The organism is Pseudoalteromonas sp. 1_2015MBL_MicDiv (assembly GCF_002407505.1).
Taxonomy (GTDB): domain Bacteria; phylum Pseudomonadota; class Gammaproteobacteria; order Enterobacterales; family Alteromonadaceae; genus Pseudoalteromonas; species Pseudoalteromonas fuliginea.
In genome coordinates, this window is sequence record NZ_CP012737.1 from 3056592 (window position 1) to 3114262 (window position 57671).

Genomic DNA, 57671 nt, shown 5'->3' on the forward strand with positions numbered 1-57671 from the left:
TGGCCTTTGGTACACACAACCTTTCAAAAACATCACCTCTATTGAATTAAATGAATTTCAACTTCCTGTGTATATCGCATTTAAATTTGGAGTCATTGATACACATAAAGTCGATCAGCAAATTAAAGCTTTTCAAGCAAAGCGACTTAACAAAAACGATGACTAAATGCGTTTATCTTTATTTTATGTTCCTAAAAAAAATACCTTTAGGTGTATGATATAAACCTATCTACATAGAAATAATAAGATCTAAGCAATGTTTACAAAACTACCAAAGTGGGCTGAATATGGCGCGTTTACGCTCGCATTTATAGCGGGCATAGTAAACGCTGTAGGCTTATTAGGATTTGAGCACCAGGCTATTTCGCATATATCTGGCTCTGTTACTTTACTTGGTATTAAAGCAATAACTAATCCCAGTACTGCCTTATTGTTACTTTCAATAATTGTTAGCTTTATGTTGGGTTCGGCACTGTCGGGCTTTTTGCTCTCTGGTGGCTCATTAAAACTTGGTCGTCATTACGACACTTTGCTTTTTATTGAAGGATTGCTACTACTTGCAAGTGCTTATTTACTCAAAAACACATTCGTTTACGGCATTGTTTTAACGTCTGCTGCGTGTGGGTTACAAAATGCGCTAGCAACTAATTACAGTGGCGCAGTAGTTCGTACCACACACTTAACCGGTATTTTTACTGACCTTGGTTTAATGATAGGTAAAGCGCTTAAAGGTGAGCAATTTGATACCCGTAAAGGCGTTATGTTTTTACTCATTATTGCAGGCTTTTTACTAGGCGGTATAACCGGCTACGTTTTATTTAAGCATTACTTAGTGCTGGCTTTGGTGTTTCCTGCTGTGGCTTGTTTTGTTTTATCAATTACGTATCGGGTTTATAGGTTACGTACGCTTTAACGCAACAAGTTTAAATGCATATTAAAACCGCATATTATAGAGGCAATGCAATACAGATTACTTTCAAGGAATGTATGAAACCTTATTTTTTGCCGCTGATATTACCCTTTAGCCACACTGCGTTTGCCGATAATCAAAATAATGATGCAATAGAAACAATAACAACTACGGCATCACGTATTGAAGCGCTATCTACCCCGCTTCCTTTATCAATAGGCACACTCAGCGAAGTGCAGCTAAATAGCATAGCGCCTACCCATATTGAAGAAGCCCTGCAACGTGTAGCGGGTGCTAATATTCAACGCGGAAATGGCCAAGAATATTTACCCGCACTTCGCTCTTCGGTACTTTCGGGCGCAGGCGCATGTGGTGGCATATTAACCTTAGAAGATGGTATACCACTGAGAGCCGCTGGGTTTTGTAACATAAACGAGTTATTTGAAGCGCACAGCGAAATGGCGCAGCGCATTGAAGTGCTAAAAGGCCCTGGCTCTGCACTTTATGGTTCAAACGCTGTGCATGGTGTTATTAATGTAATAACACCCGACACTACTCAAGGCGGTGGTTTAGTTGGTTTAGACTATGGCTCGTACGGCTATACCCGCTACAAATTACGTGCAGGACAAGATTACGGCAACAGCGGTATCGGCATTAACGCAAGTGTTACCGATGATAGCGGTTACCGCGACGACGAAAGCGTAGAGCAACAAAAAGTAAATATTCGCCATCGCTATTCAAATAATAATTTATTACTTACCTCAGGCCTTACTTACACAAATCTTGATCAGCAAACGGCTGGGTTTATTACAGGCTTTGAAAGCTATAAAAACGAAGACCTCGCGCAAAAAAACTTTGACCCTGACGCATTTAGAAAAGCTCGTGCATTTAGAGCATGGAGCAATGCAACATGGCAATTAAATAACGATGATGTGCTCTCTACTACGTTATATTTTCGCGACCAAAGCATGGACTTTTTTAAGCATTTTTTACCCGGCACACCGCTTGAAAAAAACAGTCAAACTGGCTTTGGTGTGCAATCGCTTTATCAACATAATTTACAAAGCAATGTAAAAGTAAACCTCGGGCTTGATAGCGAATACACGCAAGCCGACTTTACTCAAAGTCAAAATGAGCCCACTCAAGGTTCTGCATTTTTAGTTGCTACAGTGCCACAAGGTAAGCATTACGATTACGATGTAAACGCGACGCTTTATGCGCCTTTTGCATCTATTGATTGGCAATTAAATAAATGGTTACTTACCGCAGGTGTGCGCTACGAGCATATGCAGTACGACTACACCAATAATATGCTAGCTGGTAGAACAAAAGACGATGGCACAGAATGCGGATTTGGTGGCTGCCGATACAGCCGCCCAGCGAGTACTAAAAATAGTTTTAGTAATCTATCGCCAAAGCTTGGGGTAAGTTATCAGTACAATACAAATAACACGCTTTATGCAAACTTTTCTCGCGGTTACAGAGCGCCACAAGCGGCTGAGCTATACCAATTACAACGCGAGCAAACTACTGCAAATTTAAGCGCCGAAATAGCGAATAACGCAGAGCTGGGTATTAAAGGGATTTACGAAAAGCTACGTTATGGCGTGTCTGTTTACGCTATGAGTAAACACAATACGATTTACCGCGATAGCGACTTTTTTACGGTAAATAATGGCAGCTCTCGCCATCGTGGTATAGAGCTTGAGCTTGACTACCAGCTCACTAAGTCGCTTGCACTTAACTTTGCTGGCACTCACGCAAAGCATACTTATACTAACAACCAAATACTTAACGGTTTAAATATAAACGGCAACGACATAGACACCGCGCCGCGTAATATTGCTAATCTCGATTTAACATGGCAGGCATTAAACAACGCGCAATTTGCTTTGCAGTGGCACCGCGTTGGTAACTATTACACCGACCCAGAAAACTTAAATAAATACCAAGGGCATGATGTTTTAAGCCTACGCGCACAGTGGCAAGTTACTAGTAATCTTGAGCTACTTGCTCGTATTATTAACTTAACTGATGAGGCTTATGCGGAGCGCGCCGATTACACCAGTTTTACCGGCGAGAGATACTTCCCGGGTAGGCCTCGTAACACGATGCTTTCGGCAACTTATACGTGGTAATGCTTATTTAAGGGCTAAGCTGATTTAAATCGCTCATGTATTTCATGGGCGACTTTTTCATTACCTTTTTAAACATAGTAATAAATGCACTCACCGACTCATACCCTAATAACTCCGACACCTGCTGCACACTTTGCTTATCAGAAAGCGCTTTTAAGGCTGTAATTATATGCAATTGCGTACGCCATTTTCCAAATGTCATGCCTGTTTCTTTTTTAATTAACCGCGCTAATGTGCGCTCAGTTAATGCAAACTGCTTAGCCCATTGTGGTAGTGTTTTTCGGTTGTTTGGCATATTTATAAGCTGATCGCTCATGGTTTGAATTACCTCGTTTTTAGATAATACAAAATCAAGTGGTTGTACGGGCATTTCAATAAGTTGATCAAATAACACCTGCGCTAAACGCGCTGTTTTACTATTTATAGTATAGTACTGATTATGCCCAGCCAACTCACACATTAGCTCTTTAACCAGCGGCGTAATAGCTAACGTACAGGTATTTAGCGGCATACCGTTTTTACTACTATCAATAAATAAATGACAAAGCTGCGCGTTATCAGACGCCCTATTACTATGCACCTTTTGTGCTGGGATCCAAATTGCACTGTGCGTAGGCACCATCCACATTTTGGCCGACACTTCACACGTTACATAACCATGTAGCGCTAAAATTAATTGCCCTTTAGGATGGGTATGCAGTGGTATTTCTTGACTTGCATGGGCATGCTCTATTTTGGCTATTATGGGCTGCGCCATAGTTTCAAAATTTTTAATGTCGTCCCAGCCAATTGCATCAAACATAGTTTTGTCTGTTTTTAGTTATTTAATGTCATTATCTCTAAATTATAGTTTTTGCTAAGCCTTTATACTAGCGCCCATTAAGTATTAGCTTTAATGGTCTTCCCTTTTGTTAAATAACACACCTAAATCACGCTTTGCTGGCATATTACTTGTGCTTGGCATATTACTTATTGCCGCAAATTTACGCGCCACATTTACAGGTATTGCACCTGTGCTTGAACAAATTATTAATCACTTTGGGCTTAGCGCATCACAAGCTGGCTTTTTAACAACACTGCCACTCATTGCCTTTGCGGTTGTATCGCCAATGGCTGCAACTCTTGCTAAAAAGCAAGGGCTAGAGCGCACCTTGTTTGTAGCTTTGTTATTTATACTTGCAGGGGTTGCGGCGCGAGTAATAAATACCTCAGCCATGCTTTTTGTAGGCACCGCTATTATTGGTGTAGGTATTGCTATAGCAAACGTATTATTACCAAGTTTAATTAAGCGCGACTTCCCTGCAAAGGTTGCGTTAATGACCTCAGCCTACGTGCTAACAATGGGCGTTGTATCGGGCGGATTTTCTACTTTGGTTTTTCCGCTGAGTCAGTTAAACGGATTAGGCTGGCAACTTGCGCTGGGCTCATCAGCCATTATTACTCTGGCGAGTATTATTGTATGGATGTCGCAATTAAGTAAGCACACAAAACCCGCGAGTATTGCTCAACACGCTAACACGTCAAAAAGTGTTTGGCGTTATTTACTAGCATGGCAAATTACCCTACTGCTGGGTTTAAACTCATTTTTAAATTATATAATTATTACGTGGTTACCAAGCATATTAACCGAAACCGGTCACTCAGCTACCCAAGCAGGTGCTTATCATGGGGCTTTTCAAATAGCGACTGCATTACCGGGTTTAATATTAATTCCGTTACTTGCCAAATTAAAAGATCAAAGCGCGCTTAGCTTTATTTTAGCCATGTTGAGTGCACTCAGTGCATTGGGGCTGCTTTACATGCCTAGCTTTGCTTTTGTTTGGACCCTAATGCTGGGCTTTTGCTCTGGGGCATGTTTTATATTGGGGCTGTCGTTTATTAGTTTACGAACTGACGATTCGCAACAAGCAGCGTCGCTTTCAGGTATGTCGCAAAGCGTAGGTTATTTGCTCGCGGCTATTGGTCCTATGCTAGCTGGTGTATTACACACGACTACGGGAAGTTGGAGTGCGCCATTATGGCTGTGCGCTATTGCAGGAGTACTGTGTGCTTTATGTGGTTTGGGCAGTGGTAAAAACACCACTTTAGCTAAATCAGCTAACTAGCTGCTGTAACCACGAAAATAAACCAGACGAAGGTTTGTTGCTCGTGTGTTTTTGCTCATAACGTTTATTAGTTGCTTCGCGCTGTTCACGGCGCTCTTGTGCTAAATTAGCTTTTGCAGCAAAACGCAAGCGCTGCTCTTGCGTAAGCTCATCATTAAAGTTTATTGCAGTTTTATTTACTGCTCGGCTGCTTTTAGGTGAACTACACATATTATTCTCCAAATGACTGACTTATAAGTAGACAGTCATTTGGTTAAATAAATTTCAAACCGCTTACTAAAAAGTGATTTTTTATCAGTATTACTAGTTTTGTGGGGTTGTATCAAATGCAGGTACTTCGTGTAAGCCGCTCAACCAGCTCAATGTTGATTTAGCCCAAATTTGTGCTGTTGGCGTAAATTGATCTCGCTGATCAACCGCACCAATACGCAAACCATATACACGGTCAGCTTTAGCTTCGTTAGTTGCATAAAGTGTTGTACCACATGTGCCACAAAAACCTTGCGCACGTTTGTTACCACTTTGCGCTGTTTTAACAAACTCTTTTGGCTCACCTTGGGTAAATACTACCGAATTTGGCTCTGCAATTATAACGGCTCTAAATGGGCCGCTCGACATACGTTGGCAATCGCTACAATGGCAAACAAGTGCATTGTTATTTTGAGACTTTGCCTGGTATTTAATTTCACCACAGTAACAGCTTCCAGTAATTTCCATTATTTAAATCCTTAATGCTTATGAAGATTGAATCGAGATATAAGACCGGCAGTATCGATTCATTATTTTTAAAATATAAAAAATTGCTCGCCGGTTCATTTGTATATTCGGTTAGGTTTTTAATTTTTGAGAGTGATTTTTTCAAAGTTGAGCAAGTGCTACAAACATGATGCGATGTTTTAAATAAAACAGCAATACCACGTTAAGCTAATAGCGTAACGTGGTGTGTTTAAGCTATCTTTTATGTGCGTTTAAATAATCAACAGCTAACAGGCTAAGCGCCTTAGTGCCTACTTTAAACGATGATTCGTCGGCATAAAAATAAGGTGAGTGATTACTAGCCACTGTATTTAAATCTTGCTCACTTGGTGTGCCGCCTAAAAATACAAACACACTCGGCACTTCTAATGCGTAAAACGAAAAGTCTTCTGCGCCGGTTATTTTTCCCATTTCAACTACGTTTTCATTACCTGCTGCTTTTTTAAGGCTAGGTAACATTTGCGCAGTTAACTTTGGGTTATTAATCGTTACCGGATAACCTTCGTGAATGTGTACCTCTGCAGTTGCACCTGACGATTTAGCAATGTGCGTGGCTGTGGTTTTTATTTTTTCAAATATTTGTGCTCGGTTATCCATATCAAAGTTACGAATTGTGCCTACCATTTCGACTTCTTCAGGAATAATATTATTACGTACCCCACCCGCTATCTTACCAAACGAGACAATAGCAGGCTCTTTGGTAATGTTGATTTGGCGACTAACAATATGATTTACGCCTGTTACTATTTGCGCAGCTGCGGCAATGGGGTCAACCCCAGTCCACGGTGCAGAGCCGTGTGCCTGCTTGCCATGTACAGTTATTTCAAATCGGTCTGCACTGGCCATTGCAGGGCCACTTCTATAACCAATTTTACCGCTGTGCAAACTAGATGTTATGTGTAACCCAAAAGCAGCTTCTGGTTTGTATTGTTTAAATATGCCTTCTTTAAGCATTAACTCAGCGCCACCCTCTTCCCCCTCCGGTGCGCCTTCTTCTGCAGGCTGAAATACAAACATAATATTACCGTGTAGCTCATCTTTCATGTTTGCAAGCACTTGTGCAGCGCCCATTAGCATAGCCACGTGCGTGTCGTGCCCACAAGCATGCATTATGCCTACATCTACACCACGGTAATTAGTGGTTTTAGTTGATTTAAAATCAACATCGGCTTTTTCAGTAACGGGCAGCGCATCCATATCTGCGCGTAGCATTACTGTTGGGCCAGGCTTTGCACCTTTTAATAGCCCCACAACGCCTGTATAAGCAATCCCTGTTTGTACTTCCATACCCAGCGACTTTAAGTGCTTAGCGACAATACCTGCTGTGCGGGTTTCGCGATTTCCAAGCTCAGGGTTTTGATGAAAATCACGTCGCCAATCAATAACCTGTTGCTCTACCTTTTCCACTTGCTGATCAATGTTTGCATTGGCATTAAATGCACTTAGGGCAGCAAAGCCCAGCGCTACTGAAATTAGTGATTTTTTCATCCTGTTTGTCCTTATTATATTTATTGGTTTTATAATATTGATGAGCACGAGCCCTTATGTATTATTGAGAACATAATTAGTTCGCTCTATAACCACTATTACTGAAGGCTCTACAATAATCAATCCCATTTAAGCTAGATACCCAACTATGGGGGGCTTTATCTATTTTTAGTGTGAAGGTTTAGCGCTAATTAAGCCTACCACTTTTGCTTTTGTTGATTTAAAAATGGCACTAAATAGTCCACCAACGCACGGACAGTCGGGCTTAATAAACGTTGCGATGGGTAGAGTAAATTCACGGGTAATGGGCTTGGCACATAATTGCTATTCAAACTATATAATAAGAATAGCAATGCAGAACCTCCCCTTATGTTGGGGGTAATTATTTATACGCATTCGCATTTTTAATGCTGTCAAAATCGTTAAAGCGCACGTTATGCTGCGCCATTACTTTAAGTATTTTTTTACTTAGCATTTGGCGTAAATAAAATGGCTGATTTGGCACAAAATGATGAATGGTATGCGTTTTACCAAAGTTAAAACAAAACAAGTGAAACGGCATAAATAAACGACTCGTTAGTACATGAGTTTGCTCAAGCATGTTATTAACGCCGCCATAGTAATGCATGCTTGAGGTAACAAAATTAAGCGAGCTTGAACGAATAATATTAGGCACAATGAGCACGACCATTAAAAATTCAAACACATTCATTATACTTAGTACCCAGCTAGGTGAATTTAGCGAAAGTGGTATAAAAAAATCAACGCTATGAAACACAATAACGCTGTATAAAATAGCAAAATACACAGTTGTTACCGGAAATCCTGCATTAAAAACACTCGAAAAACTAAAGCCATTAATTTCTTTTCTAAAACGTTTGGTAGAAATAACTAACCCTAATAACCCATCTACAATAACTAGCGCACGTAAAAATGGATTTTTAATGCCATTTCCAACCAAGCGTTCTTCTAGGTCTTGTTGTGTGCCTGAGGTTTTGTGATGGTGTAAATGCATTTTACGTCGGTACCATGGGCTAATAGTATTTGGCCGCATTAACCATACTACTAACATCATAAAATTATGCATGAAAGGCTGATTACTAAAGTATTGTTTATGTATAAGGTCGTGCTCTAACTCATGGGAAATAGACGCAGCAATAGCCGCAAGTACTATACATACCCAAGCAGGTATGATGGCTAAATAATATAAAACACCAACACCAGTTAATGCGCTAAGCGACAGCAATAAAATAATTAACCCTAAGGTATTTTGATGTGCAAGTAATGGGTGTTTTTGACGAAGTAACACTTCTTCTGCCTTGATTGCTTTAACAATCGCTTGAATGTTCTGTTTGGCACTTAATTGGGTCATGATGATGTCTTAAAAAACTTGATGTACAAATAATACCTGAATTAAGCGTAACATCTAAAAAAATGACAATAAAAAATTACAATACGCTTGATGCTAAAGTGTGCTTTCGCACAGCAATAAATACAATAATAACGAGACCACACACGACTAAACTCATACCTACTATATTTTATATTCAACTACTCTGGCTTTAATCACATGATTTTCGAGATCCAAACATCTAATTAGGGACACCTTTGCCTGTAATGCTCTGTAATACATATTTAGCTGCAATCGTTCTACACTTTTCTTAGTTAATCTGAGTTCTGGATAATAAATCAATCTCAAGCAACTATTTTCAGCGCTAACTGAGTTGAATTCATTTGAATCAGATCCGCTATTGGCGGTGAATTCACCTTATTTTCACTGAAAAAACCTAGCTATAAAAAATATCAATACAGTTCAATATGTTAGTAAATCTTTACCCGGGTTTTAGGTTAGTTAGTGAAAAACCACTAAATATTGTTCATACACACTTAAAAAGGAAGATTAAAATGTCTAACGAAAGCTTATATCTGGTTAAACTACAGTTTAAATCTGGCGTTGTTGGTGGTGGTTCTATGGAATTACAATTATCAGTAGATCCAAAAACAGGATCATTAAATGGTAGAGCAAATGGGGCCATTTTAGAGGGAACTCAGCATGCGCCACAATTTACTTCTAGCGCATCAGGGCATATGCATGCAACAGGTTACAATGACGTAACCAAAGTTGGTGCAGTAACTGGCCAAGCCATTGTATCCTTCCCACCACCTGCAATTGGTAGCTATCAGTCGCCATTCACGGCAAGCTTCGCAGTAGATAATCAATGGAATGGTAAAGGTAGCTTTTCGGTTGGTGATAATACTTACCAAGGCCAAGTAAGTTTAATCGACTAATATAAAGAAAATATTTTTAACGGCACTTAATACATTTAAGTGCCGCTGTTACAGTCTTGCAAAACCCCCTCATTACAACAAAAATAAACAGCACGTAAGTAAAGCAATCAGAAGTTAAAACAGAGTACTTAAACTATACCGTTCTACTTATTGTATGGGGCCTATTTTTAGGTAAAAAACCTTGCCGATAACAAGGCAGGAATTTCAAATGCAGTTGGTATCAGGTTTAATCCCTAAAATTAATTAAGAATTATCACGAATTGATATTATATCTGCGCTATATTATTAGTAATACTTTAAGCTAATCACTCAAAATTCAGGCATAAAAAAACCCCTGCTAAATCTAGTAGGGGCTATAAAAAGTGGTACCAGCGGCCGGACTCGAACCGGCACTCCTTTCGGAAGGGGATTTTGAATCCCCCATGTCTACCAATTTCATCACGCTGGCGTCATTTTTCTTTAACCTTCTAAACACGAGAAGATAAAGAAAAACCACTTTAGAGCTAAGGTTTGTTTATATGCCTTCGTCTCTATGCCAAGCATTATACAAACAATACATGCAGCAGCAAGCGTTTTATGACATTAGCATGATCAACCGCTTAACATTTAGCCATCTATTAACATTTACAAAAGAGATTGTTAGGTTAAATAGTATCGCTAAACTATAGCACTTAGTATTTGTAAGCTTTTTTGCTAAACTAGCGAGCATATTAATAGTGAGAGTGTCTTTATGTCTGGTAAGTTTCCACGGGCGAGTTTTTGGCGTCGTTTTGCGTCTTTAATTTACGATGCCTTAGTCGTAATTTCTTTATCTATGCTTACAGCCATACTTTATTTTGCAGTAATTCAAGGACTAAGTGCCTTGGGTTTTATTGCTCAAGCAGAAGATCCTGCAGCTTATATACAGGATTCCCCACTGCTATACGGAATTAGAAGTACGTTATTTGTAGGTATAAACATTTTCTTTTTTGCTTACTTTTGGACTAAAAGTGGCCAAACCATTGGTATGCGCGCATGGCGTTTAAAAGTACAAACACTCGACGGTAACCTTATTAGCTGGCCTCAAGCGATTATCCGCTGTGTAAGCTCACTACTTGGGCTAGGCAATTTAGTGGTGTTAGTTGATTTTAAAAACAAAAATGCATTACAAGATTATATTTCTAAAACCGAAGTAATTGCACTAACAAAAGAAGAAAACAAGCGTATTTATCGTGAGCTAGATTGAACCTATATCACTTATTTTAAAGTAAAAAAGCGTGGCTACTGTCACGCTTTTTTATGTTTATAAGTTTATAAGTTTATTACCTACACTATTTTAAAAGCATTAAACTCGTTTATTCATCAAGTATGTCGCAAAACTTATAAATATTATGCTTGGTAATACAGCACCTACAATAGCTGGTATTTGATAAACCATAACCACTGGGCCAAATATTTCGTTAGTTAAATGAAACACGATACCGGTTACAACACCCATAATAATACGCGCCCCCATAGTAACGGTACGTAGTGGGCCAAATATAAACGAGAGCGCCACCAGCAGCATTACCGCAACAGATACAGGCTGCATAAACTTACGCCAAAGGGCAAGCTCGTAGGTACTAGTGTCTTGCTCATTTTGTTCTAAATACCCTAAATACGACCATAAACCAGTAAACGATAACGACTCTGGCTTGACTGATACAACACCCAGCTTTTCAGCGGTGAGTTGTGAGGCATAAAATTCTTCAGGCACCTGTTCTGTGGTAATTTTTTCGTCGGTGATAATTACCTTATTTATATCACGAAGTAGCCAACCGTCATTACGACTCAAAGCATTTTTTGCTTTAGTAATTTGAGTCAAATCTAATGATTTATCAAAATGATACATATACACACCATGCAGCATTCCATTTTGATCAACATCTTCTATGTTAATAAAGTTATTACCATCTTTAGCCCATACGCCTTTTTGCGCATTAAATACATCACCGCCATGTATTGCCTGATTACGCATTTCTTTAGCGTGCAGCTGCGCCTCTGGTGCACCCCACTCGCCAAGTGCCATCATACAAAAAGCCATAAATACGGCCGTTTTCATTACCGAGCCGATTATTTGTAAACGCGACATACCTGCCGCTTGCATTACCACCAGCTCACTGTTTGAGGCGAGTGCACCTAAACCCGTTAATCCGCCAATTAGCGCAGCCATAGGGAAAAATACAACAAGGTCACCCGGTATAGTATATAAAGTGTAAAGCATTGCGGTAATTAAGTCGTAACTACCACGCCCTACCGATTTTAACTGTTCAATAAATTTTATGAGGGTACTAATACCCACTAATACCAATAAGGCAAAGCCTGTTGTTTGTAAAATACTGCGGCCTAAATACCAATCAAGCGTTTTCATCATGAGCCTAGTTCTCGCTTAGTTACAACAGCTTTAAGCCAAGCGCCCAGTGGACGCCCTTTAATTATTAATAGCCCACCTATAAATAGGGCACTTATGTGGATCCACCACAACCCTATTGATGGTGGTATTTTACCATCCTCAACTGCAAATTTAGCTGCATTAAGTAAAATAAAATAACCCAAATACAAGCTAATAGCTGGCACTAATTTAGCAAACTTACCTTGACGCGGGTTTACAACACTTAATGGCACAGCAAGCAAAGTAAGCAGTGGAATAGAAAGTGGAATAGCGAGACGCCACTGCCATTGTGCTATAGATTCAGGGGTATTTATTGCCAGCAACTGATTAGTTGGCACCGCTTCTAGCTTACGGCGTTGATGCTCTATTTCTTGATCGCGGATTTGTACGCTGTAGCCGTCAAATTCAGTTAAATTAAGTGCAGGTGTTAAACCGTCAGTTTCATAACGTTTACCATCAGTAAGCACTAACTGCTGTTCACCATTAACGGCTTCTACTACTACGCCTTGTTCTGCGTAAACTAGGCGTGCAAGGTTATCTTTTTCGCTGTTAGGTAGTTGCGCTACAAATACCTTATTAAGCTCTTTGCCGCCTTTTTCAATATTATGAATAAATACCACGGCTTTTTCGTTACCGGTTTCTTGAAATCGCCCAGCTCTTAGCGCGGATAAACCGGCATCGGCTTTAGCTTGTTCTTTTAATTGGTACTCTTGCTCACTTGCCCATGGTGCGATGTACATGGTGAGCGCTGCGGCTAAAAATGCCAACCCTGCACTTGATATAAGCGTAACGCGCACAACGTACCATTCACTTACGCCACAGGCTTTAAGCACGGTCATTTCGCTATCAGCATAAATACGGCTGTAAGCTAAAATAATGCCTAAAAATATACTCAGCGGAAGTATTAAAGAGGCTAATTGCGGTAATTTAAGTGCAATCATCGACAGAACTAGTTTGGCAGGGATACTACCCTCGGAGGCATCGCCTAAAATAACAACTAACTTTTGTGACAAAAAAATGGTCATTAGAGTTAAAAATACGGCGACCTGCGATTTTAAAACTTCTGAGGTCAAATAACGGAAAATTAGCAATGCTCGCCCCTGTTAAACATGGAATTTCACTAAGATAGTGATAATTTAATAGTTAAATAGCTATTTTACGCAGCTTGTACTGGCAAATTAGCCATTATTATAAGCCATCAAATTTAATTATCCTACCTAAGAGCACGATATAATGTTGCATTAGTAGCCCTTAAGCATATAAAGTTCAATTACACAGTAAGAGTCTAGCAAAATCAGCTAATATTAGAGTTATTAGACTAGAAATCTTTTTTTTAGCCCCTATTTAATAGCCTAATCGACTCAAAACCAGGAGTGACAATGGAATTTAGCGTAAAAAGTGGTAGCCCAGAAAAACAACGTAGCGCATGTATTGTAGTTGGCGTTTACGAGCCACGTAGGTTATCCCCCATTGGTGAACAACTCGATAAAATCAGTGACGGTTATATCTCAAACTTACTTCGCCGTGGTGATTTAGAAGGTAAACCAGGTCAAGTTTTATTATTGCATCATGTACCTAATGTATTAAGCGAGCGCATATTGCTTGTAGGCTGTGGTAAAGAACGCGAACTTGACGATAAACAATACAAACAAATTATTTCTAAAACAATAAATACCTTAAACGATACTGGTTCAATGGAAGCGGTATGCTTTTTAACAGAACAACACGTTAAAGGTCGCGACACCTACTGGAAAGTGCGCCAAGCGGTAGAAACTACGCAAGATTGTTTATATACGTTTAACCAATTAAAAAGCAAAAAAGTAGACCCTCGTCGTCCATTACGTAAAATGGTATTCAACGTGCCAACACGCCGTGAACTAACTATTGGCGAAAGTGCCATTGAGCATGGTTTAGCCATTGCTGCAGGTAGCAAGTTATGTAAAGACGTAGCCAATATGCCACCAAATATTTGTAACCCTGCTTACTTAGGTGAGCAAGCACAAGAGCTGGCAACTAATTTTGACAACATCACTGTTGATATTATTGGCGAAGAGCAAATGGCAGAGCTAGGCATGAACTCTTACCTAGCTGTTGGTCGTGGTAGCGTTAATGAATCTGTTATGTCGATTATTAACTATAAAGGCGCAGCCGATGACCAAGCACCCATTGTACTTGTTGGTAAAGGTTTAACATTTGACTCAGGCGGTATTTCGTTAAAACCAGGCGAAGGCATGGACGAAATGAAATACGACATGGGCGGCGCTGCAGGTGTTATTGGCGCAATGCGTGCGCTTGCACAAATGCAATTGCCAATTAACGTTATTGGTGTTTTAGCGGGCTGTGAAAACATGCCTGGTCCAAATGCTTATCGCCCGGGTGATATTTTAACAACTATGTCAGGGCAAACGGTTGAAGTGTTAAACACCGATGCTGAAGGCCGTTTAGTATTGTGTGACGCGCTAACGTACGTTGAACGCTTTAATCCAGATACGGTTATTGACGTAGCAACACTTACTGGCGCTTGTATTGTAGCCCTTGGCGCGCATGCGACTGGTCTACTATCAAACCATAACCCACTTGCACACGATTTATTAAAAGCGTCTGAGCAAAGTGGTGACCGTGCATGGCAGTTGCCACTGTGGGACGACTATCAAGATCAGCTAGATAGCCCTTTTGCTGATTTTACTAACTTAGGTGGACGTTCTGCTGGCACAATTACCGCTGCATGTTTCTTGTCTAAATTTACTAAAAAGTATCATTGGGCGCATTTAGACGTAGCCGGTACAGCGTGGAAAAGTGGCGCTAAAAAAGGCGCAACTGGTCGCCCTGTTCCTATGCTTACTCAGTACTTGTTAAATAGAGCTGGCGTAAGTGAAGCCGCTCAAGATTAAAGTGAACACTTAACTTTAAACCTGTTTATAAGGCGCCGTTTGGCGCCTTATTTATTTGTGTATTAATTGAAGCAAAACGCGTTATATGGCAAAATCTGCCTCTTAATTTATGTGTATCAACTTAGTGCACATTTAATGTTATGGGAAACCCCGATACAATGAACATGAACGCCCAATTTTTCGTTCTAAAGCAACAAGATGAATCGTTGGCAAAGCCAGACGATCATTTTGCTTTGGCAGCTCAAATTGCAGCCGATCAGTATCGAAACGGTCAACGCGTATTTATATGTGTCGATAACAACGAGACCGCCTGTGCCATTGATGAAATAATTTGGGCATTCGATCCCGACAGTTTTGTACCTCATAACCTACAAGGTGAAGGCCCTAAAGGCGGCGCACCTGTAGAAATTGGTATTACGCCTCCTGTTGGTAATCGTAAAGTTTTAATTAATTTGGCTAATAACTTACCGGATTTTATTCGTCGATTTAACCAAGTTTTTGATTTTGTACCCGTAGAACCCGTTGCTAAGCAAGCTGCTCGCGAGCGCTTTAAAAAGCTGCGCCAACTCGGTGCCAATCTCACCACGCAAGATATTAATAACTAAAAACACGTTTAGTTAAATAGCTAACCAACTAATTTAAGTACTTATTTAAGGTTCTGTGTAATGGATAAAACCTACAATCCGCAAGATATTGAACAGTCTCTATATCAAGACTGGGAACAAAAAGGCTACTTTAAGCCATCTGGCAAAGGCGTACCATATTCAATTATGATCCCGCCGCCAAATGTCACAGGTAGCTTACACATGGGCCACGCCTTCCAAGATACAATAATGGATACCTTAACGCGTTTTAAACGTATGCAAGGTAACAACACATTATGGCAAGTAGGTACTGACCACGCAGGCATTGCAACGCAAATGTTGGTTGAGCGTAAATTGCATGCTGAAGAAGGCAAAACACGCCACGATTTAGGCCGTGAAGATTTTATTAATAAAATCTGGGAATGGAAAAAAGAATCGGGCGGCACTATTACTAAGCAGCTTCGTCGCCTTGGCGCATCGGTTGATTGGGATCGTGAACGCTTTACCATGGATGATGGTTTATCTGAAGCTGTTAAAGAAGTGTTTGTACGCCTTCATAAAGAAAACCTAATTTACCGAGGCAAGCGCCTAGTAAACTGGGATCCAAAATTACACACGGCTATTTCTGATCTTGAAGTTGAAAACAAAGACAAGCAAGGCCACATGTGGAACTTACGTTACCCATTAGCTGATGGCGTTACAACACAAGACGGAAAAGACTACATAGTAGTAGCAACAACACGTCCTGAAACCATGTTGGGTGACTCAGGTGTTGCAGTAAATCCTGATGATGAGCGCTACACAGATTTAATCGGTAAAGAGATTTTATTACCCATCGTTAATCGTCGTATTAAAATTGTTGCTGACGAACACGCCGATAAAGATAAAGGCACGGGCTGTGTAAAAATAACCCCAGCGCACGACTTTAACGATAACGAAGTGGGCAAGCGTCATCAAATGCCGATGATCAACATTTTCGATAAAGACGCCGCTATTCTTACCCAAGGTGAAACATACACCTTTGACGGTAAAGAGCTTGAGTTTGATGCACCAATACCTGAGCGCCTACACGGGCTTGATCGTTTTGCTGCGCGTAAAGCAATTGTGGCAGAATTTGAAGAGCTAGGCCTACTTGAAAAAATTGAAGACCATGGTTTAACCGTTCCTTACGGCGATCGCTCTGGCGTGGTAATTGAGCCACTACTTACCGACCAATGGTATGTACGTGTTGCACCACTAGCTGAACCTGCAAAAGACGCAGTTAAAAACGGCGACATTCAATTTGTACCTAAGCAATACGAAAACATGTACTTCTCGTGGATGAACGACGTACAAGATTGGTGTATTTCACGCCAGCTTTGGTGGGGTCACCGCATTCCAGCTTGGTACGACAGTGAAGGCAATGTATTTGTTGGTCGCGACGAAGCTGAAGTACGCCGTGAAAACAACATTGCAGACAGCGTAACGCTAAGCCAAGACGAAGACGTGCTTGATACGTGGTTCTCATCAGCGCTTTGGACGTTCTCTACACAAGGTTGGCCAGAAAATACCGATGATTTAAAAACCTTCCACCCGTCTGACGTGTTGGTAACTGGTTTTGATATTATTTTCTTCTGGGTTGCGCGCATGATTATGATGACGCTGCACTTTGTAAAAGACGAAAATGGCAAACCACAAGTTCCGTTTAAAACCGTGTATGTAACTGGCTTAATACGTGACGACAATGGCGATAAAATGTCTAAGTCAAAAGGTAACGTACTTGACCCATTAGACATGATTGACGGCATTGAACTTGAAGACCTAGTACAAAAACGTACTGGCAACATGATGCAGCCAAAACTTGCCGCTAAAATCGAAAAAGATACGCGTAAAGTATTTGCAGGCGGTATTGAAGCACACGGCACCGACGCCCTTCGCTTTACACTTGCTGCAATGGCATCTACTGGTCGTGATATAAACTGGGATATGAACCGCCTTGAAGGTTACCGTAACTTCTGTAACAAATTATGGAACGCGAGCCGTTACGTATTAATGAACACAGAAGAGCAAGACTGTGGTTTTGCAAACGGTGCTCAAACGGAGCTTTCATTAGCTGATCGTTGGATTTTAGGTCAGTATGAAGCTACTGTTAAAACCTATACAGAGCATTTAGATAACTACCGTTTTGACTTAGCTGCTAACACGCTTTACGAATTCACTTGGAACCAATTTTGTGATTGGTACTTAGAGCTCACTAAGCCGGTATTATTTAAAGGTAATGAAGCGCAGCAACGTGGTACACGTAATACACTTATTACCGTACTTGAAAGCTTACTGCGTTTAATGCACCCTATGATGCCATACATCACTGAAACTATTTGGCAACGTGTTGCACCACTTGCAGGCCTTAAAACAGAGAACACCAGCATTATGGTTCAGCCGTTCCCTGTATATAATGAAGCAAGCGTTGATGCTAAAGCGATGGACGATTTAGAGTGGGTTAAACAATTCATTTTAGCTATTCGTAATATTCGTGGTGAAATGGATATTAGTCCAAGTAAACCACTTAGCGTATTACTTGCTAATGCATCAAGCGACGACGTGCGCCGCATTGAAGAAAACAAATCATTTTTAGCATCACTTGCAAAAATTGAAGAGTTTACAATGCTTGAAAACAAAGACGACGCACCAGCATGTGCGACTTCTTATGTTGGCAACCTTGAGATCATGATCCCAATGGCGGGCTTAATTGATGTGGAAGCCGAGCTTTCGCGTATTAATAAGCAACTCGAAAAAGCAGAAAAAGGCCTAGCACAAGTGCAAAACAAACTCGCTAACGAAAAGTTTGTTAATAACGCTCCTGAAGCGGTACTTGCTAAAGAAAATGCAAAATTGGCTGAGTTTAGCGATGCTAAAACTAAGCTACTTGAGCAAAAAACTAAAATAGAAAGTTTATAAGCTTTCATAAAATGCCTATTAACACTATTTAATAGGCATTAAAAAAGCCGCTCACTTTAATTAAAGTGAGCGGCTTTTTTGTGCCCTGTGATTAACCACAAGACACTCCTACATTAAAATTTGTAGTTATACTGAGCACCAATTAGTACTGCGTGGCCTTTAGATTCGAAGCCCCACTGGCTGCCTGAGTCATCAGCTTCTATAAACGTTTGTGTTTTACCACGGATAATACTTACACCAAGATCAACATTAGAGTTTTGATCGATAGTGTAGTTACCACCAAACGAGAACCAGAAACGGTCTGTATCAGGAATCGAAATTGATAGATGTGTTTGTGATACAGGAGACTCATCAAATGCAACACCGGCACGTAGTAATAAATCTTCGTTTAACTGGTAATCTGCACCGACTGAGTAGCGGAATGAATCGCTAAAACTCTCGTTCTTTTCAAACGCAGTAAACTTGTTACCCGTTGGTGCTGTTACTTGCGCTTCTAAAGACTCAAAGCTACTCCAACCAGTCCATAATACACTGTAGTGCAGCCCTAATTTTTCGTCTAATTGATGCGAACCAGAAAACTCAGCAATAGCTGGTAAAGTGATTTCTACAGAACCAGGAAGCACAGTGCCTTGTGTGCCGCCAGCGGCTGCAGGTAGCCCATTAGAAAAATCACCATCAAACGTGATATCAGTTTCTGTTCTGTAGTTAAAACCAAAACGGCTGTTTTCATCTAATTGATACATTAAACCTACGTTTAAACCAAAACCAGTATCATCACCTTGAAGATTTACTGCATCAGTACCAAAGTCAAAGCCACTTGCATTTGCGCCAACTTTACGAATAACTATTGCATCAGCATAAATAGCATTTAGGCCTACACCAAAGCTAAATTGCTCAGATACTTTATAAGCAACGCTTGCATTAAGATTAACAGTAAATATTTCTGTTTCACCTGCAATTTGCCCTGCTACGTAGTCATTTTTAAACTCAGTAGATAAACCAAAGTTAGAAAAAGCACCAAAACCAACTGATACTTTGTCGTTATAAGGCATAGTAAAGTAAATTGCAGGAACAACGGCGCTAGGAGCAATGCTGTCATCATCTAATGCGCTTGGGTCAATACCGTTATTAGTACTTTCACCTTCAAGACTTACATCAGGAATAACGCCAATAGCAGCAACACTTAGTTGCTTGTCTTTAAATAAAGTCATTAGTGCTGGGTTACGTGCAACAACAGATGCGTCGTCTGCAATAGAAGCTTCACCAGCATATGCACGGCCTAAACCTGATGCATTTTGTTCTGCTAGTTGAAATGCAGCTGCAAAACTGTCTGCAGAAACAAATGCAAGCGAAGCTGCAATAAGAGTTTTAGTAAATTTCATTGTTGTGTCCTTAACCAAACTAACTGTTTGGATAGCTATGTGTGTTGTTATTAGGATTTCAAACCCGGCTACACTACCTGATTTTTTTATAAAAGACTCTATGAATACGTCAAAATACTATGAAAAACATGATTTTTAACGACATTTTAACAACTAATTAAAACTCATCGGACTAGATCTGTGCTATTAGAGCATATACTCTAAATGTAATTGGTTATCATTTAGATTGACTTAAAGTAGTTAGCAATTTACACTCACTACAAAATCACAAAGGAAATAAAACTGTGATCATTTCACTTATTGTAGCTGGGCTTATTTTTTGTGGTGCGAGTGTATTTTGTTTTTATAAAGCAAATTACTGCGCATGTACGCAAGCAGGACAATGCGACAATCCAGTAAATCACTATTGGCTTGGTGCTATGCTAAACGCACTAATTTCGCTCGCATTTTGTTGTTTAGCACTGCATGTAGAGCTAGGCACTATATTGTGGCTAACACTGATGGGAAGTTGTTTTTTAGGGGCATTTATTTCAGCCAAGAAAAGCAATCAACGAAAGTGTACAAACACTACGCAAGCAGATGCTCTTTTAGCAAACGAGACAAATTAATTTTATAGTCTAGTGGTTTAACACTCGCTAAAATTTTAAGTTCTTGGTTACTATCACTTAAATCAATATCTTTAGCAGTTACATGATGCCCATGTTTAGCATTAAAAAATAACTTAATTTTTGGCTTTATCGGATTCAAGTTATTCCCCTCCAATACTAACGCTAGGCGTTCATTAGTCAGCTTCACAATAGTCCCTACGGGATGCACGCCCAAGCACTTTATAAAACGCTGCACTAATTCAGCGTCAAACATTTGCTTGTTAGCCAATAAGTAACGCAGTGCATTAATAGGTTCTTCGCCATCTTGATGAGGCCTGTCTGCTGTCATCGCATCATATACATCTACAATTGCCATTATCCGTGCGGGACGGCTTATTTTTTCTGCAGCAATGCCGCGGGGATAACCTGAACCATCTAATCGTTCATGATGATTGACTATCATATCTAACATAAGTGGCGAAATACTCTTTTCACCTTTGACCAGACCCAGCCCTAAAGCAACATGCTTTTTAATACTCGCCATTTCGTTATTAGTAACTTTGCCTGGTTTTGATAGTATGCCTTGCGGTAGTTTAGATTGCCCTAAATCATGCAGTAGTGCGCCCATAGCAAGCTCCTGCACAAGCGCTTCTTTGTAACCTAGGTATTTAGCAAATACACTCGTAAAAATGGCGCAGTTGATCATATGACGCCAATTATAGCTATGCTTATCTTTAATTCGAGTAAGGATTGTCATCGCATTTGCATTACGAAATACTGAAGCAACGATTTCATTTGCTATTTCATCAAGTACTTTTACGTTAAGAGTTAAACCGGCTATTAAATCGCTATATAAAGATTGTATTTTACGGTTATGTTGGTCGTAGCTTACACTCGCTTTAGCAAATTCTTGCTGTACCGTTATTGCAGATTTGGCCTTAACTGGTTTTTGTTGGCTACTCGATGTTTTAGGTTTATTTTGTGGCTTATATTTGGCGGGGATTGCGACTTCACTCTTAGCGAAATCAATAAGAAGTTCAAGAACCCCTTCTGCAATTAAACGCTTAATTATAGATTTGTCTCTGACTAACCCGCTAGTCTTAATTTTTATACTATTAATCCCTTCATGTTGCTTAGTAACACTGTCGACATACATGCCAGGTATTAGCTCAGGGATAGGTAAAGTTATTAGCATAAAAGCGGCTATTTCTACAATTAATGAATATGTACCTTAAATAGCATTGTTTAATACTTAAAGTCCATTCATTCGTACTTTAGTAGTTATAATTCACTAAAAAGTAGTAATTTATATTATTAAATAATATCTCATTTAATTTTGCGTTATTTTTAATTTAATGGGGAACGCTAAAGGGTTTTGAACTGAGATACTAAAAGTTTATTTTCATTCAAGTTTAAGTGTAATTAATAAGAACACTATTTTTATAAAAATGAAGTTCATCAATGTTATCTAGTATCGTTAACCAATTTTAGATATTGAAAAGAGTTTGATTATGCAAAAGTACTGAAATAATTTAGGGTATAAACATATAAAGCAAATGGCGCTCTCGGTAGGGATCGAACCTACAACTCAGCCTCCGGAGGGCCACGTGATATCCATTTCACCACGAGAGCACATTTGTTGCCGCAGCACTAACTCGCGATATCAATGCTTTGGCGTCTATAATGATAAAGATATCCGTCGTTAATTGCCAGCACCATGCGTTTAGATGCCTATTAATTAAGCGATTTAGAATAAAACACTTCACAATTAGTTAAAAACACGCTTTTTATCAATATTAGATAAAAAAAAGTAACTGTTTAGCAACATTTTAACTATTATAGTGACTATGTGATTTGATTTAAAAGAGGAAGTGATTATGAGTTTGATGTCTACTGAGCAAGTTGCTGAGTTTTTAGGTGTAAAAGTAGAGCGTGTTAAACGCCTTACTCGTGAAAGTTTACTAATTGCGAAATCGCAGGATGAAAATGGCGAACCGCAATTTGATGCTGATGAAGTAAAAAAATATAAAGAACTAGCTGCACGTTTTGGTGGTCTTTAAAAACTCATAGATAAAGTGAGTTTATTTAGTTGCGCGCGTAATTCAATTAAGTGATTAGTTATGTCGCGCTGCTCATACCATCCTATACACAATATTAAAAAAAACAGCTTAAAAAAATCAAGCTTATTTACTGATTTAAAAAAGCTTACACCGGCTCTACAGTACTTACTATAATTATCTAATAACTCACCTTCACTTTGCCTATCCAGATTAAAGCTCACGCACAACGCGGCTAAATCAAAATACACATCGTTAGTTTGTGCGTACTCAAAATCAATTAAATACATACCCGAAGCATTTACAATAATGTTGTCTCTTACTAAATCGTTATGACAAAAGCCCGCATTAAATGGCATCGCTGTAACTGCTTTTAGTGCCCGCTCTATTTGTGATTTGTATAACGTATATACATCCGTATTTTGATAAAAGTGCAGCTCTTTGGCTATATCCATTGGTGTAGTCGTTACGCTGTAACTGTGTACTTGGGCTAATTTATTAACTAAGCTGAGCGTTATATCTGACTGTGCGGTTTCACCCTCAATATAATTAAATACCGCACGACTATTCTTTTTATCGAGCCAAATAGGCGCAGGGCATATATCCAAGTCACTTAAAAAGCGCTGCGCTTCAAGGCCGTCACTTGGCCAACGGCTTTTATAACACTTTAACAAATACCCTTGTTGCTCGGTACGTATTAAAAAATTATCGTTGCTAAAGCCATTCAGCAATCGCTCGCTTGAAACAATGCTTTTAGGCTCTATAAACGCACTACACATTTTTACTAACTGATTATGCTCAATCATAAATTAAAGCTGCGCTAAAGACTTAGCATGGCTTTGTTCGTACTCTTCGTACCAGGTTTTGAAGCCCCACGCTGCCATAATGGTATAAAATATAAAGAGTGCTAGCGTTGGGTAATAGCCTTTTTCGTAGTATAGATACATAGAAGCGACATCTATTACAATCCAGTACAGCCAGTTTTCGAGGACTTTTTTAGCAACTAAGTAAGTAGTTACTACTGCAAAACATGTTGTAAAGCTATCAAGATAAGCAAAGTCGGCATGAGTATAGTTTTGCATAACGTAACCAATAACTATTGCAGCTACGGTTGTTAAACTGATTAAAACAGCATGACGGTTCATCGACCAAGACGTAATATTTAGATTTTCAGCTTTGCCTTTTCGCCATGCAACCCACCCAAATACAGCCATATACATATAATAAAAATTAAGTAATGACTCCATTAATAATGCACCATTCCAGTACATTATTGTATAAATGAGTGTGCTAAAAAATGCTGCAGGCCAACACCATAAGCTTTCTTTTATTGCCAATAATAAGTACGCCATCGACAACCCCACCGCTATGTATTCCCAATGCGACATCGCTGTAAAACCACTTAAGGTTTGTGTTAAAAAGTCCATACTATGCAATCACCGTTCAGTTGTGCCGATTGTTATACCAATCTGCTTATATACGGGGTCTATTTAACGTTAAGAAAATTACGCTAGAACTAGGCAAAAATTTTTGTATCTAGTTGTTCTAAATAAAAAATTTTTAACGACGTTATAGTGCAATTTAATTCGTTAAATTGATCAAAGATTTATGCAGGTTGGTATTATAGATTATTCAGGCGATAAGTCGCCAGAGAGAAACTTACATACAAAAATAGCTTTACCAAATTCTTCATATGAACGCTTAATTTCGGTATTTAACACTTGCATAACTAAATCGTAATCACCAAAAATTTGCGTTGATAACGTATTAGTAATCACTTTTAAATCTTCGTATTCGTTTAAGCGGTCGATAAAGCCTTTAATAAACGGAATGTAATCTTGGTGAAGTGGATATTTACTGATCTCTACTGATAATTTCATTTTAAACTCTACTTTTTAATTATTTGATTTAAACAAATCATTCAATGCCAGTTCAATACAGTGTAAAATTATACTAACACTCAATTTAACTGAGCTTATTATGGCACGTAGAATAACGTATACGTTTAAAAACCAACCGCGCGAAATTAACTTCGCAAAAGATAAATACCACGACATGTATCAAGCTATTGCTGCCGCCGAAGGTATTGATTTAACAAATTACTTAAGCATGGTACGCCAAATAGAAATGACCTCAAAAGGGTCTGCTTCTGTGCGTAACTTTCGCGACCAAGAATTTGCCCGTATGGGCTTTAGCGACATTTACTTTATAAAAGAGTAAGTATCGCTTATAGCTGTATTAACGCTGATACTCATAACTTACGCGCGGTGTAATATTGCATAATAGCTCGTAAGGAATGGTACCAGCGCACAGTGCTATTTCTTCAACTGGTAGTTCAGGGCCCCACATAGTGACTCTGTCGCCTACTTTAATATTATGCTCATTAGCGCCTATATCAACGCTGATCATGTCCATAGCTACGCTTCCTACAATACCATAACGCTGCTTACCAATTATTACCGGTGTCCCCTCTTTAGCATGCCGAGGATAACCATCGCCATAACCCATAGCTACAACAGCTAACTTGGTTGGTTTATCGCTTTTCCAACGACCACCATACCCAACAGCCTCATTAGCTGGCACATCACGCACTGCAATTACGCGCGTAGTTAAACGCATAACTGGTTTTAATTTGTGTTGTTGCCCAATGCTATTTGCCATTGGCGATACACCATACAGCATAAGCCCAGGACGTACCCAATCACCATGACCGCTTGGCCAGGCAATAATACCAGCAGAATTTGATAAACAATGCGCTTGCTCAATGCCATTCACTAAATTATCAAACAACGTAATTTGTTGAACCGTTTTAGCATTATCAACGTCATCAGCACACGAAAAGTGAGTCATTAAATTAACCGTATTTTTAGCATTAGGTGTTTTTTGTAAGCGGTTATAAAACGCTTCAAACTGCTCTGGCGCAATACCTAATCGATGCATACCTGTATTTACTTTTAACCAGCATGTTATTGGTGCATCTAGCTTTGCTTTTTCAAGCGCAGCTAATTGGTACTCATCGTGAATAATAGTTTGAAAGTTATTAGCGAGTAAAATAGGTAAGTCGGCTTTGTTAAAAAAGCCTTCTAGTAAAACTATTGGCTTTGTTAAGCCCCCAGCTCGAAGGGCAAGCCCTTCATCTATACGTGCCACAGCAAATGCGTCAGCATTATTTAAATGCTGCGCAATCGTTACTAATCCATGCCCGTAAGCATTTGCTTTTAGCACCGCCATTACTTTGCTGTTAGGTGCAAAGCCCTTAACTTGCGCTAAATTATGCACAAGTGCCGTTAAATTAATTTCAGCAGTGGCTAAGCGCATTAGTAATCGTCATCTACCGCTGGTCCCGCGTAATTATCAAAGCGAGAAAATTGACCTTGGAATGTTAAACGCACTTTACCAATTGGGCCGTTACGTTGTTTACCTATGATGATTTCAGCAATACCTTTATCAGTACTGTCTTCGTTGTAAACTTCGTCACGGTAAATAAACATGATTAAATCGGCATCCTGCTCTATCGACCCTGACTCACGTAAATCTGAGTTAATTGGGCGTTTATCGGCACGTTGCTCTAGCGTACGGTTTAGCTGCGAAAGCGCAACAACCGGACATTTTAGCTCTTTTGCTAGTGATTTAAGTGAACGCGAAATTTCAGCAATTTCAAGCGTTCGGTTATCAGCAAGGCTAGGTACGCGCATTAGCTGTAAGTAATCGACCATGATCATACTAATGCCGCCGTGGTCACGCGCAATACGACGCGCACGAGAGCGAACATCGGTAGGTGTTAAGCCCGAGGCATCATCAACATACATTTTGCCTTTTTCCATCAACAAGCCCATTGTTGATGAAAGTCGCGCCCAATCGTCATCATCTAACTGACCAGTACGTACCTTAGTTTGGTTAATACGGCCAAGAGACGCTAGCATCCTCATCATAATTTGTTCTGAAGGCATCTCTAGCGAGTAAATTAGTACGGGTTTGTCTTGAGTCATTGCAGCATGTTCTGCAAGGTTCATCGCAAAGGTGGTTTTACCCATTGAAGGACGCGCTGCCACAATAATTAAGTCAGATGGTTGCAGGCCCGTCGTCATTTTATCAAGATCGGCATAACCTGTACTTACACCCGTTACACCATCTTGTGGCGATTGATAAAGCTCTTCTATTTTATCAACGGTTTTTTCGAGTATGTTATGAATACTTTGCGGGCCTTCCGTACTTTTTGTACGTTGCTCGGCAATTTTAAATACTTTGCTTTCGGCAAAATCGAGTAGGTCGTGACTAGTACGTCCTTCGGTATTAAAACCCGCTTCTGCTATTTCATTTGCCACGCCAATCATTTCACGTACAACAGCACGCTCACGTACAATGTTTGCGTAGGCATCAATGTTGGCTGCACTTGGGGTATTTTTAGCAATTTCGGCTAAGTAAGCAAAACCACCAATGCCTGCAAGTTTATTATTTTTTTCTAAACTTTCAGAAATAGTGATTAAATCTATCGGATCGCCAATTTCAGCAAGTGCCGTCATCGCCTCAAAAATTAACTTGTGCGTGCGGGTATAAAAATCCTGTGATACAACAAGCTCAGCTACGCGGTCAAAAGCTTGGTTATCAAGCATTAAGCCACCTAAAACAGATTGTTCAGCTTCTATTGAATGGGGAGGAACTTTAAGAGTATCGACTTGCTTATCTGGTTTGGCCATAACTTCACAGTAGTAAAATTGAATGGCTCTATTCTATCGACTTGCAGGGGCTGTGCAAATAGAAAAGCAGGAAATCTTTCCTGCTTTTTGTAATCGTGATGGGGAATGAGTGTTATTTGGTACGCAGCTCTATTCGCCCACTAATGGTATCCATTTCAACATTTGCATTACCGCCATTAATACTAAACTCTAAATCACTGGCTGGGCCATATTTAGCTTTACTGACTTTGTCACTACTGACTTTGTTAATGATTTTACCATTAGCATGGGCTTTAATTTCAAACTTTGCTGATACACTTTGTGGGAAATAAAAGTCGGCATCACCACTTACTGATTCAAAACGTACATCACCGCCTTTTAAAAGCTCGTCAATCTGTACTTCTGCTTCGCCATTTACCGTATTAATACGTAGGTTTTTAATAGCCGATAGCGTAAATTCTATATCGCCATTTACGTTTTCAAGGCGTACATCATTAGCGCTTGAAGTTGATTTAATATCACCATTAACAGCGCTAAAACGCAGCTCACCACTTGATTGCCTATCGTTAATTTCACCATTTACGGTTTCAAACTGAATATTACCGTTTAAGTTCTCAGCGTTCACATCACCATTTACAGTGGTGAGCTTAATGTTGCCAGTAATATCATCTACCGTAATTTCGCCGTTAACCACATCAACTTCAGCGCCGTTTTTAAGCTCCTTTGCAGTCACCGATACATTAACGCCAGCAAACTCTAAGCTACTGCTTTTAGGCATAAATATAGTTAGGTTTGAGCCGTCACCACTATTACCCCAATTTGATTTACGGGGCATTTTTACAATAAACTGTGTTTTATCGCCACTTGTTTTAAGCTCATAACCTTGCGCTTTATCATCAAGCTCGCCAGATACTTTAAATTCGTTTTTATCCCAGCCTGTAATATGTATATCACCGCGTTGGTTTTCAATAAAAATAGTGCCGCCACTTGGTACGTCTATTTGCTTATCTATTTTTTCACCCGCAAATACTGCCAATGGAAATAAGCTCAGTCCTAATAAAATCGCTTTCATGTCGTACTCCTAAATGTGCTGCCAACGTGGCGCGTGCACCTTGTTAATTAAATCAAGTTGTTGTTGATATATTTGCGCTAACATTGTCAGTAGCGCTTGGTTTTGTGGTTCGTTTTCAAGAGCTTGCTTTATTGCTTGCTCAGCTTCTTCCAGTTCTTGTAGTTGCGTTTGCCAGTTAGTGGTCAATGCTTCTTTATTTTCGTATTCAACTAACAAACTATTTTTTTGAGCCGAAAAGTAATCACTTATAGCCACTACGGGCAGTGGTTCAGGTGCTATAAAAAATATATTTACAGCAATTAAAGCAGCCACAGTACACGCAGCTATTGCCGTTAGTTTTGGCCAAATAATAGTGCTGTTTGGACTCTGCTTATTATTAACAATTGCTCGCTCAATCCCCGCCCATAAATCTTTTTGTGGCGTAATTTCTTTATCAAGCGTGTTTAATGACTTGTTTAAGTAGTCGTTAAAGTTTGGTTTACTCATTTTCATACCACTCTTGTAATAACTGCCTAGCACGATGATACTGTGACTTACTTGAACCAACAGCCATACCTAATTGCTCCGCGATTTCCTCGTGCCTGTAACCTTCAATAGCAAATAATACAAATACCATACGTGCGCGCTCAGGAAGCCTTACTATTAACTTATCGAGGCCATTTAAGCCTTTGCAGTCGTTAGCTGATTGCTCATCCATACCGCTGTGTTCAATACTTACTACTTTTTGTAACCAGTTTTTTTGCTTGCGCAGGTAACTTATCGCTACATTACTGGCAACACTGTAAAGCCAAGTAGAAAACTGCGAACGCCCATCAAACAATGCTATTTTATGCCATACCTGTACAAATACCTCTTGGGCGGCGTCTTCGGCATGTGCTTGGTCTGCTAATAAGCGTAAACATAAACCGTATACTCGTTTTATATGTAACTCATAAAGCGTTGTGTATGCGCCTTGATCACCCGATTTAACTCGCTCAATGAGTGCAGCTTCGCACAAAAGCGTTGGTTCGGGTTTAACGTGTAACATCCGTGATGCCGCCTTTTAATTATTATTGTTGAATTGCTATTTAAGTGTATTGATAAGTTAGACGTAATGACAGTTCGAAAAGGTTTAAGGAGAATGAAAAAATAATTGAATAAAAAAGGGGCTTATACGAGGCTTTATACCAATTCGCTTAATTAAGTGATCTATTTTGAGGATGGAAAAACGTGTTGATAGCTAGACAAAAAATTCGCTATTTAGTTGTTCTCGGCAATTGCTCCTGCATTGCTCTACCTTCTGCATCCATGCAGTCGTAAATGAGAATTTTTTAACACAGGTAGCGACACGTTTAGCCCCGCAAAATGATTAAGTATTATTGCGGATTGGTATTATTTAACAGTGCCCTTAACTAATAAAGTTAGCCAAATTATAGGCACAAAAAAGCCGTGCTAATAGCACGGCTTTTGTCGCTTAATTAAAAATTAAGCTTCAGCGATTACGATTACTTTGATAGTAGCCGTTACGTCTGAGTGAACTGAAATTGATACGTCAAATTCACCTGTCTCACGGATAGTACCTAGAGGCAAACGAACTTCTGACTTAGCAACTTCAACACCAACAGCTGAGATAGCGTCAGCGATGTCACGAGTACCGATTGAACCGAATAACTTACCTTCGTCACCAGCTTTAGATACTAATGTAACTTCTGCTAATGCTTCTAGTTTTTCAGCGCGTGCTTGTGCAGCTACTAACTGTTCAGCGATTTTCGCTTCAAGTTCTGCACGACGAGCGTCAAACGTTTCAATGTTAGCTTTAGTCGCAGGAACTGCCTTACCTTGAGGGAAAAGGAAGTTACGTGCGAAACCAGATTTAACTACAACCTGTTCACCTAGGCTACCTAGGTTAGCGATCTTATCTAGTAGAATAACTTGCATGTTTCTACACCTTTTAAAAACTGTTAATCCGCTGCTTACTTATGTAAGTCAGTGTATGGAAGAAGGGCTAAGTAGCGAGCACGCTTAATAGCAGTTGCTAGCTGGCGCTGAAATTTAGCGCTAGTACCTGTGATACGGCTAGGTACGATTTTGCCACTTTCTGTAACATAGTTTCTAAGAGTAGCTAGATCTTTGTAATCGATTTGTTTTACGCCTTCCGCTTTAAAGCGGCAGAACTTACGACGTCTGAAATAACGTGCCATGAGATTAATTCCTCAAATAATTCTTTCGATATGCTGAGCATGCAAAACCAATTGGCTAAGGCCGTTACGACCTTCGTGGCGATTTAAAAAACCACTCACTTGCAATGCCTGCCCAACGTGCAAATGTTGAGTCTGTTGTTGCATTTGCTTTCCACTGGCAACTACCTGAAGCCTCACGTAACTATTACGGTTAAGGTCTGCTTCGGTTTGCATCGATTTATGTTCTACAACAAAAATACAATGCGGGATGCCAGCTGGGCTTTGGCTAAACTTGGGCGTTTTACAAACTACCCCAGATATAACCAGCTGATTCATAAAAGGGCTAACCATTTATATTTACCGCCAGTTAAACGCCATGCTTGGACTCAAAACAATTAAGCAGCTGGTGCTTCTTTCTTCTCTTCTCTTGCAAGAGGAGACGCTTCAGTTTCAGCAGTTTTAGTGCGGATAACTAAGTTACGAAGCACTGCATCGTTGTAGCGGAAAGTAGTTTCTAGCTCGCTGATTACTTCAGTTGGTGCTTCAACGTTCATTAGAACATAGTGAGCTTTATGAAGCTTGTTAATTGGGTAAGCCAATTGACGACGGCCCCAATCTTCAAGACGGTGGATAACACCACCAGCTTCAGTGATAGAACCAGTATAACGTTCGATCATACCAGCAACTTGCTCACTCTGATCTGGGTGAACCATGAATACGATTTCGTAATGACGCATGGATATTCCTTACGGTTAATAGAGCCTTCTACCGTTTCGGCCGGTCGGTTTAAGGCAAGGAATTAATAGTTTAAAAGCCGAAATGAGCGCGCATTTTACGCTTAGTAGGATAATTAAGCAAGCAAGTTTTTAAAGCTTTTATAGATAAGTGTTTATAGGTAAGTATTATGAGCTTTGCTCGTCGCGTCAGCAAGCTGTACGCCTACAAATAAAGCTAAACTCGGGGTTTAGTATTTATTGTAGACCCCTAATTTGCTCGCGTGAAAAGCGCAGTTTTTAATCAAATCGTTTATTCTAGTTACGCTTACAACCAAAAAATATTACGAGCTTTGCTCGTCGCGTCAGCAAGCTGTACGCCTACAGGTAAAGCTGAACTCGGGGTTTAATATTTATTGTAGACGCCGAGCTTGCTCGCGTGTAAAGCGCAGCTTTTAATCAAATAGTTTATTCTAGTTACGCTTACAACCAAAAAACATTACGAGCTTTGCTCGTCGCGCCAGCAAGCTGTACGCCTACAGGTAAAGCTGAACTCGGGGTTTAATATTTATTGTAGCGCCGAGCTTGCTCGCGTGAAAAGCGCAGCTTTTAATCAAATAGTTTATTCTAGTTACGCTTACAACCAAAAAACATTACGATCTTTGCTCGTCGCGCCAGCAAGCTGTACGCCTACAGGTAAAGCTGAACTCGGGGTTTAATACTTATTATAGACGCCGAGCTTCCTCGCGTGAAAAGCGCAGCTTTTAATTAAATAGTTTATTCTAGTTACGCTTACAACCAAAAAAACATTACGAGCTTTGCTCGTCGCGTCAGCAAGCTGTACGCCTACAGGTAAAGCTAAACTTGGGGTTTAATATTTATTGTAGACGCCGAGCTTGCTCGCGTGAAAAGCGCAGCTTTTAATCAAATCGTTTATTCTAGTTACGCTTACAACCAAAAAACATTACGAGCTTTGCTCGTCGCGTCAGCAAGCTGTACGCCTACAGGTAAAGCTAAACTTGGGGTTTAATATTTATTGTAGACGCCGAGCTTGCTCGCGTGAAAAGCGCAGCTTTTAATTAAATCGTTTATTCTAGTTACGCTTATAACCAAAAATTAAGCACTTATGATTCAATCAATATGTTGTTTAAAATATAGCCTTGCCATTTATTTAACAGCAATTTATTCTAGGTTACAGTTGATGTAGTCGCATAAAAGGTGATCAATAAAATATAAACTAAAATCAAAAGGATTTTTAAAATGATATCACTAACATCACTTGATCGCGTTGTTCCTTCCTCATATTTAGCACCAGCTAAAGCCCACGACTTACTCGAAAGCCTATCTTCTGCCGCAAATTTAAAAAAGTACTTTAATATTGATGAAGCAAATAGCACTAAGCTTTCTGATATTATTACTTTGGTTAACAGTGCTTATGGAATTATTAAAGACCCCAATATAGATGACCTAGTCGAGGAAATAAAAAAGGTCATTGAAAATATAGTCGTACTTTTTTCAGCTGAACAAATAAAAAAAATTAAAAGCTCTGAAATTTATCAAGAAGCCTATAAAGCATTTCAACTTTGGTCTGTTCTTGAAACACCAATTGGTGAACAAACTAACGGATTAAAAAAAGAGTTTGAATTTACTAAAGAGCACAAATCAAAAATTGATCAACTTAGTGTTGGTGTAACAGCTGGTGCCTACGGGGAATTTAGTATCTCTGTTTTAAATGACACAAAGCGCCCAACATTTTTATCCAAAACACTTCCAAATGGGTTTTGCCTCGTCAATCAAGATGTAAAAGCTGCCTATGATATTAATGTATCAACATCAACCTCTGCTAATATTTTTAAAATAGGTGCCGGTTTAGATAAATCAGGTAGTGTGGAGTTTGATTCGTACTACCAAGTAAATGAAGAAACTACTAGCTATAAAACCCTGTGGAGTATGTTTAAAAAACCAGTTCGCCCTTGGAACTTGAACGATATAAACACTCAATTAGTCAAGCGTACTAGTAGTGATGCTAGAGAGGGATATCGTGCATTTTCAATTAAAATGGCATCTTCTCTAATATTATCTGGCGAATTAGAAATTGGAAAATCGCTCGCTTCAAAAACAAATCTTAAAGGGCATCTTATTGGAGTAGACGCCTCCGTAGCAGTCTCACTTTCAAGGCGCCAAGAAATAGCTGGTGACTTGGAACTTGATGTATATCGTAATGATCAACAGCAAATAGAACTATTACTAACTTTAAGAGAAACAGAGCAGACAAAAAACACCTTAAAACTAGCACTTGAAGCAGAAATTGAAGGAATGGATGCACTCGCCAAACAGTACATAGAAATGCTGCTTGGTAAAGGTAATGAACTGGTTAGTAAGCTTGAGGAATACAGTAACCCTGGCCAAATCTTGGTTGATGACATATTACATACAATTGATGAAGATACATGGTACAAGCCAATAGCCGAAATCACACTAGGACAAAATGAGATCGATGATGTAATTAAAAAGTTACTTGATGATGGGCTAATCGTGCAATTCAATAAGACATTGCTCTCAACAGAAGCGGCCCCAGACGACTTAGCAACATCTATAATTAATAGATTACTGAGTTTATTTGGTGTTGTGCAATCAAATGCTGACCCTATTTTTATGGCTGCTCAGCACAAGTCAGAAAAATATCTGTCTGAAAAAATAAAAATATTACAGCAAAAACTTCGTGAGAAAGCGGATGAGTTTGCTAACGATTTAAAAGAGAAAACAGCTTCCCAACTAAAACCTATCGCTTCGCTCGGCGATGACGTAGCACAGACGATTGCTAATTTTGATCAAAATATAGAAGCTAATTTTAATCGTGTAATAAATCGATACCAGATATTTAAAAAGAACATCACTGAAAAATTAGAAAAAGCAGCCAACATTAAGTTTGGTCTTAATTTAGAATCGATTAAACAACAACGTTTATTCGAACTTCAAAAATTAAAAATAATAATCCTACAACCAGAAAATAAACAAGTACAAACCTTATTCCGCTGTTTAGCGATAGGCGATGGGAAAAAAGCCTCATTACTTATGCAAGCATTAAACAGAGCGGGTGCAATAAACTTAATACCTATCACTACACGGTTTGAAACAGCACTTAATAGTTCAACTCGGCTGGGCCTAAACATTATTGGCTTTGATATAAGTAAAGTACGCGATATTAATCGAGACTTAACGGTTGAAGTTGATGCCAATGGTAACTTATATGTTAAACACGATTACACCATTAAAGGAACTGCATCAGGGCTTTCAGAATCCAGACAAGCAAAATTAGGAATCATCTTTGGTGTTGCGCAATCAGCATTAGATCCCGAGTTTAATGGTGCTATTTCACTTGAGTATACAAATCAAGATAACAAACTGCACAATTTAAGAGAGATTGAAGACTTCTTTGATTCCCTTGATTTGTCGACCCACCGTCATGCCGACTCTTTACCAATAGATGTACCCATACTTATTCCCGAGCAAAATATAAAAGTCGCAATTAGTCGTTATCAACATAGTATTGAAAACAGCAACATTTATACTAGTAGCGTCATAGCAATGACGATGCGTTCTGGGCATGAAGTCTATGCACAATTTGAACAGCTAAATGGCGATAAGCTATATCATAATGCAGCACGTTATTTAATTTACTTACAAAGTGGTTCGCCTTTTGAAAGGAAAGTTATTTTTAATATACTGCATTTATATGCCCTAAAAGATGAATCATATAATGATCTAAGTATATTGTTTGACCATTTATTAGATGGGGATTCTAGTAGAACCGTTGATTACCGTCGTATTAAAAAAGATTTAAAAAATACAGATAAATGGGATGACTATCTTGCGCTTGTCCCTGATTCTCAAAATGGTGCCAATGCAAATAAGTCGTGGAAGGGAGTAGCTAAACGCCTTACAACCATTGGAAAAGCTGCAAGAGCGCTAAAGCGTTTTCCAACAACATTAAAAAATGTAAAAAAAGCAGTTAAAGCATTTGATGCCAGTACAAACCATTTTGAAACGCTAGAAAAACTAAATCAAACCTTACTAAAACTCACTCACGAATTGGAAGAAGACTTAGATTATTGGATTGGGGTTAAAAGCATAACGCAAAACCTGATAGATGATTTATTCTCAAAATTAGGATGGGGTAAAGCAGGAATAAATACGCGTTTACTTATTTTTTGTATTTTACTAGAGGACTCTATCGAACATGAGAGTTCACTATTTTTAACGACCATCACGTTAAGTAATCAGTCCAACAATAGAGAAATCATTAAAATTTGATAATTAACCTGAATTCTGGTTAAGATACTTACTAACCTACTGAATTATATTGATATTTAAATTTATTTTCTCTAGCCAGAGATTTTCAGTGAAAACAAGGCGAATTTACGCGTCAATAGCTGACCTATTGCAAGTAAATTCAACGCAGTGAGCGCTGAAAATAGTTGCTTGAGGTAGAGTTATTATCCAGAGTTCAGGTTAACTAGCGGCCCATAATAAGCTCGCTTACTATAGTTATTGTTTAGGGTAATTGGAAGGGAAAAATGCTTTTTTAGCATCTTCATCAAACTCTTTTTTAAAGGCTATATCAGTACCAATTACGCGTGCACGTGCAACCGCTGGGCGGCTATCAATGCTTTCAAACCAACGTTTAAGATTAGGATAAGGCGCTAAGCCCTCTTCACCTAATACAACCGACGCTTTATCAATCCACCCCCATGCAGATACATCAGCAATGGTATATGTATCACCCACAATAAAGTCACGACCTTCAAGGTGCGTATCAAGCACTTCGTAGTGACGCTGTGCTTCACGCAAATATCGATTAACCGCGTAATCAAGCCCTTCTGGCGCCATATGTCTAAAGTGTACACTTTGCCCAGAATACGGACCCAAACCAGATGCAATAAACATTAACCACGACAGCATTTCAGCGCGGTCTTCGCCCTTGCCTTCTAGCTTTGCATATTTTTCAGAAAGGTACATTAAAATAGCATTCGAATCGAACACACGCGTTTCACCATCAACAATGGCAGGTGCTTTAGCGTTTGGATTAATTGCTTTAAATTCAGGTGTATGTTGCTCACCTTTCAAAGTATCAAGAGGAACAAGCTCAAACGGCAAGCCTGTTTCTTCTAAAAAGAGTGCCACCTTCATTGGGTTAGGCGTATGGTGAAAATAAAATTTAATCATGTAAAGTCCCTCAATAATTGAACAATGATTAAAGCACAGCTTGAGCGGGTGTTCAAATTAAGTTTTAACTAAGTAAAATACACAGTTAAAACGTGATTTAATTGTGAGTATTCCGTGATACTTCAATCGTAAAAATCACTTATGCTAAAAAAAAATAAACTTTTGTAAGAAGTAATATGCCTTTTAAAGCACTATCCCATCCATTTTTAATCTCACTTGTTGGGTTAATAATTTTTTGCTTTCAAAGCCAAGCTGCTGAGCAAGTAACTATTTCCAGTACAGCTAATCCGACTACCTTTTTAGAGCTTTACACATCGCAAGGTTGCAGTAGCTGCCCACCAGCAGAGCGCTGGATCTCAACGTTTACAGATGATGAAAAACTATGGACTGATTTAATCCCTATTAATTTTCATGTTACTTATTGGGATTATTTAGGATGGAAAGACCCGTTTGCCTCTGCTCTTTTTAGTAAAAGACAACGCACGTATAAGGCACTCGGTAAAAGTAGGATTGTAGCTACTCCAGGATTTATGGTTAACGGCAACGGGTGGCAAGGTTGGTTTTATAAACAAGCTATTCCCGTAGCTAAAGCCCGTTATTTAGGTAATTTAAAAGCGACTATAAACAACAGTAAAATTAACCTCGAATACGATACCGTTAATACCAAAGATAATACTAACCAAAACTTAATAGCCCATGTAGCTCTGTTAGGCTTTGGCATAGAAACACAAATACACAGCGGCGAAAACGCAGGCCATAAGTTAAAGCACGACTTTGTTGTTATTGGCTACGAGCAAAGTGACATGCAGACCAAGCAGCAATTATCATTAACTGACTTAACCCTGCCTCGCGCTAAAAAAATATCGCCAACAAAGCAAGCCTTAGTGTTTTGGGTATCTAAAAAAGGCGACCCTACCCCACTTCAAGTTGCAGCCGATTGGTTTTAAAAATTAAAGTTAATTGAATAAAATTACTAATTAACAACTCAGCGCGCAATAAATGTCCTTGTATATCAACTATAGAAAAAGGCTTTAAATAATTTAAAAACTAATGAATTAGCATTATTATTACAAAGAATTTATTCTTTTTTATTGTGTGTATCTGTATAAAACTTAAATAACATTCTATTTACATCGACTTTTGTTTATAAAGTAAGTTGAATGGACTCTTGAAATAAGTAATTGACTTATAAGTATAAAAATCAAGCGCCTATCAATAAAAACTTCTGCAATTATCTATATGGACAAAAATTTATGCGAATTAACCAAAGCCACATTAAAACAATTGTAATCGCTGCAATTACAGCTTCCTTTTTAGCTGGGTGTGCTACAACATCATCAAAAGTAATAGAAACACCAACTGTTGCTAGCTATAACACAACCTACTCAGGTACAAAAAGCAAACTAGTCGTAGGTCAGTTTGTAAACCGTTCGAGCTTTCAAAATGGTATATTTTCATCAGGGCAAGACCGTTTAGGCAGCCAAGCAAAAACCACACTAATGAGCCACTTACAACAAACAAATCGCTTTAGTGTGCTTGATCGCGACAATATGGCAGCCCTTGCAAAAGAAGCAAAGTTAACAGGTACAAAACAAGTTCTTAGCGGTGCTAAATTTGTTGTAACTGGTGATGTAACAGAGTTTGGCCGTAAAGCTATTGGCGATCGCCAACTTTTTGGTTTATTGGGTAAAGGTAAATCGCAAATTGCTTATGCCAAAGTAACGCTTAATGTTGTTGATGTTACTACATCAGAAGTTATTTATTCAGTGCAAGGTGCTGGTGAATACAGCCTATCAGAACGTGAAGTTATTGGTTTTGGTAGCACAGCTTCATACGATGCCACATTAAATGGCAAAGTACTTGACCTAGCTATTCGCGAAGTCGTTAACAAGTTAGTTACTGGTCTTGAAGCTGGCCAATGGGGCAATAAATAATGAAAAAGCTAATTACCTTAGCATTTGTTCATAGCTTAGTTCTTAAGGAACACAGACCGTGTGACTTCCTATCTTAAAACGGCAAATATCATTGTTTTTCTCAATGCTTTGCCGCTTACAATTTACCGCTAGTAGCTCAAATACACGATGTATCTTATGGCTGCACCGTGTTTGTTCTATGCAATCCAGAATATCATCCAACCAAAGATAACTGCACTTACTCGCTCTAAATGTCGAGATCGCACACTTAAACATACCCGCTGCACTATGGCAGATAAAACGCTTGATAAGTGTTTGCAGTATGCTCAGCCAAACCAATGATTCGGCAATATGAGGATCTCGTGTGATGAACCCTTTAAGATTATTCCATGACTTTAGTTCTTTGAAAAACAACTCAATTTGCCAACGAGTTGCATATATATCGAGTAGTTCGTCAAAGCTAAACTGTGCCTCTTTTAAATTAGTAACAAGGAAAACGGGGCGCTTTTCATTCGGTAAATAGATAAGCCTGTACTCGGGCCCATTTTTCTTCCAACGTACTGTTAATTCAAGTGGTTGGCTTGCGAATTTATCGAGTAACGTTTTGATTTTAATGTTTTTTTCTTTAATTTCTATACCCGCGCAATAAGCTGATGTAACGATTGGGTTAATGTTTTTATTTGCTCTGATCAAAAAATATCCGCCATCTTGAGCTACTTGCTCAAAGTAATCTAAGTCAAAATACCCAGCATCAGCAAGTAATAACGTATCTTCAAGTGTGTGGCTACCTGGTAAAAAGGCGCGCTCAGTTTCAACATCAGGACGAATATCTATTTCGCAGGGTTGTTCATTAAATAGGTCATAGGTAACGTGCAACTCAATTGCGGCAGGACTTACAGCAGTAAAACGACCAGCAAAAACCTGCGCTAATTCATCATGTAGAGCAAATGAAGAACCATCTTGCAATAACACTCGCTGTATTCCTCGCTGGGTAAAAAAGGTTTTATCCAGCGTGTTTACAGTCAATTTAGACATCGCTTGAATAACGAGCTCACGGACAAGCTCAGTCAAGGCTGGTTTTCGAATTTGATTATGAAAGGGTTTATAACTTATCGTGCAATCAGCCTGCGTTCGCAAGTTTTGATGGATATCTGACAAGTTAGCGTCTTGCAGGCAAGATAAGCTTTTAAATACGGCTTTGAGCAGAGAAACGATCGACAGGCAACGGTGTCGAACTTGAAATCCAGAGGTTTTTGCAAGCTCAATGAGGTGTTTTTCTGAGATAAGGGCTTTTAATTGGTTTGAAACTTGGTTAATCTGCATGTGAACTCTGTTTTTAGTCATGTTTTTATTGGCGTAACTATTTGATCATTAACAGAGTTCAACTTCAAGTTTTCTTAAGATCCAACCTATGAGCATTTGTTTGTATAGCCCTAACAGGTTGTAACGCAACGAAAGAACCTATTTACTATTACGGCGACTATAGCACTGCCGTATACGCCTATTTAAAAGCAGATGACGTAACAGCCGAAGAGCAAATTAGTATGCTTGAGCAAATTATTGTCGATGCCGCAAACAAAAGTAAGAATGTTGCGCCTGGCCTACATGCTCACCTAGGTATGCTGTATTTTGAAACGGGTAATCCTTCATTAGGTACTACTCACTTCGAAACTGAGAAATCACTTTTCCCAGAATCAGTTCATTACATCGACTTCCTTCTAAAATCTGCGAAAGGCGCTTAATATGCTTAATTTAAAATCATACACAGCGATCGCATTAGTCGCATTACTCGCTGGTTGTGTTTCACCTCCACCAGCACATGACTACACAGCATTTAAACAAGCAGACCCTCACTCTGTTATTATTTTACCTCCGCTAAATAATACACCGGAAGTAATTGCACCATACAGTGTGATGACTCAAATGGTCGCGCCCATAGCTGAGTCGGGTTTCTATGTTTTTCCTGTTGCTTTAGTTGAGCAAACCTTTAAAGGTAATGGCCTCACTGTTGCAAGCGACGTGCACCAAGTACCGGTAAATAAATTACATGAGATTTTTGGTGCAGACTCTGCGCTTTACATCACTATTGAAGAATACGGTACTAGCTATGTTGTTATTTCTAGCGAAACTGCTGTTACTGTATCTGCTTCATTAGTTGATTTACGCACTGGCGAGCAATTGTGGCAAGGTAAAGCAAGAGCCTCTTCCGCTGAACAACAAAGTAATGGCGGTGGTGGCCTTGTAGGTATGCTTGTTATTGCAGCAATTAATCAAATTGCTGAAACTGTAACCGATAAAGGCTTTGAAATCGCAGCAATGACTTCAACACGCTTACTTTCTTCAGATGTTTACAACGGCTTGTTATATGGACCTCGTTCACCTAATTATGGCCAACCAGCACCAAGCGAAAAGAAAAAATAACTTTTATTGTTATTAACCTAAAGTTTGAAAAGGCCGAACCATTAAATGGGGTTCGGCCTTTTTAATAAAAGCTTACCTAGCTAAAAATCTTAGCAAAGTTACTTTTAAGTATTTAGTGCAGATTTTAAAATACGAGTTTAAAAACTAATATTAGTCACAATAGAAAAAACATTCCAAAAAAGTAATAATGGAGTAGCAAAATACAGAATCTATTTATTAGCCTGATTTACATGTTTAAGTTGTCATTATCACTAAATTACTCTTATAGTGAATCTATATAAATATTGAGCAATACTATGATAAAAGCACAAATACCAGTAGACGAAGAATCTAGATTAAAAGCCCTGTATGAATATGAAATATTAGATACTGAAGCCGAAAAAGTATTTGATGATTTAACTCAACTTGCTTCTGATATTTGTGAAGTCCCCATATCACTTATAAGCTTAGTTGATCCACAAAGGCAGTGGTTTAAATCAAAGTATGGTATCGATGTAGACTCCACCGAAAGAGATATCGCATTTTGCTCTCATACAATACTGCAAGACCAAGTATTTGAAATACAAAACGCTCTACTTGATGAACGTTTTTATGATAACCCTCTAGTAACCAGCGATCCAAACATTCGGTTTTATGCGGGCACACCGCTAGTTACACCTAGTGGCAGCACAATTGGTACATTATGTGTTATCAGCGACCAGCCAAAAAAGCTAACTCAAACACAAATTAACGCACTGAAAATACTTGGCAAAGAAGTTATCGCACAACTTGAGCTCAGGTTAAACAACAGAAAGCTGGCCACTGCATTAAAACAACAACAAATACATAATAAAAATCTTGAAGAACTAAAAAAAGAAGCTGATACAGCTAACACTCTAAAAGGTCGATTTTTAGCAAATATGTCGCACGAGCTAAGAACTCCGCTGCACGGCATTTTAAATTTAGCTGAGTTTGGACTGGCAGAGACTTCAAATATAGAAAAAGATAACGCCTTAAAAAGTATTTTAAGCTCCGCAAATATACTCTCAAATATTGTAAATGACATTTTAGACTTTTCAAAAATTGAAGCGGGTAAATTAAATATTGAGAATATTAACTTTAACCTGAGCGAAGTCATTAACAATGTAATTAATCCACTAATGAAACAAGCCACAGATAAAGGCATAAAATTTATTCCATCGATAGATAAAAATATCGCTACAACCTTAAAAGGCGATCCAGTCAGAATTTCACAAATTTTAAATAACTTATGCTCAAATGCGATTAAATTTACACAACAAGGCCAGGTAGAGTTTAAAGTCACTGTAAAAGAGAACTCCTTAAACACCCAAAATATTGTATTTGAAATAATCGATACAGGTATTGGTATTAGTAAAGCTGCACAGCAAAATTTATTTAAAGAGTTTCATCAGGCTGATTCATCTACATCTAGAAAGTACGGGGGCACGGGCCTTGGCCTCTCCATTTGCACCAAGCTAAGTGATTTAATGAATGGCAAAATCAACTTCACGAGTAAAGAAGATAAAGGTTCTGTATTTACTTACCAACAAAGCTTTGAAACATCAGAACTCGATGAATTATTAAAACCAAATAAAGAAATAACCGATTTACAAGGGTGTACTATTTTGGTTGCCGAAGACAATAAAGTAAATCAAGTTGTCGTAAGTAAAATGCTACAAGCCCATAATGCGAAAGTAATATTTACCGAAAATGGCAAAGAATGCGTTGATTACTTTTTTGCCAACCATGTTGATTTGATTTTTATGGACATTCAAATGCCAGTGATGGATGGAGTGCAAGCCACTAAAATAATTAGAGCGCAACAAACAGGTAAAACAACGCCAATTATTGCCATGACAGCCAACACCATGAAACAAGATATTGAACACTATTTAGATATTAGTATGGATGGCTATTTAACGAAGCCATTTAATAAAGAGCATTTAAATAGCTTGCTCAATGTCTATAATCCAAAAAACTCAAATATCAAAAATTTAGCAGTTAAAGTTAGTAACCCAAACATTACGAGTGAACGTAAGCTAAAACAGATATGCAATGAGCTAAAAAAGTTAATTTCAAATGCCGACAGAGTCAGTCTCGGGTTGTTTAATCACGACTATACTGCCATTAATAGCTTAATTTGCCTTGATGAAAAAAATGAGATTGTAAGTAATGTAGTTTTAAAAGCTGAAGACTTTCCTGCATACTTTGACTATATTTTAGAGCATAAAGTATTAGACGCATCAGATGCAAGAAAACACGAAATCACTAAAAACTTAACCAAGGTTTATTTTGAACCATCAAACATTTACTCCTTGCTTGATTACATCTACTTTATTGGTAACAAACCGCTAGGTGTTATTTGTTGTGAAAGTGTTGGCTCAAAAATTTCATGGAGCCATGCAGATAAACTGTCACTTATTAAAGTAGCTGATGTAACAACCTTGTTTTTATCCAAGCAGCTTAAACTTTTATAAGACTTATTTATAGCCTGCTTCACCCTAATAAACATAGCGATATAAGGCTCGCAAAGATGACTAATCAAGCAACCTATTTTAAATCTTAATAAGCTTTATAAAAAAGCGCATAAACTCGCTTAACTCACCACTTAAAAAGATAGCTTTCATAAGCGACATCTACAATAAAGCTGCGCTAACCTCAATCCAATAATACGGCAGTTTAGAGCATTACAAAGGCCCGTGCTTAAACTTGGAAAAATCAAAGCGAAGCTATGTCGTGCAATAAAGTGAAATATTTTTATTCCTACTTTACTGCTACATTTATTTACTATGCTGATACTTTTTCAGCCCAATTAGTGAGCTTTGTTAAAATTATTTTTAACAGGTGCTTTGTTATATACAGTAGTTAACCTGAATCTCGTTTAAGAAATTGAACTAAATGCCTGTTCCGAGATCCGATCTTTCGACCAAAAACGATTGGATAAGCAAGGAACAGGCATGATTAAATTAGTTGAATTATTTTGCGATGTCGATGATTTTTGCAAAGTATTTATACCCCAATGGGAAAAACAATTATTCGAAGATGGCACCCAAAAACGTCAGCGTTCAGGACGTATGACGACCAGTGAAATTATGACTATTGTTATTAGTTTTCATATGTCACATCACCGAGATTTCAAAAATTACTACCTTGGCTATGTATCACTTATGTACAAAAGTGAATTTCCCAACTTGCTCAGTTACACACGATTTTTAGCCGTTATGCCGAGGGTAATTGTGCCGATGTGTGCCTATTTCACTTCACTTAAAGGTAAACCCACAGGCGTTGAATTCATTGACTCCACATGTATTAAGGTGTGCCATAACATTCGTATTCCAAGACACAAAACCTTTGATGGAATAGCTCAGCGTGGCAAAGGAACAATGGGATGCTTTTATGGCTTCAAACTACATTTAATCGTTAATCACCATGGTGAAATTGTTGCTGCGAAAGTGACAACAGGAAATGTACATAATACTCAACCAGTCCGTGAATTAGCGAGCTGCCTGACGGATAAATTATATGGTGACAAAGGGTATTTAAGTAAAGCTTTAGAAGCCGATTTACTCGATAAAGGGGTAAAGCTCATTACGACGGTTCGCAAAAATATGAAGGCAAAAGCGATGTCATTATGGGATAGAGCAATGCTTTCAAAACGCTTTATAATCGAAACAATTAATGACCAGCTCAAGAACATATCCTTCATTGAACATTCAAGACATCGGAGTATGAACGGCTTTATGTTGAATTTAGTCGCTGGATTGGTAGCTTATTGCTTTAAAGAAAATAAGCCACACCTTAATTTAACTGACGTAGAGCTTAACGCATTAGTTATCGCTTAAGCAGAACTCAGGTTAAATATCATCACAATTCAAAATTTTAGTAAATTTCAGCCAGAGTTCGTGCTAAATAGGAATTCAAAAAACGAACTATTATTAATTTTAAAATGAAACCTATCTAGCACTTATTTTTCAAATATAAGATTAAGAGTTTTTATTTAATTGGGTTGTTATATCCATAGATTTAATATATGTGTCTAACTGATGAGTGTAATTTTTTAAACCTTCAAGCTCTAACTCCATCAAATTAATGCTAAATACTTGCGGTGATTGGTACATTCTAACTGAAAATATTTTATTTTTTAAATCAGATACAGTAACCCACTGTGTGAAATCATGGACATTTTCGCCTTGTGAATCTCGACTTGTTCCCAATGGAATATCGACCGTGTTTAATATATGAAAAGCCAGCGTAGTCGCATCTTCTTTTCCTACTTTAATATTGTTGTTTATTGAGGGCACTTCTTTCATTAATTCAGCATCTTTGGCTACATTAGACTTAAAATCATTAGCTTCATCTATTTCATATTGGGACGTGAATTGTGTAACTGGAAATGAAAAATTAGTCATCATTGCCGCTCTCACAAAACGATCAACAGGTGTTGAACTTCCAGGAACACCTGAAAATCCAGTTCCTTGCGCATAGGAGTTACACTGAAAATTAGAGGCTGCACTTTCATATGCACTTACACTCGGTGTCGTTGGCTCTCCTTGTTCATTCTGAAAATTAAATGGCATTACATTTACATAGTTATAACGAACATTTTCTTGTTGCCAAGCAATTAAAGGATCATTAGTAAGAACACCGATTGGATTAAGGTCTGTTATGGTTAGCTTCCCTTGAGCATATTCTAAAACAATGCTATTCCCTTCAGCATCATGCACAGGAAAATGAAACTTCATTGCATTTGGAGCTTTAGAAAAAGGACTAACAACTAAAATTTTATCTTTTTTATCTGAATCGCATTCTTTTAAATCAGATCCACCTTTGTTTAACACCAATTTGTCATAGTCCAATCCATTAATAACATCTTGGCAAGTGCTACAACTTGATAATATCCACGCAGGAAGGCTAGGGTAGTAAATAATATCTTGATTGTTACAAGTTTTTGATATTGGATATTGGTACTCACTTTGTGCTAACACCATAGATCCGGTAGTTAAGCCTTCTGTGTTTAATCCGTTAGTGGCTATATTCGCAAATGTCTCTTCTACACCTAAAGTTTCAGCTATAGCAAGCTTAAACCCATTCATAGCAACAAAGCCATAATCACCAGTCCAAGCAAGGAGGTGTTTATTAATAACATCAATATCGTCACGAAGTACAAATTGTGCAGAGTCATCCTGTAAATCTGACTGACTCGATGTTAAGGTAATTTGCTTATATATATACTTTTTAGGCCTAAAAAATAGTTCTGATTTTAAATCTGGCCCCAACTCCATTGAACGGCCTATCACTGGAATACTTTTTTGAAAATTAGAATTTACGGCTTTAATTGAGAAATCTGTACACATCGTGATTTTCCTTATATTAACTATTAAAATAAAATTTACTGTATTTATATTTTTCAGTAAGATTTAAGTTAACAGCTATTAATACAAAGACCTATTACAGCTTATTACACAAGATCGGAACACAAAGTTTAAAGCGCTGACTTTTCATCTCGCCATAATATAAATATCAACTTATACCGGCCTCAACACTTTTAAATAAAACAACAAAAAACCTAATAAAGCCAGAAACTAAAGATTCGTCAAACTAACGCAGAAAAAGCTTGAATAAGGTTTATCTTCTGCGTCACTGTAGTAAAAATTACTTTTACGAACTCACACCCAAATACATACTTATACCAAATCATCATCAGTATTTGCTGGGTGTTGTTACCAACCTACAAGCTTGCGTATAATGCCCCCATTCCGGCTGCATTTTTTAGCCGCTAACTTGGATTTTAATAATGAAAAAACTCTCTGCGGTGCAAATAAAACAGCAAGCACTTGTACTTAATACAGCTGAAAAATTAGAAGAACTAGGCCGCGCTGAGCTCCCAGGCATGCTGCAATGCTGGTTTGATGTTCAATATCATTTATTTCCAAGTTCACTACTTTTGTGTTTTCAGTTTGAAAGCGAGCAAGCTTTAGCGGCCGCAGAGCCAAATTTATTAAAATGGCAAAAACGCTTAAGTGGCGAAATGCTTAAAAAAGGCGTTATTTTAAAAGATATGCGCAAGCATTTAATATTTACGCTCAAAGGGCCTGATGACTAAATTAGGCTTAGGTAATAGTGAGCAATCCCAACTAAAACCCATGATTAAAAAAGTGGATACGCCACGCTCGTTTATAAATCGATATTTGGATCTGTAATACGAGCAAAAACCAGCTTAAGCTTATCTAGCGGCAATCGATTACTGAGCTTCTGATATTGCCCTGGGATCAACTGCTGATCTTTTTGTTCAGCAACCACAAATGAAAATACATAGTTGCCCTCTACCCCCATTCTTAAATCACTAATAACAACCTGTTCATTTTGTTGATAAACACCGTAAAGCCCTTTGGTAAATCGTTTTAATAACACGATCTGCTTTGCATCATTGAGCTTAGTTAGCAACGCGTTTTCTGTAGGGTAAAATTGAATATTAACGTTTTTAACTTCATCAAACACAGATACATAAATCTCATAATGACCTTGCTTAGTAATAGCCACAGCGCGCCACAGCAAAGTATTAAGCGGAGTCGGCGTGCTTTCAAAATGTGAGAATGTGATGTTTTTTTGATTCAGCGCCTGATAAATTTTACTATTAATGTAGTATTTAGCCGTAAAGCCCCAAATTAAATACAACGAACTAATGACTAACGCGCTCGTGTTTATAAGTTGTGCATGCGGTCGCATACGTGCAAAACACAGCGCTATACAAGACAACACTAGAGGCAAAGTATACGCAGGGTCAATAATAAATATACTCGAAATACTAAAAGGATATGTCGACAACGGCCATAACAACTGCGTACCGTAAACGGTAAAATTATCGAGTAATGAATGCGTACTTAAAATTAAAAAAATGCCAGCCGACCAACGCGTCATCGTTATACATTTAGCCCAATTCATTTTGAGTAAAAGCCACGCAAATAAGGGGCTCAATAACAGCTGTATAAACAAAGAATGACTAAAGCTACGATGATAAACAAAATTTTCAACATCGCCACCAAAATTAATTAGCACATCTAAATCTGGTAAAGTGCCAAACGCCGCCCCAATTAATAAAGATTTGCGACCTAATTTACTGCCCAATGTTGCATAAGCAACTGCACTGCCAAGCACCACTTGTGTGAGTGAATCCAATTAAATCCCCTTTTTTCAAATCAATTAAAGCACGCATTATAATGTACTGCTTCGCAGGCTCTGTCGATCTTAAAAAATAGACACTTGTTGGGTTTGGCAAAATATATATTAGCGAGAAAGACGCAAAGTGAGACCTCTCAAGCGACTCATTATCTATTGCATCGTGTTTGGATTAGCAATTAAAAGACACTAAATCGCTGCGTTATAAAATGAAAAAGGCAAGATACAAAAAGCTCAAGGTGGCATTTTGGCGATAAATTTGGAGTAGTAAGATTTACCTCGTTTAAATTTATAAGCCCTGAATACGTATGTAATGGGTATCTATCGCACCACCTGAACAGTAACATAATTATAACGTATATTTAACGAGCGATGATTTTTGTCTATGTCTTCATATATTTCTCATTTACAAGCCTTTAGAGGCATTGCGATTTTAAGTATTGTCGCAGCACATGCGTGGTCATTTGCTATTTTTTGGACTGGCGATTTAGATTCTCTCGGTTTAAAAACGCTTTTTTACTCAACTGAACTATTGTTTCACGGCAGCACACTATACTTCGCCATTATCTCGGGATTACTTTTCAGCAAAATTTTACAGAATAAAGGGTGGATTTCATTTTATAAGAGTAAAATACTTAATGTTGTTTTACCCTATGTTGCCGCAAGCACAATAGCGACAGCTGTGTACTGGCAATATTATCTTGCTGATGGTGCAGCAATCGATATATCGTTTATTATCACAGTCGCCACAAACCTAGTATCCGGAACCGCAGCTATTCAATTTTGGTACATCCCGATTTTATTAGTACTTTTCATATTGACACCATTGCTAGATTTTGTGAATAAACGCACACCAAAGCTGATGTTTTTTCTTGCATGCGTGCCCTTGGTTATATCCCGCAGCGCCTTTCCTGATTTTCTAAGCATGCAGAGTTTGGTGTATTTTTGTGGTGCATATTGTTTCGGAATGATAATAGGGAGTCATTACGAAAAGACAATGGCTAAGGTCAATCAATATAAAACGTGGTTAATCGCTTTTATTGCCTTGATCAGCGCAGCCATCCTTACCCAATATATTAATGAATATAAAGTAGATGGGTGGTATTCATCTCGACAAACTCTTTTCTACATTCAAAAAATATTAGCTTGTTTACTACTCTTAAAGTGGCTTCAAAATATTGAAACACGTCTACCCAAAACCATATGCAACATTGGTGAATATTCGTTTTCTATTTATTTTTACCATGTTTTCTTCGTTGGTTTTCTAATTATGGGCCTGCAAGACTATATTCAAAGTCATCGAGATGCTTTCATTATCGGCTTATTAGGTATTGCAAATATGATTATTGGTGTCGGTGCAACGATGGCCTTCGCATGGCTAATAAAGAAACCAATAGGGCGACACTCACGAAAGCTAATCGGTACCTAACGTATTGGTACAATTAAATAAGGGTTGTGGTGAGTACTTGTCGTTCGGATAAAAATGTGGGGTTCCTCAAGGTTTGGTCCTTTTGGATTTCAAGTAAAAAATTTGTCATGCCAAACACCGCCTACTAAAAAAGTAACTTAACAGTAAAGTGGAGTGCTTATGTTACGGTGTCATTAATTGAGAGCATTGGTGTTATCCAATAAACCTTCATAACTATTAAAAGCAAAAATATCATAATTTATAAGGCCACAAATGTGGCCTTATAATACAAAATTAAACGTAATTATTAATCTAATTCAGCATTTAAAAATACATATACGTAATTACTAAATTCAGGCTTAGTTAAATGCCCGCCTTCAGTAATCGTATCTAAAAGCTTTGCATAACTGTTTGCATCAGTTGCATTACCTGCGTAACCAAACAGAAATAATGTGAGTTCTTCTAATATAACTTCATCAGTAGGTTCAGGAAACACAGTACCAAAAGATAAATCTGGAATTTGACCGCTTATGCCACCTCTTATTGTCCAATCAAATCGGCTTTCTGCTTCATCATCAACCAAAAAGCTGTAATCCCATACTGCTCTTGCAAATCGGCTATCAACATTACTAAAATCAAAGCTTGAATCATTGCTTTCAGTAAATTGAAGTAAACTGAATCCTAAGTCTTCGGTTATAGTAGGTAGCTCTGTCAACTCATAACTACCATCTGAATCTACACTACTTCGAGCATAACTATGCATGTCGATTCGGGCACCATCAACTGTTGTTGGCTCAACCGATGAATCTGTTTGTACATAAAAGTTATGCTCAGTCACCGTTGGGAAAACAAATAGCGGTTCAGGGGAGTTAATGTATGTAAACTGTACAAACTCATAGGAATTTATATCTTCTATATACCCTCGAGTACTAACAGAAGTTGCATTAAAACTGCCTTGATTAGCCACCTCTACACCATCATGGCTAAAATCTGTATCCGTTATTTTTATCACAGACGCATTTTGCGGAACTTCAATAACAGCCACTTTAGCGTCATTTGAAAAGTAAGATTTTGCGGTAAGGTAAAGGTTTTCTGTAGTTGGGCAAATAAAAACAGAATCTGAAATTTCTGAGCCTTCGTATTGATACACCCTGTAATCATTAGGTATTGTATTTAGTTCAGATGTATCTATGCTCACTGCGCGACAACCACAGTTTTCGCTAAACTTATTAAAATGGTATTTACCTAAATTAGTTCTATTTTCAATATCAAGCTCTGTAAATATGTGCCTATAAGCACCATCGGCTTCATCAACAACATCACCCAGTACTGATACATGTTTTGTACCAGAAGGTAGTTCACCTGAAAAACTACCTTGGGCGTCGGTTTTAACAGAGCCGATAGCATCACCATCATCATTGTGAAATACCACATCAGTTTGATACGCAGAATCGGTTCCACACTGGCGAGTTAATGTTTGTAATGAAATGGTTTGAAGCTGAGCAGTGCTGCCGCCATTTGATGAGCTTACAGAGTTCCCTTCTGATGAAGAGCCGCCACATGCGCTGAGCGTTAAAGAAAGTGCAATAGCGAGTGGGGTAAGTATAAATTTATTCATTTTTATTAGTCCATTATGTTTATTCCATTTCATTATCTCAATTTAATTAGGTCAAAAACAGGTTAGCAAGTAACTAAATTGAAATAATTTGTAAACAAAAATAAAACATACACCTCACAAACAAAGCCAACAAATAGTCATCCCTGCAAAGTTAAACATTTATTAAAGCTAAAGTTACTCGCTAAAACCTAGAATACAGAAGAATGCTAAGTGTCAGGTCTTGTTTCTTGCCAAGACCAAAACAAGTATCACGTTTAACACCTTTCCCCGTCACCATGCCCTGAAAATAGGCAAGCATGGATATGTTTTCACGGCGTTATTACCCAGCCCACAGTGTATATTCACACCAATCGACTTAATTACTTGATGTGTAGCCATCTTCAAATTGAGTTTAAATAATAAGAACACTTGGTTTTTGAATAAAAAGTTCAAGAAAACACAGCTGCCTACTTGACTGAAGCTTTCTAATGGGGGACAGGGCAGCCTTGGTTTTTCTATCGCCTAAAGTCATTATTCAAAAAATAATGTAGATGAAAAAATTAAAAGTACGCAAAGCATAAAAATTACAAAATACACTTTAAATAGTATCGAGACTTGAGCTGGCACCTTGTTTCTATCATTTAATAAATTATAACGTTTCGCATAACAATCAAATAAAAATACACTGCCATAATGAAGTAAACCATGGAGCACCATAAAAATATTTAGGGAATAGTAACGATTTCCTGACTCTAAAATATCTTCAACCGTTCTGAGCTTTTCCCCTTTTAAATAAAAGACTAACGGTAAAAGAATGATAAAAATGACACCTAGACCAATCCCAAATAAAAGTAAGCCAAAAAGTTCGATATCAATAGTCACTTTTCGATCTTTTCATATAAAACCCTTTCCAATTTATCTCCTTTTTCTGAGAAATACTTTCCACCTAAATACCCGCTACCTTCTCCAACAACAATACCACTACAGTACGCAATTAAGTTAAAAGTGCAATTGCATAACAAACAACAAAAGCAAATATCAGTCGATTCAAAGTTAATTGGTTGCCCTAAGTTAGTAATAATAGGATAGTAAATTACACATAAAACAATAGCTTTATCTTAGGAGTATTATGATCAAAGTATTATTAGCGACCAGCTTAATTGCCTCTTCATTCGCTGTTTTAAGTAACCCTTTAACTGTTGAAGAACAGCGTATCAACAAAGCCCAATCAGCAATGCCAAATGTTTTAAATGCATTTACCCCACAAGTATCAAGTTTTGAGCAACAATTTAAAGAATTAAACAACTTTAAAAGTGCAAAAATATTAGTACAAAGCTTTAGCTTTGAACTGTGGGAAAACGCAAAAAAACGCATAGCAAAAACCAATAACTACGACGACCGAGAGCTCTACTGGGCGCGCCTGCTTTCAAGTAAAGTAATACGCACAACTTCACCTAAATTTTCAATTACGCAGGCTCAACTAAATACTTTACTAACCCTACTTGAGGAAGGCAGCAGAGGACGTACCGACCTTGCTTTTTCATCAGGCAGCACTAAAAAAATATTACTAACAGGCTTAGACCCTTTTTTACTCGATAAAAACATAAACCAAAGTAACCCCTCAGGTGTTGCGGCGTTATTACTCGACGGCCAAGTTATTAATTACAACGGCATAAGCGCAGAAATTAACACCGTTATGGTGTCTGTACGCTACGAAGACTTTGATCAAGGTATAATAGAGTCGCTACTTGCACCCTACTACGCACTTAATAATGTAGACATGGTAGTAACCGTAAGTATGGGCAGGACAGAATTTGATTCAGAGCGTTACCCAGGTAAACGTCGCAGTGTAACCGCCCCCTATAATACCAATATTGTGTATGGTGAAACGTAAACAAGCCCAGTGATACCAAAGCTTAATGGCCGACCACTCCCGGGCAACAGTTTGTAAAATTTAGCTTGCCTGTAACTTACATGCAAAAAGCCAAAGGCCCTTATAAAGTTATCGACAATCACGAAGTCGCCACGCTTAAAAAAACCTATAAAGCGGGTTCGTACGGCGAGCTAAAAAATAGTATCGCGGTTAATGGCGGCAGCGGTGGCTACTTGTCTAACGAAATATCGTACCGAAGTATTCGCCTGCGCGATGCGCTTAATTCAAGTATACCTACAGGGCATATTCATACCCCACGTATACAACAATTCGAACCAGAAACAGAAGCTAAAATAGTAAAACAAATAAAGGCAATGCTAGAGCAAAGCTTAGTAGCGCTACATAGGTTGGATCTTAAGAAAACTTGAAGTTGAACTCTGTTAATGATCAAATAGTTACGCCAATAAAAACATGACTAAAAACAGAGTTCACATGCAGATTAACCAAGTTTCAAACCAATTAAAAGCCCTTATCTCAGAAAAACACCTCATTGAGCTTGCAAAAACCTCTGGATTTCAAGTTCGACACCGTTGCCTGTCGATCGTTTCTCTGCTCAAAGCCGTATTTAAAAGCTTATCTTGCCTGCAAGACGCTAACTTGTCAGATATCCATCAAAACTTGCGAACGCAGGCTGATTGCACGATAAGTTATAAACCCTTTCATAATCAAATTCGAAAACCAGCCTTGACTGAGCTTGTCCGTGAGCTCGTTATTCAAGCGATGTCTAAATTGACTGTAAACACGCTGGATAAAACCTTTTTTACCCAGCGAGGAATACAGCGAGTGTTATTGCAAGATGGTTCTTCATTTGCTCTACATGATGAATTAGCGCAGGTTTTTGCTGGTCGTTTTACTGCTGTAAGTCCTGCCGCAATTGAGTTGCACGTTACCTATGACCTATTTAATGAACAACCCTGCGAAATAGATATTCGTCCTGATGTTGAAACTGAGCGCGCCTTTTTACCAGGTAGCCACACACTTGAAGATACGTTATTACTTGCTGATGCTGGGTATTTTGACTTAGATTACTTTGAGCAAGTAGCTCAAGATGGCGGATATTTTTTGATCAGAGCAAATAAAAACATTAACCCAATCGTTACATCAGCTTATTGCGCGGGTATAGAAATTAAAGAAAAAAACATTAAAATCAAAACGTTACTCGATAAATTCGCAAGCCAACCACTTGAATTAACAGTACGTTGGAAGAAAAATGGGCCCGAGTACAGGCTTATCTATTTACCGAATGAAAAGCGCCCCGTTTTCCTTGTTACTAATTTAAAAGAGGCACAGTTTAGCTTTGACGAACTACTCGATATATATGCAACTCGTTGGCAAATTGAGTTGTTTTTCAAAGAACTAAAGTCATGGAATAATCTTAAAGGGTTCATCACACGAGATCCTCATATTGCCGAATCATTGGTTTGGCTGAGCATACTGCAAACACTTATCAAGCGTTTTATCTGCCATAGTGCAGCGGGTATGTTTAAGTGTGCGATCTCGACATTTAGAGCGAGTAAGTGCAGTTATCTTTGGTTGGATGATATTCTGGATTGCATAGAACAAACACGGTGCAGCCATAAGATACATCGTGTATTTGAGCTACTAGCGGTAAATTGTAAGCGGCAAAGCATTGAGAAAAACAATGATATTTGCCGTTTTAAGATAGGAAGTCACACGGTCTGTGTTCCTTAAGAACTAAGCTATGAGTAGCGCTATAGTTTATAACGACTAGTTTAAGCACATAATAAAGGGCAATAACATTGCCCTTTTTAAATGGGGTTACTAGGGGCAAGTTTTGCATTTTTAAATCACAAAAGGCAAAAAGAAATACCTGCTCCTACCAATTTACTGATTCTGGATTCTGAACTTATCTAATAAAATTAGTAGTATGTACTCGTATATTTATTTGATGTGATAGAAAAGCAATAATGGACTATAAATTCGAACACTTCACGATTAAACGCTTTCGTTCACTTATGAATGTTGAAATAAAGGTGGTTAATGGTCAGCCCATTACGATCTGCGGGGAGAATAATATTGGAAAAACTAACGTACTAGAGGCACTGAATATTTTTTTCAACCATATTGAAGACATTGAGCTATATGATGTAACAACTGACATACCACACCATATTTATTATGGTAGAGGTGGCGAACTTCAAAATACTGAGCTAACAGGTAAGTTTTGTATTAATGTATCAGAAGTCATAACGGTCAAAGCCACGTTTAAAAAAGACCTGACCATTGAATATAAGATATCTAGTTCTGATAAAACTAAAACACTCCCCCAGACGGAAAAAGCATTTAAAGATATCGTAAAACACTTTAAGTATTTTTATGTAAAGTCTAATAATGTCGATATACCAAGTTTAGTGTCAGAACTTTTTGCTTCAGATGGTTTGCTCAAGCTTGATAAAAAAAGAGCTAAACAGCAAAAGCCTTTAGAAACATTAAAACAATTTCAGGCGCAAGCCCAAGCTGCGTTAAACGATATCCAGAAAGAACTAAATCAACAATTACAAGAGCTAAATATTCTAAGCTCTTTGGACTCTAACAGTGCAATCAAAATTACGTTCGCTGAGTTTGATAAATTACGTGACGTTGTATCCAGAATGACTCAAGTTACGATAGATGACGGTAATGACTCAAGTTACGATAGATGACGGTAATGACCATTCTATTTCTTCTAAAGGTAGTGGTGCTCAAAGAACTGCTTTATTGACTTTAATGAACTATATCGCCTCAAATGCTAATAAAAAGTCATTTGGGGCTTAGATGAGCCTGAAATATTTCTTCAACCGAAAGCACAAAAACAATTATTTAGAGCTGTAAAAAAGATAGCTAGAGAAAAAGAACAAACTGTGGTTATGACTACTCACTCGCAGCATTTTATTGATCTAAATAATTTAGAATACACTTATTTGTATGTCTGTGATGTGAATGAGAAAAATTACGTTAGGAAAAAAGATCGTTCGTTTTTTGAAGAATCCACACATGCTCAATCTTTTTCATCTGAATCAGCTAAAGCTAAGGGTATAAGAGAGCATCTAGGCATAGAGAATAACGATGGATGGAATTTATTACCTTACAATATTATAGTGGAAGGTGAGACAGATAAAAAATACTTAGAAGCACTGATCGAACACAACGAGATGATTGCCCCCAACATAATCTGGTCTGGGAGTGCTTCAAAAATATCTGGTTCAGTCCAATTTTACAATAATTTGGCAATAGACCTTGATTTTAAACCGCAAATAAAAATAATTTTGGATAATGATGAAGCGGGTAGAATCGAATATAAAAATTTAGAGAACAGCGTTAACAAAAATAGATTCTCAAACCTAAGTATAGAGCTATTAGTTTATCCAAAGGAAGACGGTACTGTCTGGGATAAGAAAAGTAAAAATTTTGACTGGGAAGTTGAAGATTTTTTACCCAATGAGCTTATGTTCGATTCCGTAAATAAAATATTAAAAAATGCTAAATATTCAATTATTAAAAAGAAGCTAAGAGACAATAAGTCAAAAGCAGCTAACTTGAATACTCAAATTTTTATGTATGCTGAGAATGCGCAAAACTCGAAAATCCAGATAAAGCTCCTTTTCAATTGTCAGGAGAAGGGCAAAAGAAAAGTATCTGCCTAGAGGTTGTTAAGCTTTTAAGTAATAAAGTATACGAACTTACCGAAGCTCAAGTTACTTTCCTATCAGAAATTTGTGAGTCATAGTATATGCTTGTATTACATCAGTAGAATAAAATAGGATCAAAAGGATCGGACCAGCCAAAAAATTGCAGAGCGTTAGGTCTTGTTTCTTGCCAAGTCCAAACACCAACCTCACGTTTAACACCCTTCCCCGTCATCACGCCCTGAAAATAAGCAATTGATGAGTAATGCATTTCATGGATGAAATGAAAGCCATGCTTGCACATGGATGTGCTTTCATGGCGTTTACGTTCATATCAATTGTGGTTTGTAGGATTAAGCGTGATGCTCGGGTGCGCTGAGAGGTGACGAATAACCGAAGCGTAGCTTCGCAGTATGAGGAAGTGAAGGCATGGATGCCGACAGTAACCCAGCTTCAAGGATGAATTACTTACAGCAGAGTTAAGTTTGAAAATCTATAGCCCCGCTTTGGCTCACCAAGCCAGCGCGACAAAACCTTGAATAAGGTTTCTAATTTCTAGAAGTGCCCAACGTATTCGCGTTATCGGTGATGATAACCTCAAACACCTATTTAAATACTTATTCGGGCTGCCGCCCGCGCGTCAGCAAGCTAAACGCCTACAATAAATAACACATACTCTTGGCTTTTGAGCGAGTAAGTATATTTGTGATTCGTTGGGTTTCGTTACACTCCACCCAGCCTAGAGGAACTACAGAGAGGTGCAGGTCTTGTTTCTTGCCAAGACCAAACACCAACCTCACGTTTAACACCCTTCCCCGTCATCACGCCCTGAAAATAAGCAATTGATGAGTAATGCATTTCATGGATGAAATGAAAGCCATGCTTGCACATGGATGTGCTTTCATGGCGTTTATGTTCACATCAATTGTGTTTTGAAGGAAATAGCGTGATGCTCGGGTGCGCTGAGAGTGTCCAGAGAGGGACCAGCGGCAGCCCCTCTTTGGCTGCTGTCGCCAGCGCGACAAAACCTTGAATAAGGTTTCTAATTTCTAGAAGCGTGAAACGCGAAACGCATTCGCGTTATCGGTGATGATAACCTCAAACATCTATTCAAAGACTTATTCGGGCTGCCGCCCGCGCGTCAGCAAGCTAAACGCCTACAATAAATAACACATACTCTTGGCTTTTGAGCGAGTAAGTATATTTGTGATTCGTTG

The 57671-nt window shown here is 38.4% G+C and carries 52 protein-coding genes, 2 tRNA genes and 1 pseudogene (1 of these 55 only partly in view); 26 read left to right on the top strand and 29 right to left on the bottom strand.

Going from position 1 to position 57671, the window contains the following annotated elements; all coding sequences use genetic code 11:
- From AOR04_RS13620 to AOR04_RS13630, 3 genes are all read left to right on the top strand, one after another.
- A protein-coding gene (locus AOR04_RS13620; protein ID WP_096793654.1) for a substrate-binding periplasmic protein crosses the window boundary here: on the top strand, positions 1–166 show its 3' portion. 536 nt of this gene lie to the left of the window's left edge; the window shows 166 of its 702 coding nt (coding positions 537–702); its start codon lies off the left edge, out of view; the stop codon is at positions 164–166.
- Between the two features lie 90 nt (positions 167–256).
- A complete protein-coding gene (locus tag AOR04_RS13625; RefSeq protein WP_096793655.1) occupies positions 257–913 on the top strand; it encodes a YoaK family protein in 657 nt (218 codons plus the stop codon).
- A gap of 74 nt (positions 914–987) precedes the next feature.
- Positions 988–3048, top strand: a complete 2061-nt coding sequence (locus tag AOR04_RS13630; RefSeq protein WP_096793656.1) for a TonB-dependent receptor — start codon at positions 988–990, stop codon at positions 3046–3048.
- Positions 3049–3055: 7 nt separating this feature from the next.
- On the opposite strand, the gene AOR04_RS13635 is transcribed toward AOR04_RS13630, so the two are convergent.
- Complete coding sequence (locus AOR04_RS13635; RefSeq protein WP_096793657.1) at positions 3056–3850, bottom strand: AraC family transcriptional regulator; 795 nt, start codon at positions 3848–3850, stop codon at positions 3056–3058.
- A 106-nt stretch (positions 3851–3956) separates the two neighbouring features.
- Between AOR04_RS13635 and AOR04_RS13640 the strand changes: the two genes are divergently transcribed.
- Positions 3957–5153, top strand: a complete 1197-nt coding sequence (locus AOR04_RS13640; protein WP_096793658.1) for an MFS transporter — start codon at positions 3957–3959, stop codon at positions 5151–5153.
- Here AOR04_RS13640 and AOR04_RS13645 read toward each other — a convergent pair.
- The 4 genes from AOR04_RS13645 to AOR04_RS13660 form a co-directional block, all read right to left on the bottom strand.
- Complete coding sequence (locus AOR04_RS13645) at positions 5142–5363, bottom strand: hypothetical protein (protein ID WP_007377054.1); 222 nt, start codon at positions 5361–5363, stop codon at positions 5142–5144. The genes AOR04_RS13640 and AOR04_RS13645 overlap by 12 nt on opposite strands.
- A gap of 93 nt (positions 5364–5456) precedes the next feature.
- Positions 5457–5870: a GFA family protein gene (locus AOR04_RS13650; RefSeq protein WP_007377055.1), complete on the bottom strand. Its 414-nt coding sequence runs from the start codon at positions 5868–5870 to the stop codon at positions 5457–5459.
- 234 nt (positions 5871–6104) lie between these two features.
- Positions 6105–7397, bottom strand: coding sequence for an amidohydrolase (locus AOR04_RS13655; RefSeq protein WP_096793659.1), 1293 nt, complete (start codon positions 7395–7397; stop codon positions 6105–6107).
- Positions 7398–7779: 382 nt separating this feature from the next.
- A complete protein-coding gene (locus tag AOR04_RS13660; RefSeq protein ID WP_096793660.1) occupies positions 7780–8769 on the bottom strand; it encodes a fatty acid desaturase in 990 nt (329 codons plus the stop codon).
- 533 nt (positions 8770–9302) lie between these two features.
- Here AOR04_RS13660 and AOR04_RS13665 point away from each other — a divergent pair.
- Positions 9303–9686: a DUF1842 domain-containing protein gene (locus AOR04_RS13665; protein ID WP_096793661.1), complete on the top strand. Its 384-nt coding sequence runs from the start codon at positions 9303–9305 to the stop codon at positions 9684–9686.
- 363 nt (positions 9687–10049) lie between these two features.
- On the opposite strand, the gene AOR04_RS13670 is transcribed toward AOR04_RS13665, so the two are convergent.
- A tRNA-Leu gene (locus AOR04_RS13670) sits at positions 10050–10134 on the bottom strand.
- A 70-nt stretch (positions 10135–10204) separates the two neighbouring features.
- Between AOR04_RS13670 and AOR04_RS21720 the strand changes: the two genes are divergently transcribed.
- Positions 10205–10354 (top strand): hypothetical protein, encoded by a 150-nt coding sequence (locus tag AOR04_RS21720; RefSeq protein WP_008134996.1) that lies wholly within the window; start codon positions 10205–10207, stop codon positions 10352–10354.
- A 62-nt stretch (positions 10355–10416) separates the two neighbouring features.
- Positions 10417–10911, top strand: coding sequence for an RDD family protein (locus tag AOR04_RS13675; protein WP_007377060.1), 495 nt, complete (start codon positions 10417–10419; stop codon positions 10909–10911).
- A 99-nt stretch (positions 10912–11010) separates the two neighbouring features.
- On the opposite strand, the gene lptG is transcribed toward AOR04_RS13675, so the two are convergent.
- Positions 11011–12078 carry an LPS export ABC transporter permease LptG gene (lptG, locus tag AOR04_RS13680; protein ID WP_033015376.1) on the bottom strand — a complete coding sequence of 356 codons (1068 nt, stop codon included), beginning with the start codon at positions 12076–12078 and terminating at the stop codon, positions 11011–11013.
- Positions 12075–13187, bottom strand: a complete 1113-nt coding sequence (lptF, locus tag AOR04_RS13685) for an LPS export ABC transporter permease LptF (protein WP_007377062.1) — start codon at positions 13185–13187, stop codon at positions 12075–12077. Before lptF ends, lptG begins: the two co-directional genes overlap by 4 nt.
- Positions 13188–13475: 288 nt before the next feature.
- Here lptF and pepA point away from each other — a divergent pair, with 288 nt between their 5' ends.
- The 3 genes from pepA (at position 13476) to AOR04_RS13700 (ending at position 18508) form a co-directional block, all read left to right on the top strand.
- On the top strand, positions 13476–14987 hold the full coding sequence (gene pepA / locus AOR04_RS13690) for a leucyl aminopeptidase (RefSeq protein ID WP_096793662.1): 1512 nt from the start codon (positions 13476–13478) through the stop codon (positions 14985–14987).
- A 158-nt stretch (positions 14988–15145) separates the two neighbouring features.
- Entirely contained in the window at positions 15146–15592 is a 447-nt protein-coding gene (locus AOR04_RS13695; RefSeq protein WP_007377064.1) for a DNA polymerase III subunit chi, read from the top strand.
- A 60-nt stretch (positions 15593–15652) separates the two neighbouring features.
- Positions 15653–18508: a valine--tRNA ligase gene (locus AOR04_RS13700; RefSeq protein ID WP_096793663.1), complete on the top strand. Its 2856-nt coding sequence runs from the start codon at positions 15653–15655 to the stop codon at positions 18506–18508.
- 113 nt (positions 18509–18621) lie between these two features.
- Here AOR04_RS13700 and AOR04_RS13705 read toward each other — a convergent pair whose 3' ends face one another.
- Positions 18622–19890: an outer membrane protein transport protein gene (locus AOR04_RS13705; protein ID WP_096793664.1), complete on the bottom strand. Its 1269-nt coding sequence runs from the start codon at positions 19888–19890 to the stop codon at positions 18622–18624.
- Between the two features lie 284 nt (positions 19891–20174).
- Here AOR04_RS13705 and AOR04_RS13710 point away from each other — a divergent pair, with 284 nt between their 5' ends.
- Entirely contained in the window at positions 20175–20498 is a 324-nt protein-coding gene (locus AOR04_RS13710) for a hypothetical protein (RefSeq protein ID WP_096793665.1), read from the top strand.
- Here AOR04_RS13710 and AOR04_RS13715 read toward each other — a convergent pair.
- Both AOR04_RS13715 and AOR04_RS13720 read right to left on the bottom strand, forming a co-directional pair.
- On the bottom strand, positions 20458–21672 hold the full coding sequence (locus AOR04_RS13715) for an HD-GYP domain-containing protein (protein ID WP_007378485.1): 1215 nt from the start codon (positions 21670–21672) through the stop codon (positions 20458–20460). The two genes, AOR04_RS13710 and AOR04_RS13715, sit on opposite strands and share 41 nt — an antisense overlap.
- 362 nt (positions 21673–22034) lie before the next feature.
- Positions 22035–22109 (bottom strand) — tRNA-Arg (locus tag AOR04_RS13720).
- Between the two features lie 245 nt (positions 22110–22354).
- Between AOR04_RS13720 and AOR04_RS13725 the strand changes: the two genes are divergently transcribed.
- Positions 22355–22537 carry a hypothetical protein gene (locus tag AOR04_RS13725; protein ID WP_007378484.1) on the top strand — a complete coding sequence of 61 codons (183 nt, stop codon included), beginning with the start codon at positions 22355–22357 and terminating at the stop codon, positions 22535–22537.
- Here the strand turns inward: AOR04_RS13725 and AOR04_RS13730 are convergent.
- The 3 genes from AOR04_RS13730 to AOR04_RS13740 all read right to left on the bottom strand — a co-directional run bounded on the left by AOR04_RS13730 (position 22534) and on the right by AOR04_RS13740 (position 24414).
- Positions 22534–23340, bottom strand: coding sequence for a phosphotransferase (locus tag AOR04_RS13730; protein WP_096793666.1), 807 nt, complete (start codon positions 23338–23340; stop codon positions 22534–22536). The genes AOR04_RS13725 and AOR04_RS13730 overlap by 4 nt on opposite strands.
- A 3-nt stretch (positions 23341–23343) precedes the next feature.
- On the bottom strand, positions 23344–23961 hold the full coding sequence (gene pnuC / locus AOR04_RS13735; protein ID WP_096793667.1) for a nicotinamide riboside transporter PnuC: 618 nt from the start codon (positions 23959–23961) through the stop codon (positions 23344–23346).
- Between the two features lie 201 nt (positions 23962–24162).
- Positions 24163–24414, bottom strand: a complete 252-nt coding sequence (locus AOR04_RS13740) for a hypothetical protein (protein WP_008135690.1) — start codon at positions 24412–24414, stop codon at positions 24163–24165.
- Positions 24415–24514: 100 nt separating this feature from the next.
- On the opposite strand from AOR04_RS13740, the gene AOR04_RS13745 reads away from it, so the two are divergent.
- On the top strand, positions 24515–24754 hold the full coding sequence (locus tag AOR04_RS13745; RefSeq protein ID WP_007378480.1) for a DUF2960 domain-containing protein: 240 nt from the start codon (positions 24515–24517) through the stop codon (positions 24752–24754).
- A gap of 18 nt (positions 24755–24772) precedes the next feature.
- Here AOR04_RS13745 and alr read toward each other — a convergent pair whose 3' ends face one another.
- The 9 genes from alr to rpsF form a co-directional block, all read right to left on the bottom strand.
- Positions 24773–25852 carry an alanine racemase gene (gene alr / locus AOR04_RS13750; protein ID WP_096793668.1) on the bottom strand — a complete coding sequence of 360 codons (1080 nt, stop codon included), beginning with the start codon at positions 25850–25852 and terminating at the stop codon, positions 24773–24775.
- Positions 25852–27231, bottom strand: coding sequence for a replicative DNA helicase (gene dnaB, locus AOR04_RS13755; RefSeq protein WP_002963050.1), 1380 nt, complete (start codon positions 27229–27231; stop codon positions 25852–25854). Before dnaB ends, alr begins: the two co-directional genes overlap by 1 nt.
- Positions 27232–27343: 112 nt before the next feature.
- Entirely contained in the window at positions 27344–28282 is a 939-nt protein-coding gene (locus tag AOR04_RS13760) for a DUF4097 family beta strand repeat-containing protein (RefSeq protein ID WP_096793669.1), read from the bottom strand.
- A gap of 9 nt (positions 28283–28291) precedes the next feature.
- Complete coding sequence (locus AOR04_RS13765) at positions 28292–28774, bottom strand: hypothetical protein (RefSeq protein WP_096793670.1); 483 nt, start codon at positions 28772–28774, stop codon at positions 28292–28294.
- Positions 28761–29309 carry an RNA polymerase sigma factor gene (locus AOR04_RS13770; protein ID WP_033038111.1) on the bottom strand — a complete coding sequence of 183 codons (549 nt, stop codon included), beginning with the start codon at positions 29307–29309 and terminating at the stop codon, positions 28761–28763. Before AOR04_RS13770 ends, AOR04_RS13765 begins: the two co-directional genes overlap by 14 nt.
- A 437-nt stretch (positions 29310–29746) precedes the next feature.
- Positions 29747–30199 carry a 50S ribosomal protein L9 gene (gene rplI / locus AOR04_RS13775; RefSeq protein WP_002962755.1) on the bottom strand — a complete coding sequence of 151 codons (453 nt, stop codon included), beginning with the start codon at positions 30197–30199 and terminating at the stop codon, positions 29747–29749.
- 35 nt (positions 30200–30234) lie between these two features.
- Positions 30235–30462: a 30S ribosomal protein S18 gene (gene rpsR / locus AOR04_RS13780; RefSeq protein ID WP_007378475.1), complete on the bottom strand. Its 228-nt coding sequence runs from the start codon at positions 30460–30462 to the stop codon at positions 30235–30237.
- 12 nt (positions 30463–30474) lie between these two features.
- Entirely contained in the window at positions 30475–30792 is a 318-nt protein-coding gene (gene priB / locus AOR04_RS13785) for a primosomal replication protein N (protein WP_033015549.1), read from the bottom strand.
- A 44-nt stretch (positions 30793–30836) separates the two neighbouring features.
- Positions 30837–31178 carry a 30S ribosomal protein S6 gene (rpsF, locus tag AOR04_RS13790; RefSeq protein ID WP_007378473.1) on the bottom strand — a complete coding sequence of 114 codons (342 nt, stop codon included), beginning with the start codon at positions 31176–31178 and terminating at the stop codon, positions 30837–30839.
- 1236 nt (positions 31179–32414) lie between these two features.
- Here rpsF and AOR04_RS13795 point away from each other — a divergent pair.
- Positions 32415–35468 (top strand): hypothetical protein, encoded by a 3054-nt coding sequence (locus AOR04_RS13795; protein ID WP_096793671.1) that lies wholly within the window; start codon positions 32415–32417, stop codon positions 35466–35468.
- A 234-nt stretch (positions 35469–35702) separates the two neighbouring features.
- Here the strand turns inward: AOR04_RS13795 and AOR04_RS13800 are convergent, their stop codons facing one another.
- Complete coding sequence (locus AOR04_RS13800) at positions 35703–36380, bottom strand: glutathione S-transferase family protein (protein WP_096793672.1); 678 nt, start codon at positions 36378–36380, stop codon at positions 35703–35705.
- Positions 36381–36556: 176 nt separating this feature from the next.
- Between AOR04_RS13800 and AOR04_RS13805 the strand changes: the two genes are divergently transcribed.
- Together AOR04_RS13805 and AOR04_RS13810 are read left to right on the top strand one after the other, a co-directional pair.
- Positions 36557–37327: a DUF1223 domain-containing protein gene (locus AOR04_RS13805; RefSeq protein ID WP_096793673.1), complete on the top strand. Its 771-nt coding sequence runs from the start codon at positions 36557–36559 to the stop codon at positions 37325–37327.
- Positions 37328–37633: 306 nt separating this feature from the next.
- Positions 37634–38314 carry a CsgG/HfaB family protein gene (locus tag AOR04_RS13810; RefSeq protein ID WP_096793674.1) on the top strand — a complete coding sequence of 227 codons (681 nt, stop codon included), beginning with the start codon at positions 37634–37636 and terminating at the stop codon, positions 38312–38314.
- 42 nt (positions 38315–38356) lie between these two features.
- Here the strand turns inward: AOR04_RS13810 and AOR04_RS13815 are convergent, their stop codons facing one another.
- The gene (locus AOR04_RS13815) at positions 38357–39616 is read right to left on the bottom strand and encodes an IS4 family transposase (RefSeq protein WP_157770546.1); all 1260 of its coding nucleotides are present in this window, start codon (positions 39614–39616) and stop codon (positions 38357–38359) included.
- Between the two features lie 140 nt (positions 39617–39756).
- Here AOR04_RS13815 and AOR04_RS13820 point away from each other — a divergent pair, with 140 nt between their 5' ends.
- The 4 genes from AOR04_RS13820 (at position 39757) to AOR04_RS13835 (ending at position 44556) form a co-directional block, all read left to right on the top strand.
- Positions 39757–40035 (top strand): DUF4810 domain-containing protein, encoded by a 279-nt coding sequence (locus AOR04_RS13820; protein ID WP_232525538.1) that lies wholly within the window; start codon positions 39757–39759, stop codon positions 40033–40035.
- Position 40036: 1 nt separating this feature from the next.
- On the top strand, positions 40037–40714 hold the full coding sequence (locus AOR04_RS13825) for a DUF799 domain-containing protein (protein ID WP_007378466.1): 678 nt from the start codon (positions 40037–40039) through the stop codon (positions 40712–40714).
- 296 nt (positions 40715–41010) lie between these two features.
- Positions 41011–43191, top strand: a complete 2181-nt coding sequence (locus tag AOR04_RS13830; protein ID WP_096793676.1) for a GAF domain-containing hybrid sensor histidine kinase/response regulator — start codon at positions 41011–41013, stop codon at positions 43189–43191.
- Between the two features lie 480 nt (positions 43192–43671).
- Positions 43672–44556, top strand: coding sequence for an IS982 family transposase (locus AOR04_RS13835; RefSeq protein WP_096793677.1), 885 nt, complete (start codon positions 43672–43674; stop codon positions 44554–44556).
- A gap of 141 nt (positions 44557–44697) precedes the next feature.
- Here AOR04_RS13835 and AOR04_RS13840 read toward each other — a convergent pair whose 3' ends face one another.
- The gene (locus AOR04_RS13840) at positions 44698–46068 is read right to left on the bottom strand and encodes a linear amide C-N hydrolase (protein WP_096793678.1); all 1371 of its coding nucleotides are present in this window, start codon (positions 46066–46068) and stop codon (positions 44698–44700) included.
- Positions 46069–46508: 440 nt separating this feature from the next.
- On the opposite strand from AOR04_RS13840, the gene AOR04_RS13845 reads away from it, so the two are divergent.
- Entirely contained in the window at positions 46509–46817 is a 309-nt protein-coding gene (locus AOR04_RS13845; protein WP_007378459.1) for a hypothetical protein, read from the top strand.
- A 71-nt stretch (positions 46818–46888) separates the two neighbouring features.
- On the opposite strand, the gene AOR04_RS13850 is transcribed toward AOR04_RS13845, so the two are convergent.
- Positions 46889–47890, bottom strand: coding sequence for a metal-dependent hydrolase (locus AOR04_RS13850; RefSeq protein ID WP_096793679.1), 1002 nt, complete (start codon positions 47888–47890; stop codon positions 46889–46891).
- A 385-nt stretch (positions 47891–48275) separates the two neighbouring features.
- Here AOR04_RS13850 and AOR04_RS13855 point away from each other — a divergent pair, with 385 nt between their 5' ends.
- Entirely contained in the window at positions 48276–49319 is a 1044-nt protein-coding gene (locus tag AOR04_RS13855; RefSeq protein ID WP_096793680.1) for an acyltransferase family protein, read from the top strand.
- 286 nt (positions 49320–49605) lie between these two features.
- On the opposite strand, the gene AOR04_RS13860 is transcribed toward AOR04_RS13855, so the two are convergent.
- Both AOR04_RS13860 and AOR04_RS13865 read right to left on the bottom strand, forming a co-directional pair.
- Entirely contained in the window at positions 49606–50916 is a 1311-nt protein-coding gene (locus AOR04_RS13860) for a hypothetical protein (RefSeq protein WP_096793681.1), read from the bottom strand.
- Between the two features lie 510 nt (positions 50917–51426).
- A complete protein-coding gene (locus tag AOR04_RS13865; RefSeq protein ID WP_232525477.1) occupies positions 51427–51777 on the bottom strand; it encodes a hypothetical protein in 351 nt (116 codons plus the stop codon).
- A gap of 247 nt (positions 51778–52024) precedes the next feature.
- Here AOR04_RS13865 and AOR04_RS13870 point away from each other — a divergent pair.
- The 4 genes and pseudogenes from AOR04_RS13870 to AOR04_RS13885 all read left to right on the top strand — a co-directional run bounded on the left by AOR04_RS13870 (position 52025) and on the right by AOR04_RS13885 (position 56472).
- Positions 52025–53196: pseudogene (locus tag AOR04_RS13870) on the top strand (hypothetical protein).
- Positions 53197–53260: 64 nt separating this feature from the next.
- Complete coding sequence (locus tag AOR04_RS13875) at positions 53261–54520, top strand: IS4 family transposase (protein ID WP_157770546.1); 1260 nt, start codon at positions 53261–53263, stop codon at positions 54518–54520.
- A gap of 236 nt (positions 54521–54756) precedes the next feature.
- Positions 54757–55491 carry an AAA family ATPase gene (locus tag AOR04_RS13880; RefSeq protein ID WP_096793682.1) on the top strand — a complete coding sequence of 245 codons (735 nt, stop codon included), beginning with the start codon at positions 54757–54759 and terminating at the stop codon, positions 55489–55491.
- Between the two features lie 204 nt (positions 55492–55695).
- Positions 55696–56472 carry a hypothetical protein gene (locus AOR04_RS13885; RefSeq protein ID WP_232525480.1) on the top strand — a complete coding sequence of 259 codons (777 nt, stop codon included), beginning with the start codon at positions 55696–55698 and terminating at the stop codon, positions 56470–56472.
- The last annotated feature ends 1199 nt before the right edge of the window (positions 56473–57671 follow it).

Bases quoted from the DNA above. Each gene is read 5' to 3' on its own strand.
- AOR04_RS13665 (WP_096793661.1), top strand. From the start codon at position 9,303: ATGTCTAACGAAAGCTTATATCTGGTTAAACTACAGTTTAAATCTGGC.
- AOR04_RS13650 (WP_007377055.1), bottom strand. From the start codon at position 5,870: ATGGAAATTACTGGAAGCTGTTACTGTGGTGAAATTAAATACCAGGCA.
- AOR04_RS13815 (WP_157770546.1), bottom strand. From the start codon at position 39,616: ATGCAGATTAACCAAGTTTCAAACCAATTAAAAGCCCTTATCTCAGAA.
- pnuC (WP_096793667.1), bottom strand. From the start codon at position 23,961: ATGGACTTTTTAACACAAACCTTAAGTGGTTTTACAGCGATGTCGCAT.
- AOR04_RS13630 (WP_096793656.1), top strand. From the start codon at position 988: ATGAAACCTTATTTTTTGCCGCTGATATTACCCTTTAGCCACACTGCG.
- AOR04_RS13700 (WP_096793663.1), top strand. From the start codon at position 15,653: ATGGATAAAACCTACAATCCGCAAGATATTGAACAGTCTCTATATCAA.
- AOR04_RS13765 (WP_096793670.1), bottom strand. From the start codon at position 28,774: ATGAAAATGAGTAAACCAAACTTTAACGACTACTTAAACAAGTCATTA.
- AOR04_RS13845 (WP_007378459.1), top strand. From the start codon at position 46,509: ATGAAAAAACTCTCTGCGGTGCAAATAAAACAGCAAGCACTTGTACTT.
- AOR04_RS13840 (WP_096793678.1), bottom strand. From the start codon at position 46,068: ATGTGTACAGATTTCTCAATTAAAGCCGTAAATTCTAATTTTCAAAAA.
- AOR04_RS13715 (WP_007378485.1), bottom strand. From the start codon at position 21,672: ATGCTAATAACTTTACCTATCCCTGAGCTAATACCTGGCATGTATGTC.
- AOR04_RS13835 (WP_096793677.1), top strand. From the start codon at position 43,672: ATGATTAAATTAGTTGAATTATTTTGCGATGTCGATGATTTTTGCAAA.
- AOR04_RS21720 (WP_008134996.1), top strand. From the start codon at position 10,205: ATGCCTTCGTCTCTATGCCAAGCATTATACAAACAATACATGCAGCAG.
- priB (WP_033015549.1), bottom strand. From the start codon at position 30,792: ATGGTTAGCCCTTTTATGAATCAGCTGGTTATATCTGGGGTAGTTTGT.
- AOR04_RS13825 (WP_007378466.1), top strand. From the start codon at position 40,037: ATGCTTAATTTAAAATCATACACAGCGATCGCATTAGTCGCATTACTC.
- rpsF (WP_007378473.1), bottom strand. From the start codon at position 31,178: ATGCGTCATTACGAAATCGTATTCATGGTTCACCCAGATCAGAGTGAG.
- AOR04_RS13660 (WP_096793660.1), bottom strand. From the start codon at position 8,769: ATGACCCAATTAAGTGCCAAACAGAACATTCAAGCGATTGTTAAAGCA.
- AOR04_RS13695 (WP_007377064.1), top strand. From the start codon at position 15,146: ATGAACATGAACGCCCAATTTTTCGTTCTAAAGCAACAAGATGAATCG.
- AOR04_RS13740 (WP_008135690.1), bottom strand. From the start codon at position 24,414: ATGAAATTATCAGTAGAGATCAGTAAATATCCACTTCACCAAGATTAC.
- AOR04_RS13760 (WP_096793669.1), bottom strand. From the start codon at position 28,282: ATGAAAGCGATTTTATTAGGACTGAGCTTATTTCCATTGGCAGTATTT.
- AOR04_RS13645 (WP_007377054.1), bottom strand. From the start codon at position 5,363: ATGTGTAGTTCACCTAAAAGCAGCCGAGCAGTAAATAAAACTGCAATA.
- lptG (WP_033015376.1), bottom strand. From the start codon at position 12,078: ATGATGAAAACGCTTGATTGGTATTTAGGCCGCAGTATTTTACAAACA.
- AOR04_RS13855 (WP_096793680.1), top strand. From the start codon at position 48,276: ATGTCTTCATATATTTCTCATTTACAAGCCTTTAGAGGCATTGCGATT.
- rpsR (WP_007378475.1), bottom strand. From the start codon at position 30,462: ATGGCACGTTATTTCAGACGTCGTAAGTTCTGCCGCTTTAAAGCGGAA.
- AOR04_RS13880 (WP_096793682.1), top strand. From the start codon at position 54,757: ATGGACTATAAATTCGAACACTTCACGATTAAACGCTTTCGTTCACTT.
- AOR04_RS13860 (WP_096793681.1), bottom strand. From the start codon at position 50,916: ATGAATAAATTTATACTTACCCCACTCGCTATTGCACTTTCTTTAACG.
- rplI (WP_002962755.1), bottom strand. From the start codon at position 30,199: ATGCAAGTTATTCTACTAGATAAGATCGCTAACCTAGGTAGCCTAGGT.
- AOR04_RS13635 (WP_096793657.1), bottom strand. From the start codon at position 3,850: ATGTTTGATGCAATTGGCTGGGACGACATTAAAAATTTTGAAACTATG.
- AOR04_RS13725 (WP_007378484.1), top strand. From the start codon at position 22,355: ATGAGTTTGATGTCTACTGAGCAAGTTGCTGAGTTTTTAGGTGTAAAA.
- AOR04_RS13885 (WP_232525480.1), top strand. From the start codon at position 55,696: ATGACTACTCACTCGCAGCATTTTATTGATCTAAATAATTTAGAATAC.
- AOR04_RS13805 (WP_096793673.1), top strand. From the start codon at position 36,557: ATGCCTTTTAAAGCACTATCCCATCCATTTTTAATCTCACTTGTTGGG.
- AOR04_RS13730 (WP_096793666.1), bottom strand. From the start codon at position 23,340: ATGATTGAGCATAATCAGTTAGTAAAAATGTGTAGTGCGTTTATAGAG.
- AOR04_RS13675 (WP_007377060.1), top strand. From the start codon at position 10,417: ATGTCTGGTAAGTTTCCACGGGCGAGTTTTTGGCGTCGTTTTGCGTCT.
- pepA (WP_096793662.1), top strand. From the start codon at position 13,476: ATGGAATTTAGCGTAAAAAGTGGTAGCCCAGAAAAACAACGTAGCGCA.
- AOR04_RS13800 (WP_096793672.1), bottom strand. From the start codon at position 36,380: ATGATTAAATTTTATTTTCACCATACGCCTAACCCAATGAAGGTGGCA.
- AOR04_RS13705 (WP_096793664.1), bottom strand. From the start codon at position 19,890: ATGAAATTTACTAAAACTCTTATTGCAGCTTCGCTTGCATTTGTTTCT.
- AOR04_RS13830 (WP_096793676.1), top strand. From the start codon at position 41,011: ATGATAAAAGCACAAATACCAGTAGACGAAGAATCTAGATTAAAAGCC.
- alr (WP_096793668.1), bottom strand. From the start codon at position 25,852: ATGCGCTTAGCCACTGCTGAAATTAATTTAACGGCACTTGTGCATAAT.
- AOR04_RS13745 (WP_007378480.1), top strand. From the start codon at position 24,515: ATGGCACGTAGAATAACGTATACGTTTAAAAACCAACCGCGCGAAATT.
- AOR04_RS13875 (WP_157770546.1), top strand. From the start codon at position 53,261: ATGCAGATTAACCAAGTTTCAAACCAATTAAAAGCCCTTATCTCAGAA.
- AOR04_RS13770 (WP_033038111.1), bottom strand. From the start codon at position 29,309: ATGTTACACGTTAAACCCGAACCAACGCTTTTGTGCGAAGCTGCACTC.
- dnaB (WP_002963050.1), bottom strand. From the start codon at position 27,231: ATGGCCAAACCAGATAAGCAAGTCGATACTCTTAAAGTTCCTCCCCAT.
- AOR04_RS13655 (WP_096793659.1), bottom strand. From the start codon at position 7,397: ATGAAAAAATCACTAATTTCAGTAGCGCTGGGCTTTGCTGCCCTAAGT.
- AOR04_RS13810 (WP_096793674.1), top strand. From the start codon at position 37,634: ATGCGAATTAACCAAAGCCACATTAAAACAATTGTAATCGCTGCAATT.
- AOR04_RS13625 (WP_096793655.1), top strand. From the start codon at position 257: ATGTTTACAAAACTACCAAAGTGGGCTGAATATGGCGCGTTTACGCTC.
- AOR04_RS13795 (WP_096793671.1), top strand. From the start codon at position 32,415: ATGATATCACTAACATCACTTGATCGCGTTGTTCCTTCCTCATATTTA.